At 73.2% G+C, this 54,843-nt stretch carries 56 protein-coding genes and 3 pseudogenes; 30 read left to right on the top strand and 29 right to left on the bottom strand.

Annotated features, from left to right (window positions below):
• Positions 1–51: 51 nt before the first annotated feature.
• Positions 52–1,410, top strand: a complete 1,359-nt coding sequence (locus tag ACZ6PY_RS18425; RefSeq protein ID WP_466073678.1) for a hypothetical protein — start codon at positions 52–54, stop codon at positions 1,408–1,410.
• 60 nt (positions 1,411–1,470) lie between these two features.
• Here the strand turns inward: ACZ6PY_RS18425 and ACZ6PY_RS18420 are convergent, their stop codons facing one another.
• From ACZ6PY_RS18420 to ACZ6PY_RS18405, 4 genes are read right to left on the bottom strand one after another with little or no spacing between them, the layout of a single operon-like run.
• Positions 1,471–2,706 (bottom strand): NAD(P)/FAD-dependent oxidoreductase, encoded by a 1,236-nt coding sequence (locus tag ACZ6PY_RS18420; RefSeq protein ID WP_466073677.1) that lies wholly within the window; start codon positions 2,704–2,706, stop codon positions 1,471–1,473.
• Positions 2,707–2,734: 28 nt separating this feature from the next.
• A complete protein-coding gene (gene folE, locus ACZ6PY_RS18415; protein WP_466073675.1) occupies positions 2,735–3,331 on the bottom strand; it encodes a GTP cyclohydrolase I FolE in 597 nt (198 codons plus the stop codon).
• A 1-nt stretch (position 3,332) separates the two neighbouring features.
• Positions 3,333–3,728 (bottom strand): hypothetical protein, encoded by a 396-nt coding sequence (locus ACZ6PY_RS18410; RefSeq protein WP_466073673.1) that lies wholly within the window; start codon positions 3,726–3,728, stop codon positions 3,333–3,335.
• Positions 3,728–4,237 carry a DUF2231 domain-containing protein gene (locus tag ACZ6PY_RS18405; RefSeq protein WP_466073671.1) on the bottom strand — a complete coding sequence of 170 codons (510 nt, stop codon included), beginning with the start codon at positions 4,235–4,237 and terminating at the stop codon, positions 3,728–3,730. Before ACZ6PY_RS18405 ends, ACZ6PY_RS18410 begins: the two co-directional genes overlap by 1 nt.
• 113 nt (positions 4,238–4,350) lie before the next feature.
• Here ACZ6PY_RS18405 and ACZ6PY_RS18400 point away from each other — a divergent pair, with 113 nt between their 5' ends.
• The gene (locus tag ACZ6PY_RS18400) at positions 4,351–5,010 is read left to right on the top strand and encodes a helix-turn-helix transcriptional regulator (RefSeq protein ID WP_466073669.1); all 660 of its coding nucleotides are present in this window, start codon (positions 4,351–4,353) and stop codon (positions 5,008–5,010) included.
• Positions 5,011–5,298: 288 nt separating this feature from the next.
• Positions 5,299–5,733, top strand: a complete 435-nt coding sequence (locus ACZ6PY_RS18395; protein WP_466073667.1) for a ChaB family protein — start codon at positions 5,299–5,301, stop codon at positions 5,731–5,733.
• A gap of 97 nt (positions 5,734–5,830) precedes the next feature.
• On the opposite strand, the pseudogene ACZ6PY_RS18390 reads toward ACZ6PY_RS18395, so the two are convergent.
• Positions 5,831–5,929, bottom strand: a pseudogene (locus ACZ6PY_RS18390) (hypothetical protein); the annotation flags it as partial.
• A 42-nt stretch (positions 5,930–5,971) separates the two neighbouring features.
• Between ACZ6PY_RS18390 and ACZ6PY_RS18385 the strand changes: the two are divergent.
• Complete coding sequence (locus tag ACZ6PY_RS18385) at positions 5,972–7,444, top strand: M1 family metallopeptidase (RefSeq protein WP_466073666.1); 1,473 nt, start codon at positions 5,972–5,974, stop codon at positions 7,442–7,444.
• 79 nt (positions 7,445–7,523) lie between these two features.
• On the opposite strand, the gene wrbA is transcribed toward ACZ6PY_RS18385, so the two are convergent.
• Entirely contained in the window at positions 7,524–8,135 is a 612-nt protein-coding gene (gene wrbA, locus ACZ6PY_RS18380) for an NAD(P)H:quinone oxidoreductase (protein ID WP_466074675.1), read from the bottom strand.
• A gap of 140 nt (positions 8,136–8,275) precedes the next feature.
• Between wrbA and sigJ the strand changes: the two genes are divergently transcribed.
• Both sigJ and ACZ6PY_RS18370 read left to right on the top strand, forming a co-directional pair.
• The gene (gene sigJ / locus ACZ6PY_RS18375) at positions 8,276–9,211 is read left to right on the top strand and encodes an RNA polymerase sigma factor SigJ (RefSeq protein ID WP_466073665.1); all 936 of its coding nucleotides are present in this window, start codon (positions 8,276–8,278) and stop codon (positions 9,209–9,211) included.
• Positions 9,212–9,239: 28 nt separating this feature from the next.
• The gene (locus tag ACZ6PY_RS18370) at positions 9,240–9,464 is read left to right on the top strand and encodes a hypothetical protein (protein ID WP_466073664.1); all 225 of its coding nucleotides are present in this window, start codon (positions 9,240–9,242) and stop codon (positions 9,462–9,464) included.
• Here ACZ6PY_RS18370 and ACZ6PY_RS18365 read toward each other — a convergent pair.
• Complete coding sequence (locus ACZ6PY_RS18365) at positions 9,437–10,396, bottom strand: GlxA family transcriptional regulator (protein WP_466073662.1); 960 nt, start codon at positions 10,394–10,396, stop codon at positions 9,437–9,439. The two genes, ACZ6PY_RS18370 and ACZ6PY_RS18365, sit on opposite strands and share 28 nt — an antisense overlap.
• Before the next feature lie 96 nt (positions 10,397–10,492).
• Between ACZ6PY_RS18365 and ACZ6PY_RS18360 the strand changes: the two genes are divergently transcribed.
• The 5 genes and pseudogenes from ACZ6PY_RS18360 (at position 10,493) to ACZ6PY_RS18340 (ending at position 13,609) form a co-directional block, all read left to right on the top strand.
• Positions 10,493–10,921 (top strand): DUF6010 family protein, encoded by a 429-nt coding sequence (locus ACZ6PY_RS18360; RefSeq protein WP_466073660.1) that lies wholly within the window; start codon positions 10,493–10,495, stop codon positions 10,919–10,921.
• Positions 10,922–10,977: 56 nt separating this feature from the next.
• A pseudogene (locus ACZ6PY_RS18355) lies at positions 10,978–11,382 on the top strand (class I SAM-dependent methyltransferase); the annotation flags it as partial.
• Positions 11,382–11,762 (top strand): hypothetical protein, encoded by a 381-nt coding sequence (locus tag ACZ6PY_RS18350; protein ID WP_466074698.1) that lies wholly within the window; start codon positions 11,382–11,384, stop codon positions 11,760–11,762. The pseudogene ACZ6PY_RS18355 and the gene ACZ6PY_RS18350, both read left to right, overlap by 1 nt.
• Before the next feature lie 21 nt (positions 11,763–11,783).
• Positions 11,784–12,686: a GNAT family N-acetyltransferase gene (locus tag ACZ6PY_RS18345; RefSeq protein ID WP_466073658.1), complete on the top strand. Its 903-nt coding sequence runs from the start codon at positions 11,784–11,786 to the stop codon at positions 12,684–12,686.
• A 128-nt stretch (positions 12,687–12,814) separates the two neighbouring features.
• Entirely contained in the window at positions 12,815–13,609 is a 795-nt protein-coding gene (locus ACZ6PY_RS18340; RefSeq protein ID WP_466073656.1) for a S1 family peptidase, read from the top strand.
• 77 nt (positions 13,610–13,686) lie between these two features.
• Here the strand turns inward: ACZ6PY_RS18340 and ACZ6PY_RS18335 are convergent, their stop codons facing one another.
• Together ACZ6PY_RS18335 and ACZ6PY_RS18330 are read right to left on the bottom strand one after the other, a co-directional pair.
• Positions 13,687–14,166 (bottom strand): SRPBCC family protein, encoded by a 480-nt coding sequence (locus ACZ6PY_RS18335; protein WP_466073654.1) that lies wholly within the window; start codon positions 14,164–14,166, stop codon positions 13,687–13,689.
• Positions 14,163–14,501 (bottom strand): ArsR/SmtB family transcription factor, encoded by a 339-nt coding sequence (locus ACZ6PY_RS18330; protein ID WP_466073652.1) that lies wholly within the window; start codon positions 14,499–14,501, stop codon positions 14,163–14,165. The genes ACZ6PY_RS18335 and ACZ6PY_RS18330 overlap by 4 nt, the downstream gene beginning before the upstream one ends.
• 82 nt (positions 14,502–14,583) lie before the next feature.
• Between ACZ6PY_RS18330 and ACZ6PY_RS18325 the strand changes: the two genes are divergently transcribed.
• Positions 14,584–15,684 carry a DNA glycosylase AlkZ-like family protein gene (locus ACZ6PY_RS18325; RefSeq protein WP_466073650.1) on the top strand — a complete coding sequence of 367 codons (1,101 nt, stop codon included), beginning with the start codon at positions 14,584–14,586 and terminating at the stop codon, positions 15,682–15,684.
• Positions 15,685–15,723: 39 nt separating this feature from the next.
• Here ACZ6PY_RS18325 and ACZ6PY_RS18320 read toward each other — a convergent pair whose 3' ends face one another.
• The 9 genes from ACZ6PY_RS18320 to ACZ6PY_RS18280 form a co-directional block, all read right to left on the bottom strand.
• Positions 15,724–16,596: a class I SAM-dependent methyltransferase gene (locus tag ACZ6PY_RS18320; protein ID WP_466073648.1), complete on the bottom strand. Its 873-nt coding sequence runs from the start codon at positions 16,594–16,596 to the stop codon at positions 15,724–15,726.
• A gap of 109 nt (positions 16,597–16,705) precedes the next feature.
• Complete coding sequence (sthA, locus tag ACZ6PY_RS18315) at positions 16,706–18,109, bottom strand: Si-specific NAD(P)(+) transhydrogenase (protein WP_466073646.1); 1,404 nt, start codon at positions 18,107–18,109, stop codon at positions 16,706–16,708.
• 4 nt (positions 18,110–18,113) lie between these two features.
• Positions 18,114–18,587 (bottom strand): MmcQ/YjbR family DNA-binding protein, encoded by a 474-nt coding sequence (locus ACZ6PY_RS18310; RefSeq protein WP_466073644.1) that lies wholly within the window; start codon positions 18,585–18,587, stop codon positions 18,114–18,116.
• Between the two features lie 156 nt (positions 18,588–18,743).
• On the bottom strand, positions 18,744–19,688 hold the full coding sequence (locus ACZ6PY_RS18305) for a sugar phosphate isomerase/epimerase family protein (RefSeq protein WP_466073643.1): 945 nt from the start codon (positions 19,686–19,688) through the stop codon (positions 18,744–18,746).
• A gap of 126 nt (positions 19,689–19,814) precedes the next feature.
• Complete coding sequence (locus tag ACZ6PY_RS18300; protein ID WP_466073641.1) at positions 19,815–20,660, bottom strand: MOSC domain-containing protein; 846 nt, start codon at positions 20,658–20,660, stop codon at positions 19,815–19,817.
• A 61-nt stretch (positions 20,661–20,721) separates the two neighbouring features.
• Positions 20,722–21,942: an RNA polymerase sigma factor gene (locus tag ACZ6PY_RS18295; protein WP_466073639.1), complete on the bottom strand. Its 1,221-nt coding sequence runs from the start codon at positions 21,940–21,942 to the stop codon at positions 20,722–20,724.
• The gene (locus ACZ6PY_RS18290; RefSeq protein ID WP_466073637.1) at positions 21,942–22,271 is read right to left on the bottom strand and encodes a YciI family protein; all 330 of its coding nucleotides are present in this window, start codon (positions 22,269–22,271) and stop codon (positions 21,942–21,944) included. Before ACZ6PY_RS18290 ends, ACZ6PY_RS18295 begins: the two co-directional genes overlap by 1 nt.
• Before the next feature lie 134 nt (positions 22,272–22,405).
• Positions 22,406–23,023 carry a hypothetical protein gene (locus ACZ6PY_RS18285; protein WP_466073635.1) on the bottom strand — a complete coding sequence of 206 codons (618 nt, stop codon included), beginning with the start codon at positions 23,021–23,023 and terminating at the stop codon, positions 22,406–22,408.
• A 75-nt stretch (positions 23,024–23,098) separates the two neighbouring features.
• Positions 23,099–23,572, bottom strand: coding sequence for a hypothetical protein (locus ACZ6PY_RS18280; RefSeq protein WP_466073633.1), 474 nt, complete (start codon positions 23,570–23,572; stop codon positions 23,099–23,101).
• Between the two features lie 313 nt (positions 23,573–23,885).
• Here ACZ6PY_RS18280 and ACZ6PY_RS18275 point away from each other — a divergent pair, with 313 nt between their 5' ends.
• Together ACZ6PY_RS18275 and ACZ6PY_RS18270 are read left to right on the top strand one after the other, a co-directional pair.
• Positions 23,886–25,121: a sensor histidine kinase gene (locus tag ACZ6PY_RS18275; RefSeq protein WP_466073631.1), complete on the top strand. Its 1,236-nt coding sequence runs from the start codon at positions 23,886–23,888 to the stop codon at positions 25,119–25,121.
• Positions 25,118–25,807, top strand: a complete 690-nt coding sequence (locus tag ACZ6PY_RS18270) for a response regulator (protein WP_466073630.1) — start codon at positions 25,118–25,120, stop codon at positions 25,805–25,807. Before ACZ6PY_RS18275 ends, ACZ6PY_RS18270 begins: the two co-directional genes overlap by 4 nt.
• Positions 25,808–25,817: 10 nt before the next feature.
• Here the strand turns inward: ACZ6PY_RS18270 and ACZ6PY_RS18265 are convergent, their stop codons facing one another.
• On the bottom strand, positions 25,818–26,504 hold the full coding sequence (locus tag ACZ6PY_RS18265; RefSeq protein ID WP_466073628.1) for a hypothetical protein: 687 nt from the start codon (positions 26,502–26,504) through the stop codon (positions 25,818–25,820).
• Positions 26,497–26,997, bottom strand: a complete 501-nt coding sequence (locus ACZ6PY_RS18260; protein ID WP_466074674.1) for a SigE family RNA polymerase sigma factor — start codon at positions 26,995–26,997, stop codon at positions 26,497–26,499. Before ACZ6PY_RS18260 ends, ACZ6PY_RS18265 begins: the two co-directional genes overlap by 8 nt.
• A 177-nt stretch (positions 26,998–27,174) precedes the next feature.
• Here ACZ6PY_RS18260 and ACZ6PY_RS18255 point away from each other — a divergent pair, with 177 nt between their 5' ends.
• On the top strand, positions 27,175–30,417 hold the full coding sequence (locus ACZ6PY_RS18255) for a S8 family peptidase (RefSeq protein ID WP_466073626.1): 3,243 nt from the start codon (positions 27,175–27,177) through the stop codon (positions 30,415–30,417).
• Between the two features lie 64 nt (positions 30,418–30,481).
• On the opposite strand, the gene ACZ6PY_RS18250 is transcribed toward ACZ6PY_RS18255, so the two are convergent.
• Positions 30,482–30,973 carry a nitroreductase/quinone reductase family protein gene (locus ACZ6PY_RS18250; protein ID WP_466073624.1) on the bottom strand — a complete coding sequence of 164 codons (492 nt, stop codon included), beginning with the start codon at positions 30,971–30,973 and terminating at the stop codon, positions 30,482–30,484.
• 87 nt (positions 30,974–31,060) lie between these two features.
• Positions 31,061–31,579, bottom strand: coding sequence for a VOC family protein (locus ACZ6PY_RS18245; RefSeq protein WP_466073622.1), 519 nt, complete (start codon positions 31,577–31,579; stop codon positions 31,061–31,063).
• Between the two features lie 89 nt (positions 31,580–31,668).
• Here ACZ6PY_RS18245 and ACZ6PY_RS18240 point away from each other — a divergent pair, with 89 nt between their 5' ends.
• The gene (locus ACZ6PY_RS18240) at positions 31,669–32,646 is read left to right on the top strand and encodes a helix-turn-helix transcriptional regulator (RefSeq protein WP_466073620.1); all 978 of its coding nucleotides are present in this window, start codon (positions 31,669–31,671) and stop codon (positions 32,644–32,646) included.
• Between the two features lie 46 nt (positions 32,647–32,692).
• Here ACZ6PY_RS18240 and ACZ6PY_RS18235 read toward each other — a convergent pair whose 3' ends face one another.
• The gene (locus tag ACZ6PY_RS18235; RefSeq protein ID WP_466073618.1) at positions 32,693–33,712 is read right to left on the bottom strand and encodes an aldo/keto reductase; all 1,020 of its coding nucleotides are present in this window, start codon (positions 33,710–33,712) and stop codon (positions 32,693–32,695) included.
• A 157-nt stretch (positions 33,713–33,869) separates the two neighbouring features.
• Between ACZ6PY_RS18235 and ACZ6PY_RS18230 the strand changes: the two genes are divergently transcribed.
• Positions 33,870–34,448: a TetR/AcrR family transcriptional regulator gene (locus ACZ6PY_RS18230; protein WP_466074673.1), complete on the top strand. Its 579-nt coding sequence runs from the start codon at positions 33,870–33,872 to the stop codon at positions 34,446–34,448.
• A gap of 94 nt (positions 34,449–34,542) precedes the next feature.
• The gene (locus tag ACZ6PY_RS18225) at positions 34,543–34,986 is read left to right on the top strand and encodes an OsmC family protein (protein WP_466073616.1); all 444 of its coding nucleotides are present in this window, start codon (positions 34,543–34,545) and stop codon (positions 34,984–34,986) included.
• A gap of 82 nt (positions 34,987–35,068) precedes the next feature.
• On the opposite strand, the gene ACZ6PY_RS18220 is transcribed toward ACZ6PY_RS18225, so the two are convergent.
• The 3 genes from ACZ6PY_RS18220 to ACZ6PY_RS18210 form a co-directional block, all read right to left on the bottom strand.
• Complete coding sequence (locus ACZ6PY_RS18220; protein ID WP_466073614.1) at positions 35,069–36,352, bottom strand: D-alanyl-D-alanine carboxypeptidase family protein; 1,284 nt, start codon at positions 36,350–36,352, stop codon at positions 35,069–35,071.
• Between the two features lie 119 nt (positions 36,353–36,471).
• On the bottom strand, positions 36,472–37,134 hold the full coding sequence (locus ACZ6PY_RS18215) for a response regulator (protein WP_466074672.1): 663 nt from the start codon (positions 37,132–37,134) through the stop codon (positions 36,472–36,474).
• A 53-nt stretch (positions 37,135–37,187) separates the two neighbouring features.
• Entirely contained in the window at positions 37,188–38,375 is a 1,188-nt protein-coding gene (locus ACZ6PY_RS18210; protein ID WP_466073612.1) for a sensor histidine kinase, read from the bottom strand.
• Between the two features lie 144 nt (positions 38,376–38,519).
• Here ACZ6PY_RS18210 and ACZ6PY_RS18205 point away from each other — a divergent pair, with 144 nt between their 5' ends.
• From ACZ6PY_RS18205 to araA, 11 genes are all read left to right on the top strand, one after another.
• Positions 38,520–39,509 carry a carboxymuconolactone decarboxylase family protein gene (locus ACZ6PY_RS18205; protein ID WP_466073610.1) on the top strand — a complete coding sequence of 330 codons (990 nt, stop codon included), beginning with the start codon at positions 38,520–38,522 and terminating at the stop codon, positions 39,507–39,509.
• A 10-nt stretch (positions 39,510–39,519) separates the two neighbouring features.
• Positions 39,520–39,972 carry a DUF6220 domain-containing protein gene (locus tag ACZ6PY_RS18200; protein WP_466073608.1) on the top strand — a complete coding sequence of 151 codons (453 nt, stop codon included), beginning with the start codon at positions 39,520–39,522 and terminating at the stop codon, positions 39,970–39,972.
• Positions 39,969–41,708, top strand: coding sequence for a multicopper oxidase family protein (locus ACZ6PY_RS18195; RefSeq protein ID WP_466073606.1), 1,740 nt, complete (start codon positions 39,969–39,971; stop codon positions 41,706–41,708). The genes ACZ6PY_RS18200 and ACZ6PY_RS18195 overlap by 4 nt, the downstream gene beginning before the upstream one ends.
• A 207-nt stretch (positions 41,709–41,915) precedes the next feature.
• Positions 41,916–42,902, top strand: a complete 987-nt coding sequence (locus tag ACZ6PY_RS18190) for a LacI family DNA-binding transcriptional regulator (protein WP_466073604.1) — start codon at positions 41,916–41,918, stop codon at positions 42,900–42,902.
• A 232-nt stretch (positions 42,903–43,134) separates the two neighbouring features.
• Positions 43,135–44,817 carry a ribulokinase gene (gene araB / locus ACZ6PY_RS18185; protein ID WP_466073602.1) on the top strand — a complete coding sequence of 561 codons (1,683 nt, stop codon included), beginning with the start codon at positions 43,135–43,137 and terminating at the stop codon, positions 44,815–44,817.
• On the top strand, positions 44,814–45,506 hold the full coding sequence (locus ACZ6PY_RS18180) for an L-ribulose-5-phosphate 4-epimerase (RefSeq protein ID WP_466073600.1): 693 nt from the start codon (positions 44,814–44,816) through the stop codon (positions 45,504–45,506). Before araB ends, ACZ6PY_RS18180 begins: the two co-directional genes overlap by 4 nt.
• 140 nt (positions 45,507–45,646) lie before the next feature.
• Complete coding sequence (locus tag ACZ6PY_RS18175) at positions 45,647–46,645, top strand: ABC transporter substrate-binding protein (RefSeq protein WP_466074671.1); 999 nt, start codon at positions 45,647–45,649, stop codon at positions 46,643–46,645.
• A 151-nt stretch (positions 46,646–46,796) separates the two neighbouring features.
• Complete coding sequence (locus tag ACZ6PY_RS18170; RefSeq protein ID WP_466073598.1) at positions 46,797–48,335, top strand: sugar ABC transporter ATP-binding protein; 1,539 nt, start codon at positions 46,797–46,799, stop codon at positions 48,333–48,335.
• On the top strand, positions 48,332–49,402 hold the full coding sequence (locus ACZ6PY_RS18165; protein ID WP_466073596.1) for an ABC transporter permease: 1,071 nt from the start codon (positions 48,332–48,334) through the stop codon (positions 49,400–49,402). The genes ACZ6PY_RS18170 and ACZ6PY_RS18165 overlap by 4 nt, the downstream gene beginning before the upstream one ends.
• The gene (gene yjfF, locus ACZ6PY_RS18160; RefSeq protein WP_466073594.1) at positions 49,399–50,388 is read left to right on the top strand and encodes a galactofuranose ABC transporter, permease protein YjfF; all 990 of its coding nucleotides are present in this window, start codon (positions 49,399–49,401) and stop codon (positions 50,386–50,388) included. The genes ACZ6PY_RS18165 and yjfF overlap by 4 nt, the downstream gene beginning before the upstream one ends.
• A gap of 26 nt (positions 50,389–50,414) precedes the next feature.
• Positions 50,415–51,917 (top strand): L-arabinose isomerase, encoded by a 1,503-nt coding sequence (araA, locus tag ACZ6PY_RS18155; RefSeq protein ID WP_466073592.1) that lies wholly within the window; start codon positions 50,415–50,417, stop codon positions 51,915–51,917.
• Between the two features lie 72 nt (positions 51,918–51,989).
• Here the strand turns inward: araA and ACZ6PY_RS18150 are convergent, their stop codons facing one another.
• The 3 genes from ACZ6PY_RS18150 to ACZ6PY_RS18140 form a co-directional block, all read right to left on the bottom strand.
• Positions 51,990–53,426 (bottom strand): glycoside hydrolase family 62 protein, encoded by a 1,437-nt coding sequence (locus ACZ6PY_RS18150; RefSeq protein WP_466073590.1) that lies wholly within the window; start codon positions 53,424–53,426, stop codon positions 51,990–51,992.
• Positions 53,427–53,781: 355 nt separating this feature from the next.
• The gene (locus tag ACZ6PY_RS18145) at positions 53,782–54,060 is read right to left on the bottom strand and encodes a hypothetical protein (protein WP_466073588.1); all 279 of its coding nucleotides are present in this window, start codon (positions 54,058–54,060) and stop codon (positions 53,782–53,784) included.
• Positions 54,057–54,182 carry a hypothetical protein gene (locus tag ACZ6PY_RS18140; protein ID WP_466073587.1) on the bottom strand — a complete coding sequence of 42 codons (126 nt, stop codon included), beginning with the start codon at positions 54,180–54,182 and terminating at the stop codon, positions 54,057–54,059. Before ACZ6PY_RS18140 ends, ACZ6PY_RS18145 begins: the two co-directional genes overlap by 4 nt.
• Positions 54,183–54,631: 449 nt before the next feature.
• Here ACZ6PY_RS18140 and ACZ6PY_RS18135 point away from each other — a divergent pair.
• Positions 54,632–54,843, top strand: a pseudogene (locus ACZ6PY_RS18135) (RICIN domain-containing protein); the annotation flags it as partial.

Here is a 54,843-nt window from a genome sequence, read left to right as displayed (position 1 = left end):
ACCCGCGCCGCTCGCGAACCGTCCGATCGCACCGACCGAAGAGGAAGCCGCATGACGAAGCCACCCGTTCCGTCGTCTCGACGCGCCGCCCTGGCCACGGCCAGCGCCGGCCTGCTCGTCGCCGCCCTGGCCGGCGCCGCGCCGGCCGCCGCGGACCCCGGCCTCGACTTCCCGCACTTCACCTACCAGGGCACCGCGTTCGACAAGAGCGCCCTCGCCTACAACCCGACGAACGAGTTCATCTTCCCGAGCGTCATCCGGGCCGCCGACTACTTCCCCCACCCGCTGGGCACCTACTACCTCTACTACGCGCCGCACGAGCGGCCCGGCGGGATCGCCCTCGCGTACGCCGACTCGATCGACGGCCCGTGGACCGAGTACGCCGCAAACCCGCTGATCAGCAACACCTGGCTGCCGCACTACGCCACGGTCAGCCACATCTCCTCGCCGCACGCGGTCTGGATCGAGGGCGAGCGGAAGCTGTTCCTCTACTTCCACGGCGAGAACTCGATCACCCGGTACGCGACCTCCGACGACGGCATCCACTTCGACTACGGCGGCACGGCGGTCAGCCGGAACGAGACGACCGGCGGCGAGACGTCCTACGCGCGGGTGTTCGAGCAGTCGGTGCCGCGCCTGGGCACCCGCTACCTCATGGTCTTCATGGACAACCCCACCGGTGGGGCGCCCGGACCGACCGGGCCGGTGTCGCGCCGGATCCGCTGGGCGGTCTCCAACGACGCGCGTACCTGGGTCATGCAGCCCGACCCGATCGTGACCCCGCAGGGCGACGAGGGCCCGAACGCCTCGGGACCGTTCTTCCTGCGGTGGAACGACCGCAACCTGGTCATCTACCACGCCGCCGACGGCAACATGCACGCCGTGGACGTGGGGGAGGACTTCGACCAGGAGATCCACCTCGGCGTCGTGCACGACTCGATGACCGCCGCCCCCGACCTCGGCCGCTCGGCCGCGCCGACGTTCTACTTCGACGGGCGGACCGCGCACATGTACTACGAGGCCGGCGGCCGGCTCACCGCCACCATCGGGCACGCGACCGCCACCCTGGCGAACCCGCTGCCGGTGCGGCAGCTCGACTGCGCGGTGGACCGCCCGGTCCTGTGGCCGCCGAACCACCAACTGGTCGACGTCGCCGTGACCGCGGACCTGCGCGACGGCGTGCTCGGCCCGAACGCGTTCACTCTCACCGGCGTGACGGGGGGCGACGCCGCGGACGTCAGCGGCTTCGCCGTCGGCACGCCGGACACGAGCGGACAGCTGCGAGCCGAGCGGGCCGGCAACGGCGGTGACCGGGTCTACCAGCTCACGTACGCCGGCCACGACGAGATCGGGCGGCCGGTCGGCTGCACGGTCACCGTCACCGTTCCGCACGACCAGGGCGGCAACTAGTCGCCTCCGGGCCGGCCGGCATCCATCGGCGCCGGCCGGCCCGGCGAGGCGCGATGCCGGCTAACCGGGCGGCAGCATCTCGTCGAGCGGCACGTCGGGGTCGGCGAGCCGGTCGAGGTCGACCGGGTCGGGCGACGTGACGAGCCGCCGGATCGACGGGACGACGTCCCACACGTTGACGTTCATGCCGGCGAGCACCCGCCCGCCGGCGGTCCAGAAGGCGATGAACTCGCGCTTGGCGGCGTCGCCCCGCACGACGACCCGGTCGGCCGTTCCGGGCGGGGCGTGCCCGACGTACTCCATGCCCAGGTCGTACTGGTCGGTGTAGAAGTAGGGCAGGGTGTCGTAGCTGACCGGCTGCCCGAGCATCCCGCGCGCCGCCGCCGGGCCGCTGTGGAGCGCGTTGGCCCAGTGCTCGACGCGCAGGCGCCGGCGCAGCAGCGGATGGTAGGCGTTGGCGACGTCACCGGCGGCGTGGACGTCCGGGTCGGCGGTGCGCAGGGACGAGTCGACGTGGATTCCGTTCTCGACGGTGAGGCCGGCCGCCGTGGCCAGCTCGGTGTTCGGCCGCACGCCCACGGCCACCACCACGGCGTCGGCGGGCAGCTCGGTGCCGTCGCCCAGCAGGACCGAGGAGACGCGACCGGCGCCGCGGATCTCGCGGACCTCGGCGTCGAAGTGGAAGGTGACGCCGTGGTCCCGGTGCAGGTTGGCGAACACCCGGGCGATCTCGTCGCCGAGCACCCGGCGCAACGGCAGCGCCGCGGTCTCGACCACGTCGACGGTGGCGCCGCGCTGCCGGGCGGCCGCGGCGACCTCCAGGCCGATCCACCCCGCCCCGACGATCACGAGGTGCGCGCCGTCGACCAGCGCCGCGCCGACCCGCCGGCTGTCGGCGAGGGTACGCAGCCGCAGCACCCCGTCCAGGTCGGCGCCGGGCGCCGCGAGATGGCGGGGCGTGGCGCCGGTGGCCAGCAGCAGCTTGGCGTACCGGATGTGCCGGCCGTCGGCGAGCCGGACCTCCCGGGCGGAGCGGTCGACGGCGACGGCGCGGGCGGCGGTGCGCAGGTCGACGTCGTGCTCGGCGTACCACCCGGCCTCGTGCACGTACACGCTGTCCGGTTCGGCGCCACCGGTCAGCAGTCCCTTGGACAGCGGTGGCCGCTCGTACGGTCGCTCGGGCTCGTCGCCGATCACGACGACGCCCCCGTCGAAGCCCTCCTCCCGCAGCGTCTGCGCGGCCCGCGCGCCGGCGAGTCCGGCGCCCACGATCACGAACGTGTCGGTTGTCGACATCGGTCCAGCTCCTCTCGGGGTACGCGCGTCAGCGGGGGCCGACCCCGGTCAGGGTGAAGAACTCGGCGCGGGAGCGGTGGTCCTCGCGGAGCGTGCCGAGCAGGGTGGAGGTGATGGTGCTGCTGCCGACGGCCCGGACGCCGCGCAGCGTCATGCAGAGGTGTTCGGCTTCGATGACCACGCCGACCCCGCGCGGGCGCAGGTGGCTGGTCAGCCAGTCGGCGATCTGTTTGGTGAGGCGTTCCTGGACCTGGGGGCCGTGGGCGAACAGTTCGACCACCCGGGCCAGTTTGGACAGTCCCAGGATGCGCTCGCCGGGCAGGTAGCCGACGTGCGCCACGCCGACGAAGGGCAGCAGGTGGTGTTCGCAGACCGACCGGATCGGGATGGCCCGGGCCAGCACCAGCTCGTCGTAGCCCTCGTCGTTGTCGAAGGTGGTCAGCTGGAACTCGCGCGGGGTGAGCAGTTCGGCGTAGGCGCGGGCCATCCGGCCCGGGGTGTCGGCGAGCCCGTCGGCGGAGAGGTCGACGCCGAGCGCGGTCAGGAACTCCGCGGCGGCCCGTTCGGCGGCGACCGGGTCGCGGCGGGGGCGCTGGTGGTGCACCCGGAGTGCGGTGACGCTCACCTCAGCGCCCTCCCACGCCGAGGGCCGCGAGCGCGGCCAGGACCAGCGTGGCGGCGGCGAACAGCCCGTGACCGACCACCACCGGCACGGGGAACCGGGACTCGGCGGTCCCGGAGCGGCGGGCGGGGATCCAGCGGGCCAGCATGGTGAACCCGAGCAGCGCCACCGGCAGGAGCGCCGCGAACCCGACCCACGCGAGCGCGTCGTTGTCGACGGCCAGGTAGGCGATCCACAGCACCAGCCCGATCGCGGCCAGGGCGGCGTGGCCGAACACGAGGCCCGGCGCCAGTCGGCTGCCGCTTCCCGGTCGGTGGCCGCCCCGGCTGATCCAGGTGCCCAGCATGACGAAGCCACCGGCGGCTGTGATCAGCCAGGTGACGAGTGCGGCGATGGCCATCAGGAGTTCTCCTTGTCTGCGCGGTGGTAGCCCCGCGCCTGGGTGGTCTCGTCGGCGACGCGCACGCCGTACCGGTAGGCCAGTTCGCCGCCGAGGTAGCCGGCGACGGCCAGCCCGGCGAGGCTGAGCGCCGAGAGCACGAGCGGCCCCGCGGCCACCGGCCCCGGGGGGTCGCCGGCCCGGAGGGCGAAGTTCAGCGCGTACGCGCCGGTGACCGCGAGGGCGGTCGCCATGTGTGCGAGCGCGGTGCGGTGCACGAGGGTGCCGGTGGGGATGGCGAACAGGTCCAGGAAGCCGGCGAACGCGGCGGCGAGCGCGCCGAGGACGCCGAGGCCGATGAGCCACCGCGCGCCGTCGGCCAGGCCCGGTGACCCGGGTACGAACCGGGTGGCCAGGTCGAACGCGAAGCTGGCCACCCAGGCGCCGATCGGCACCGCCACCAGCGCGGGATGAAGCGGGTGGCCGTAGCGGCCGGCCAGGTTGGTCACCGGGTGCTTGGCCTGATCCATGGGTCGCACGGGAACCCCCAGCTGATTTTCACCAACGCTCATTGGTGATAGCGATCATGCTGCCCCAGCGCGCCGAGAATTTCAATAGCCTTCGTTGGTGATAACCTCGGGCCGTGAGCACGGGGGAGCGCTGGAACGCGATGGCCGCGCTCGTCGACCGGTCCCGACGGGCGCTCTACGACTACGTGTGCCGGGCCGATCACCCGGTCACCCGCGAGGAGGCGGCCGAGGCGCACGGCATGTCCCGCAACCTCACCGCGTTCCACCTCGACAAGCTCGTCGAGTCCGGGCTGCTGCGGACCCGCTATCAGGCGCCGGCCGACCAGCCCCGGGGCCGGGGCCGGACGCCGAAGGTCTACGAGGCGGCCGGCGACGGCGTGGCGATCACCGTTCCCGAGCGGCGCTACGAGCTCATCGCCGAGATCCTCGCCGACGCGGTCGCCGACGACCCCCACGACGCCCCCGAGGCGGCGCGGCGGCATGCCCGGCAACGCGGCCGGGACATCGGCGCCCGGGTACGCGACGCCGGAGAGGACCTCGTCGCCGTGTTGGCCGGCCTCGGCTTCGAACCCGAGACGCTCGGCGACCAGGTGCTGCTGCGCAACTGCCCGTTCCACGCCCTGGCCAGCCGGCAGACCGCCCTGGTGTGCGGGCTCAACCACGCGTTCCTCACCGGCATGGTCGACGCCGCCGGCCGGGCCGACCTGCTGCCCCGGCTCGCGCCACGCCCCGGCGCCTGCTGCGTCCGGTTGGACGCCGTCCCCGAGCGGTAACGGCTGCCGCACGACCGAGGAAGGGCCGCCCCTCCGGTGTGTGCCCCCGCCGGCCGGGTACCCGCAGGGCCCGTGAACCGGCTCAGGGGAGGCGCATGAGCGACCCGACCGGGCATTCGGGCCGCGAAGGGCGAAGCGGCAGCCCGACCGACCGTCTGGCGCAGGAGGCGGCAGACGTCGTCCGCGAGGAACGTGGTGGCCGCGACCGCCTCCCCGGTGGTCCCGGCCGGCACCGACGCCGCCCGTGACGAATGGGGCCGGTAACCAGGACCACAAAGGAGGGACGTCATGCCGGACAAGCACGAGCAGGCCGAGCAGATGCGCGACGACGTGCCGTCGACCGTCGCGCGTTCGGACGACAAGGCGGTCCGCACGTACAAAAAGACGCTGGAGTCGGCCGAGGAGACCTACGGCGACGGGGAGCGGGCGCACCGCACGGCGTTCGCGTCGTTGAAGCACACCCACGAGAAGGTCGGCGACCACTGGGAGCCCAAGGAGCACAAGGGGCCGTCTGACCCGCAGGCGGCGCTGGGCACCCCGGCCTCCCGCGACCGGGCCCGCCCCACCGCGCAGGGGGTCGACGCCAACGCCAGCACGGGGCACCTCGAGGAGGTGGCCCGCCGGGTGGGCGTCGACGATCCGGAGAGCCTGGACCGGGACGAGCTGGTCCGGGCCATCGAGAAGGCCAACGCCCGGGCCACCGCCCGCGCACGGCGGAGGTGAACCGACGCCGTCCTCCCCGCCGACCGACCTCCGGGCGGTCGGCCATGACGATCACCACGCCCTCCTCGTAGTCGTGCCGCTCACCGGTGAACCGGCCACCGAGACCGACGACCGCCGTCATGGCCTCGTCGACGTCGTCGACGGTGACGTCGAGGTGGATCCCTGACCGAGCGGGTCCATCGAACTGCGGAAACATGGAGGGCCCCACGGAAGTGGATCTCTGCCGTAGGGTGCGCTGATGCGTCGCCACGTACCACTGACCCTGCTTCTCGCACCGCTGCTCGTCGCCGCGTGCTCCACCGATCCGGCCGCCCCGGCCGCCGGCTCCGCCGCCCCCACGACCACGCCGAGCCCCGCCGCCCCCGCCGTGGACTACACCGCCTGGCAGACCGGGCGCTCGACCCCGGTCGCCGACAAGGTCTACCCGGCCCGAGGCACCGACGCCCTGGACGTCCTGCACTACGACCTGGCGCTGGACTGGGCGCCGGCGACCAGGACCCTCACGGGCACGGCCACCCTGCGGATCCGTCCCACCAAGGACGCTCCCGCCCTCGTCCTCGACTTCATGCCCTACCAGGTCGACGGGGTGACGCTGGACGACACGACGGTCACCGGCACCGTCGCCAAGGAGAAGCTGACCGTGACCGCGCCGGTCGTCGCCGACAAGCCGGTGACGCTGGTGGTCAAGTACCACGGCAAGCCGAAGACGACGCCGATGCCCTCGCACCGCAAGGACGTGGAGGACCTGGGCCTCACCGTCACCAAGGAGGGCGGCCTCTGGACGATGCAGGAGCCGTTCGGGGCGTTCACCTGGTACCCGGCCAACGACCAGCCGTCCGACGAGGCCCTCTACGACATCAAGGTGACCGTCCCGGCCGGCTGGACGGCCGTCGCCAGCGGCACGCCGGCCGGGCAGTCCGGGACCACGTTCACCTACCGCAGCGCCGACCCGGTCGCGACGTACCTGACTACCCTGGCGGTCGGGAAGTACCAGAAGCTGACCGCCAAGGGGCCGCGGGGCATCCCGCTGACCTTCTGGTACCGCAAGGGCGCCGACGACAAGCTGCTGCCGTACCTCAAGAAGTCCCCCCAGTATCTGACCTGGCTGGAGAAGAAGTTCGGTCCCTACCCGTTCCCGTCCGGTGGCGTCGTGGTGGTGGACTCGGCGTCCGGCATGGAGAGCCAGCAGATGATCACCATGGGCCGGAAGATCGAGAACACCAGGGCCCGCCGGGACCGCTGGGGAAGCGACCTGCTGCACGAGTACGCCCACCAGTGGTTCGGCAACTCCGTCACGCCGACCACCTGGACCGACCTGTGGCTGAACGAGGGCTGGGCCCAGTACGCCCAGGACCTGTACACCAAGGACACCCTGCACCTCAGCGACGCCAGCCTGGACCGGTACGTGCGGGACGCCGACGCCGCCGTGCGCAAGAAGCTCGGCCCGCCCGGCAAGCCCAACCCGAAGAACTTCGCCGAGGGCAACGTCTACCTCTGCCCGGAGGCCATGCTCCACGAGATCCACCGGAAGCTGGGTGACAAGGCGTTCTTCGCGCTGGCCCGCGCCTGGGTGCAGGAGCAGCGCAACACCCAGCAGGACCGGGCCTCGTTCATCGCCTTCGTCAACAAGCAGACCGGCCGCGACTTCACCAAGCTCATCAACACCTGGCTGGACTCGAAGACCACACCGAAGACCGTCGCCGTCGCGTGAGGCGGGCCGCCGTGGCGGCGCCCGGACCGGCAGGTACCGGGGCGCCGCCGCGGCGGTGTCCGTCGGCGGCCGGCCCGCGTCAGGCGGCGCGGCCGGCCTTGAGCGCCGCCGCGGTGTCGACGACCCGCCGGGCCTGGTGACGCGCGGCTTCCAGGACCAGGTCCCCGGGCGGGCCGTCGCCGGCCACGTGCGAGGTGCCGTAGGGATTGCCGCTCTGGAACTGGACGGGGTCGGTGTAGCCGGGGGGCACGATGATGCCGCCCCAGTGGTAGAACACGTTCCCCAGCGCCAGAATTGTCGACTCCTGCCCGCCGTGGGCCGTGTTGGAGGCCGTGAAGGCCGAGTAGACCTTGTCGGCGAGCCCGCCCTGGAACCACAGGCCGCCGGTGGTGTCGATGAACGCCTTGAGCTGGCTGGCCACGTTGCCGAAGCGGGTGGGCGTGCCGAACAGCACCGCATCGGCCCAGGCCAGGTCGTCGTGGCTGGCCTCGGTGATGTCGGCGGTGTCGCGGATGTGCTGCGCCCACTCCGGCCGGGCGTCGACCGCCTCGGGTGGCGCCGTCTCGGCGACCTTGCGCAGCCGCACCTGTGCGCCGGTCTTCTCCGCGCCGTCGGCGGCGGCTCGCGCCAGGGCGTGCACGGTGCCGGTGGCGCTGTAGTAGATGACGGCGACCTTCACGGGTTCCATGATCGGTTTCCTCTCGCGGGATGGTCTCAGGGGTACGACGGGCCGACCCGGCGGAATGTCAGGCGACCCGCCGACCTCACAGATCGGTCTGCCGTCCCGTCACACTGGCGACGGCAGTGGCGACCAGAGGAGCCGGCGACACCATGACCACCCGATCCGAGCCCGGGCAGGGCGGACCCGATCCGGGCCTCGGCGCGGTCGCGGGCGAGCGGCGGCGGCTGACCAACGTGGCGTACCGGCTTCTCGGCTCGCTGGCCGATGCCGAGGATGTCGTCCAGGAGACGTACGCCCGCTGGTACGTCCTGTCCCCGCCCGAGCGGGAGGCCATCGAGTCTCCCGGGGCCTGGCTCACGACGGTCGCCAGTCGCATCTGCCTCGACCTGCTGCGCTCGGCCCGGGTCCGGCGGGAGCGCTACGTGGGCGAATGGATTCCGGAGCCGCTGCCCGATCGTGCCGAATGGACCGGCGGGCGGTCGGACGCCGCCACCGCCGACCCGGCCGACCGGGTCACCCTCGACGAGTCGGTCAACATGGCGTTCCTCGTCGTGCTCGAGTCGATGACCCCGGCCGAGCGCGTCGCGTTCGTCCTGCACGACGTCTTCCGCTACTCCTTCGGGGAGGTGGCCGAGATCGTCGGCCGTACCCCGGCGGCCTGTCGCCAACTGGCCTCGTCGGCCCGCCGGCGCATCCGCGCGTCGCGGGCTCCCGCGACGCCGGTGGCCCGGCAGGCCGAGATCGTCCGGGACTTCAAACAGGCGTGGGAGGCCAGGGACATCGCTGCCCTCATCGGCCTGCTCGACCCCGACGTCACGGCGATCGGCGACGGTGGTGGCCTGGTCAGCGCCGAACTCCACCCGGTTCGGGGCGGCGAGCAGGTCGCCCGCGTGCTCGTCGACGTCACCGGCGGGGCACCTGACCTGAGGATCGCGGAGCGTACGGTCAACGGTCGGCCCGGCCTGGTGGCTCAGCTGGCCGGCGTCACGGTGACCGTACTGGCGTTCGACATGGCGGGCGACCGGATCACGCGGATCTGGGCGGTCCGCAACCCCGCGAAGCTCCGGCCGTGGACGACGGGCTGACCCGCGGGCGGGGGTCATCGAGATCCGGATGACCGGAGACGAGGTCTACCTGAGGAGCGAGCTGGACCTGCCCGGTGTCGGCCACGACTGGCTGGTCCTCGACCCGGCCCGGGTGCCGTCGGACTTCGCCCTCAGCTTCGCCCGGGACACGAACGACCCGGGCGGCTCGGCGCGCCTCATCGACGCGATCGTCACGGCCCGAGCAGACGGCCCGCCCGACGCCCTCTATCCCCAGCTCGGCCTGGGCGGCTGAGACCGGAACGTGCGCCGGTACGCCGCCGGGCTGACCCCGACGAGTTCCTTGAACCGGTCGCGGAACGTGGTGGTCGAGGCGAAGCCGGTCACCTGCCCCACCCGCTCGACGGGCAGGTCGCTGGTCTCCAGCAGGTGTTGCGCCCGCCGCACCCGATGGTGGGTGAGCCACCGCATCGGCGTGGTCCCGGTCTGGGCACGGAAGCGCCGCAGCAGGGTGCGCACGCTGACGGCGGCCTCGGCCGCCATGTCGTCGAGGTCGATGTCGCGCACGGCATTGCGGGCCAGCCAGTGCAGCAGCGGCGCGAGGGAGCCGCTCGCGGTCGGTGGTTCGTAGGTGATGAACTGCGCCTGGCCGCCGGCGCGTTCCAGCGGCATCACCGAGGCGCGGGCGACCTCCGCGGCGACGGCGGCGCCGTGGTCGCGGCGGACCATGTGCAGGCACAGGTCGAGGCCGGCGGCCGCCCCCGCCGAGGTGAGCACGTCGCGCTCGTCGACGTAGAGCAGGTTCGGCTCGACGGTGACGGCGGGATGCCTGCGGGCCAGCTCGGCGGCGGCGGCCCAGTGGGTGGTGGCCCGGCGGCCGTCGAGCAGGCCGGCCTCGCCCAGGATGAAGGCGCCCACGCAGATCGACGCCACCCGGGCGCCCCGCGCGGCCGCCGCCCGCAGCGCCTTGAGCAGTGGCGCCGAGGCCGGCGCTCCGAGGTCCGCGACGCCGGGCACGATCACCGTGTCCGCCTCGCGCAGGGAGTCCAGACGCCACGGTGCCCGCAGCACGAAGGAACCCGCGTCGACCTCCCGGCGCTCGGCACACACCTTCACCTGGTAGGCCGGCGTGCCGTCCGGTAGCCGCGCCCTGCCGAACACCTCGAGCGCGGTCGCCAGGTCGAAGCCGACCACCCCGTCGAACGCCGCCACCGCCACCGTGTGCACCCGTCGACGGTACCGCCGTACGCCGTGGCGCTGAGCCGTCGATGGTTGGCGCTCGCGCCACTGTTCGCCCCGCTGCCCCGGTCGTAGGTTCGCTGCATGATCGTGATCGCGCCCGTGCTGATCGGGCTGGCCTACGCCGCGCTGAACTCGCTGATCCCCGCCGTGCACCGCCGATCCGTCAACGCGGTCATGGTGGCCGGCGCGGGCGCCGCCTACCTGAGCGGCGGCTTCGGGGTCTGGGAGCTGCTGTTCACCGCGGCGATGACGTACGTCGCCTTCCGGGGGCTGCGGTCCTGGCGGTGGATCGGCGTGGCGTGGCTGATGCACACCGCCTGGGACCTGCTGCACCACCGCTACGGCGAACCGATTCTGCCGTTCGCGCCGCACTCCTCGCTGGGGTGCGCGATCTGCGACCCGGTCATCGCCGCGTGGTGCCTCGCCGGCGGCAGGTCCGTGCCGGAGCTGTGGCGGTCGTGGACCCACCGGACGGCGGGCCGCCGCACCGCCACCGGCGACGCGGCGTAGGACCGGACGCCGGCGTCGTTCCCGCGCCGCACACGCCGGGATGCCACAATCCCGGTATGCCGTCGGACCCCTGGGCCGCGTTGGCGAACCCGTTCGTGGAAGGTGCGTACGCCTCGGTTAAGGGACGGGTGCGGACGTACGTCCTGCACGCCCAGCTGCTGCGGCACCTTCCCGAACCGCCGGCGAGCGTCCTGGACGTCGGTGGGGGCGCGGCCCACCAGTCGTTGCCGCTGGCCCGACTCGGGTACGACGTGACCGTCCTGGACCCGTCGCCGGCCATGCTCGCCAAGGCCGAGCAGCGGCTCAGGGACGAGCCGGACGACGTCCGGCGGCGGGTTCGGCTGATCGAGGCGCCCGGTGAGCAGGCCGAGGCGGCCACCGGTGGGCAGCGGTTCACCGCGGTGCTCTGCCACGGCGTGCTCATGTACCTCGAACGACCGGAACCGCTGGTTGCCGCGCTGTGCCGCTGCGCGGCGCCCGGAGGTGTCGTCTCGGTCATGGCGCTCAACGCCCGTACGCCGTCCGTCCGGCCCTCGACCACCGCTGGGCCGACGCCCTGGCCGCGTTCGACGCCGGCGGCGAGGTCGGGGTGCTCGGAGTCGACACTCGCGCCGACACCGTCGAGGGCCTGTCCGGCCTCCTGCGGCGGGGCGGGGTGGACCCGGAGGACTGGTACGGCGTCTGGCTGTTCTCCGACTGGCTGGACCTGCCGGCCGACGGCACGGATGTGGCGGCCGTGGCCGCCGTCGAGTTCGAAGCGAGCGTCCGGGACCCCTACCGGCAGCTCAGCCGGGTGTTCCACCTGATCGGTCGGGCCCAGGCCCCTGGCGGACGGCGATAAAGCCTGACTAAAGTCAGGCAGATGAACTCGGAGCTCATCGCCACCGTGCGGCGGTTCAACCGGACGGTCACCCAACGGGTGGGCGCGCTCGACGACCAGTACATGTCCCGCGACCGGCCCCTCGCGCAGGCGCGGCTGCTGTGGGAGATCGGCCCCGACGGCGCCGAGGTCGCGGCGCTGCGGGCCCGGCTCGGCCTGGACTCCGGGTACCTCAGCCGGCTCCTGCGCACCCTGGAGGGCGACGGACTCGTGCGCGTCGGCCCGGCGGGCCGGGTCGGCGGCGACGGGCGGGTGCGTGTCGCCGCCCTCACCGAGGCCGGGCGGTCGGAGTGGGTCGAGCTGGACGAGCGGTCCGACGAGCTGGCCCGGTCCATCCTCGAACCGCTCAGCGACCAGCGCCGCGAACGCCTGGTCGCGGCGATGGCCGAGGTGGAGCGGCTGCTCGTCGGCTCGATGGTGGTCGTCGAGCCGTGCCCACCGGGAGACCCCCGGGCCCGCGCCTGCGTGCGGGCCTACGCCCACGAGGTCGCGCAGCGCTTCGACGGCGGATTCGACCCGGCCCGGAGCAAGCCGGTCCGCGACGAGGAACTCGTCCCACCCGCCGGCGTGTTCCTGCTCGCCACGCTCAACGGCGAGCCCGTCGGCTGCGGCGCGATCAAGCTCCACGCGCACGCGCCCGCGGAGATCAAGCGTGTCTGGGTGGCCGACGGCGTCCGGGGGCTCGGGGTCGGGCGACGCCTGCTGGAGCAGCTGGAGCGGTACGCCGCCGAGCGTGGCTGGACCGCCGTCCGGCTGGACACCAACCGCAACCTGACCGAGGCGATCGCGCTGTACCGCGCGACCGGCTACCGGGAGGTCGCGCCGTACAACGACGAGCCGTACGCGCACCACTGGTTCGAGAAGTCCCTGGCGCCCGTGGCGTGACCGGTCTGCATACCGCCGCGGTACGACCCGAAGAGTATGGCCAGCAAATCCATTGATCTCAATATGCTGTCCGCAGTCTCGAGTCAGGTGTGCCCACGAGGCGCGCCGGTCCTGATGCGGAGGAATTCATGGTTCGCTGGCGCACCCTCACCGGCCTGTTGGCCACCGCGTTGGCCGCGGTGACCGCGGGCAGCCTCACTCTCGCCGCACCCGCCGTCGCCGACCCCACGCCGATCACGCCGAACGTCGTCGGCGGCACCCGCGCCGCACAGGGCGAGTTCCCGTTCATGGTGCGGCTCTCGATGGGCTGCGGCGGCGCGCTGTACAGCCCCCGTCTGGTGCTCACCGCCGCGCACTGCGTCGGGCGTACGGGCACCAACACCAGCATCACGGCGACCCTGGGCGTGGTCGACCTCCAGTCGTCCAGCCGGATCACCGTGCGGTCGAACTACGTCTACCGGGCACCCGGCTACAACGGCAGCGGCAAGGACTGGGCGCTGATCCGCCTGGCCACCCCGGTCAGCGGGCTGAGCACCCTGAAGATCGCCAACACCACGGCCTACGACAGCGGCACGTTCACCATCGCCGGCTGGGGCGCGGCCACCGAGGGCGGCGGGCAGCAGCGGTACCTGCTCAAGGCCACCGTGCCGTTCGTCAGCGACGCCACCTGCAACGCCAACTACGGCGGTGACCTCATCCCCGCCGAGGAGATCTGCGCCGGGTACGCCAGCGGCGGCGTGGACACCTGCCAGGGTGACTCGGGCGGGCCGATGTTCCGTCGTGACGCCTCCAACGCCTGGATCCAGGTGGGCATCGTCAGCTGGGGCAACGGCTGCGCCCGCCCCAACTACCCCGGCGTCTACACCCAGGTGAGCTACTTCTCCTCGGCCATCGCCTCGGCCGCGGCGAGCCTCGGCGGCTGACCGCACGACCTGACGGGCGGCCCGGCTGGTGGTACGCCGGGCCGCCCGCGCGTGCCGTCGCGTTCGCAGGGCTCGGGTCAGGCGTAGAGCGGCTTGCCGGTCTCCAGCAGCGTCTTGAGGTCGCTGAGGACCTCGGGCCAGCCACCGCCGGCGCTCTCGACCTGGCCGCTGACCTGGGCCATGGTCTGCGGCGCGTCGCCCAGCTCGTGGATCACCGTCAACGAGGTGACGCCGTTGCCCCGCTCCGCGATCTCGTAGGTCAACCGGGTGGCCGGCTCGTCCAGCCAGGTCGGCCGCCAGGTCTGCACCAGCCGGACCGGCGGGTCCACCTCGATCACCTCGCCCTCCACCGGCACCTCGGGCATGCCGGACTCCCGGTGCTCGGGGATGGCCACGGCCCGGTACCGGCCGCCCGGCCGCAGGTCGAATTCGGCCAGGCACTGGTAGCCGTACTGCCGGGTCCACTCCGGCTTGGTGATCGCGTCCCAGATCGCCTGCGGGGTGGCCTTGATGTAGACCCGGTAGACCTTTGTCGTCCCGGTCGTCGTGGTGGTCATCGCTTCTCCTTCGGGTCGTCGCGTTCGAGTTCCGTCTTGAGTTCCAGCAGCGTCGCGGTGTGGTGCGCGGTGTACTTGTCGATCCACCGGTCGTGGATCAGCCGGATCGGCACCGGGTTGAGGAAGTGCAGCTTCTCCCGGCCCTGCCGTCGGGTGACCACGAGACCGGCGTCCTCCAGCAGGCGCAGGTGCTTCATGACACCGAAGCGGGTCATCGCCAGCTCCGACTCCAGCTCCGTCAACGTCTGGCCGTCGCGGACGAAGAGCCGGTCGAGCAGGGCGCGTCGGGTCGGGTCGGCGAGCGCCTTGAACACCAGATCGTCGTCGTCGCTCACAGGACGAGAATAGGTGACCAGATGGTCACATGTCAACGAGCGAGGGGTGGTCGTGGTCGTACCCGCCTCCTAGTCTCGGCTGGTGACCGTGCACGAGCTGTCCCGCGGCGACGCCCGCCGCCTCGCGGTGCGCGCCCAACTGCTGGCCGCCGACCGCCCCGGCGGGATGCTCGACGTCGTCCGCCGGTTGACGCTGCTGCAGAACGACCCGACGTCCGCCGTGGCGCCCAGCGCCGACCTGGTCCTGTGGAGCCGCCTCGGCTCCTCGTACGCTCCGGCGCAGCTGCGCGACGCCCTCGACGAGCAGACCCTGCTGGAGCTGCACGGCCTCATCCGCCCGCCGGAAGACCTCGCGCTGTACCGGGCGGAGATGGCCGAGTGGCCCGGCCGTCCGCCGCTGCGCGACTGGCAGGAGGGCCTGCGCGACTGGGTGGACGCCAACCGGGGCTGCCGGCTGGACATCCTCGCGAGGCTCCGCGCCGACGGCCCGCTGCCGGCGCGCGAGCTGCCGGACACCTGCGAGGTCCCCTGGCGTTCCACCGGCTGGACGAACGACCGCAACGTCCGCAAGATGATCGACTTCCTTGTTCAGCGGGGTGAGGTCGCGGCCGCCGGCCGGCGCGGCACCGACCGGCTGTGGGACCTCGCCGAACGGGTCTACCCCGACGAGGTGGTGCCCTACGAGGAGGCGCGGCGGATCCGGGACGAGCGGCGGCTGCGCGCGCTCGGCATCGCGCGCGCCCGTGCGCCGGAGAGCCCGGGGGAGCCGAACGACGTGGGGGAGGCGGGCCAGCCCGCCGTGATCGAGGGCGTGAAGGGCCAGTGGCGGGTCGACCCCGAGCTGCTGGACCAGCCGTTCACCGGCCGCGCCGCGTTGCTGTCCCCGCTGGACCGGCTCGTCTACGACCGCCGGCGGCTGACCGAGCTGTTCGAGTACGACTACCAGTTGGAGATGTACAAGCCGGCCGCCAAGCGCCGCTGGGGCTACTGGGCGCTGCCGATCCTGTACGGGGACCGGCTGGTCGGCAAGCTCGACGCCACCGCCGACCGCAGGGCCGGTGTGCTCCGGGTGGACGCGATCCACCAGGACGTCCCGTTCACGAGGGCGATGACGAACGCGGTGCGGCACGAGATCGAGGACCTGGCGGACTGGCTCCGCCTGACCCCGGCCCTGGCGTCCTGACCCCTGCTCCCGGGGACGTCCGGGTCGACGCGCCGCGGGTCAGGCCCGGTCGGCGACCAGCACCCGGCCGTGGCGGAGCGACCTGGCACGGGACACCGGCAGGGCGAGCGTCCGCGCCGTGTCGAGCAGGCTCTCCTCCCGGGTCACGCGGTAGCCGTGCGGGGTGAGCAGGGCGGCCATGGCGGCGGGCGTCCAGGTGGAGCGCCACGGCTCGTTCGCCCAGACGCTCGACCGGCCGGCGGAGGCCGTCAGCAATCGGGCGACCACCCGGCCCAGAGTGGCGGAGACGGCGGGGCTCTGATAGTTGACGACCAGGCGACTGCCCGGGGCGGAACAGGCGGCGAGCTCGGCGACCGTGGCAGCCACCTCCGCTCGCGTCAGGTACGGCACGACGCCCTCCCAGAGCCAGGTCGTGGCGAGGTCGGCCCGGTGCCCGTGCGCCGCCAGCGTCCCGGCCAGCCGGTCGCGGCCGAAGTCCACCGGCACGAACGTGGGCGGCGGGCCGGGCAGCCCCGCGGCACGGTCGCGCTTGTCCTGCTGCGTGGCCGGCTGGTCGACCTCGAAGACCGTCACCCCGGCGAGTTCCGGCATCCGCCAGGCGCGCCCGTCCAGCCCGGCGCCGAGGATCACCACCTGCGGAGACGGGTGGGCGCGGATCGCGTCGTCGATGGCGATCGTGCGAGGTGCCATCAGCTCGGCGGCGGCGCGTACCGTCTCGTAGTCGAGCCGCTGCTGCCACCCGGCGGGCGGGGCGCCGGCGCGGACCCACTGGACCGCCTCCCGCTCGTCGGGACGCAGCAGAGGCAGGGCGGTCGGGTCCGCGAAGCGGCCGGGAGCGACGCGCCCGTCCGCCGCGGCGCGGCCCTGGCACACCAGCACCGCCGTGCGGCTCGCCTGCGGCGTTCTCGACATCGGGTTCCTCTCCCGCGGGGACGTCGGCTCCGCTGCCGACGGTAACGTCGGGCCCGGCCGGGCGCCGCTGACATTCGTCACGGGCGACGGCCGTCCCCCGGCGGATCCGTCAGCCGTCGATCCGGGTGATGTTGCGGATCTTGTTGGCGGCGTCCAGGGCCGCCACCTTGTACGCCTCGGCCAGCGTCGGGTAGTTGAACACCGCGTCCACCAGGTAGTCGACGGTGCCTCCGCAGCCCATCACCGCCTGCCCGACGTGGACGATCTCGGTGGCCCCGGTGCCGAACACGTGCACGCCGAGCAGCCGCCCGTCGCCCGGTGAGACGAGCAGCTTCAACATGCCGTACGAGTCACCCACGATCTGGCCGCGGGCCAGCTCGCGGTAGCGGGCGATGCCCACCTCGAACGGGGTCGAGCTGTCGGTCAGCTCCTCCTCGGTCCGCCCGACGAAGCTGATCTCCGGGATCGTGTAGATGCCGATCGGTTGCAGCTCGGGCATGGCGCGCACCGGCTCGCCGCAGGCGTGCTGCGCGGCCAGCCGGCCCTGCTCCATGGCGGTGGACGCCAGCGCCGGGAAGCCGATGACGTCGCCGACCGCGTAGATGTTGTCGACCGCCGTGCGGTAGGTCGCGTCGACCTGGATCCGGCCCCGGTGGTCCGCGGCCAGCCCGGCCGCCTCCAGCGCCAGGTCGTCGGTCTGGCCCTGGCGGCCGGCCGAGTACATGACCGTGTCGGCGACGACCTTCTTGCCGCTCTTCAGGACGCACAGCGCGGCGGTCTGGTGCTTCTCCACCGCGGCGACCTCCTCGCCGAAGCGGAACGTCACGGACAGGTCCCGCAGGTGGTACTTGAGCGACTCGACGATCTCCTCGTCGCAGAAGTCGAGCATCCGGTCGCGGCGCTCCACCACTGTCACCTTGGTGCCGAGCGCGGCGAACAGGGAGGCGTACTCCATGCCGATCACGCCGGCGCCGACCACGACCATGCTGCGGGGCACGGCCTGGAGGTTGATGACCCCGTCGGAGTCCACGATGGTCCGGTCGTCGAAGTCGACGCTGTCGGGGCGGGCCGGCCGGGTGCCGGCGGCGATGACGATCTTGTCGAAGGTGACCCGGGACTCCCGGCCGGAGCCGCCGTCGACCCAGACCGCGTGCGCGTCGGCGAACCGGCCGGTGCCGCTGATCATCGCGACCCGGTTGCGGGCCAACTGGTTGCGGATGACGTCCGTCTGCCGGCTGATCACGTGCTGGGTCCGGGCGGCCAGGTCGCCGACCGTGATCTCCTCCTTGACCCGGTAGCTGCTGCCGTAGAGGTCGCGCTGGCTCAGGCCGGTGAGGTAGAGGACGGCCTCGCGCAGGGTCTTCGACGGCACGGTGCCGGTGTTGATGCACACCCCGCCGATCATGTCGCGGCGGTCCACGATGCCGACCCGCCGGCCCAGCTTGGCCGCGGCGATCGCGGCCTTCTGACCGCTCGGTCCGGAGCCCAGCACCAGCAGGTCGTAGTCGTACACGGTGTCAGCCTGGCAGCATCTGCCGGCCCGCGCCAGAGCCGCTCGACGGCTGTCCCGGGCCGGACGGCTCGGCCGGCCGGTCGACCAGCGCGGCCAGCTTCTTCGGGGCCAGGACGCAGTAGCTCTCGGTGAGCAGTTCGCTGATCTCGTCCCAGTCGATGCCGTCGTCGAGCACCATGCCGACGACGTCGGCGCCCCAGTCGGGCTTGAAGAACGGGTGCCCGCCGGCGAGCAGCCCGGCGATCTCGTCGCCGGGGGAGCGGAACGTGAGCACGCAGATCGGCTCGTCGCTGTCGGCGGCGCGGGCGTAGGCGGCCTGGTGGTCGGGATCGACGGTGAGCACGTGCGCGAAGGTCCGCTTGCGGATCCGCCACCGGGTGCCCACCCACGCCGGTTCCTCGTAGGTCTCCGGCAAACCGAGGCAGACGTGCCGGAGCCGGTCGAGGATCTCGGGTGGGACGTCGCCGGGTTCGGTCACGCGCGGGACGCTACGCCACCCCTCCGACAGTTCCGCGCGATCGCGGTGCCCGACGGGTCGCCGTCGCGGACGGTGGGTGCCGGACACCGGAACCGACGATCGGCGGGCTCCCGTCGGACCGGACGTCGGCCCCGGTGTCCGGCGGCACTGCGCGGGTCAGAACCGCAGCCGGCGCAGGTATCGGTAACCGACCTCGGCCGTCTGCTGCGGCGTCACGTCGGGCGTGTCGTTCTCGACGATGTACTCCAGCACCGAGTGCCTCCGGAAGATCCGGGCGAAGTCGATGGTCCCGGTGCCCAGGTCGGCCATGTCGCCGGTGGCCCCGTCCCGGTCCTTGACGTGGTACTGCAGGACGCGCTGCGGCGCCGAGCGGATGACGTCGAGCGTGAAGCCCTCGGGGTCCGCGACCCCGTCGCCGGAGTTGATGCCGCCGGTGACCGCCCAGTAGAGGTCGACCTCCAGGTGGACGAGCCGGGGGTCGAGTTCCCCGGTCAGCACGTCCCAGGGGCGCCGGCCGTTGCCGAGGTCGATGGTGAACTCGTGGGCGTGGTTGTGGTAGCCGTAGCGCAGGCCTGCCGCCCTCGCCGCGGCGGCCTCCACGTTCATCTGCTCGGCCCAGCGCTTCCAGTCGTCCGCGTTCTCGGAGTACAGGTACGGCACCACCAGGAACTGCTGCCCCAGGGTGACCGCGTTCTCGATCTTCTGCTCCAGCTCGGCGGGACCGGCGCTGATCCCGTCGTGGCTCGAGCTGGCCCGGACGCCGATGCCGTCGAGGAACCGGCGCAGTTGGGCGGCTGTGCGGCCGAAGTAACCGAGCGCCAGTTCCACGCGCGGGTACCCGGTCCGGGCGAGGTGGGTGAGGGTGGCGTCGTAGCCGGGCGGGCCGGACAGGGCGTCGCGCACCGTCCACAGCTGGATGCTGATCAGGCCCGGGGGCACGTGGTGCCGCCCGGTCTGGTGACCGGTGGCCGTCGCGGCCGTCGCGCCGATGCCGGACGACGCGAGCCCGATGCCGGCGAGGGTGGCCAGCGAGCCGCGCAGGAGGCTGCGCCGGTCGACGGAGCGCCGCAGCGCGGCCATCCCGTCATGTCCGTAACACATGGCGTCTCCTTGTCGAGGGTTACGCGCATCGTGTACGTGGCCGACGCTACAAAAGGGATTTGGGAATGTCCATAGCTTTCATCGACGGCGGCGAGACTTTCGGGTCAGCGCGACGAAAGTGGTTGGTCAGTCCAGCACCTCGACGGCGTCGCCGACGCTGACCGTACAGCCGTCGAGAGGGGACACACCCGGTTCGGCCCGTACCACCATCTGCAGGCCGAAGAGGAGCTTCTGGCCGACGTTCCGCCGGGCGGCGAGCATCCGGAGCGGCTCCCGCCCCCGCTCCCCGGTCTCCTGGTCGATCGTCGCGACCAGACACCGGTCACACTCGTCGACGCCGTGGAACACGGCCCCGCCGATCCTGATCCGCCGGCCGACCCACCCGGCCTCCGCCCACGGCGCGGCACCGCTGACCACCAGGTTGGGGCGGAACCGGCTCATCGGCAGCGGGCCCTCATCGCTGCCCGACTCCCGCAGCCAGCCGTTGAACGCGTCCAGCGACGCGGTGTTGGCCAGCAGCAGCGGGGTGCCGTCGGCGAAGCTCAGCTCGGCGCCGGTGCCGGCGGGAACCGGCCAGGGAACGCGGTTGCCGGTGGGATCGCCGAGCCAGGCCAGCCGGGCGGCGCGCCCCAGCAGCCGGTGCAGCCAGTCGTCCGCCTCGGGGCCGGCGGCGCGCGCCGCCGCGGGTGGCCGCCCCCGGAACACCCGGACCTGGACCGCCTCGCCGCCGGCCGGTTCGGCCAGGTCGAGCGGGGCCAGCCCCGGCGCGTCCAGGGTCAGCCCGCCCGGCCGGGACACCGCCCGCACCGTCACCAGTTCCCGGTGCTCGCGCTGGGTCAGGCCGACCCCGTGGTCGTCCACGATCAGCCAGCGCCGGTCGCCGTCCAGGCCCCACGGCTCGACCCGCGCCGTGTCGCGGTCCATCCGGCGGCACCCCTTAACGGGGTACGTGTGAAGCGAGGCGACCCGCATCCGGCCAGGATGGCACGACCCGGCCTGCGGCCGCTACGGCCGACCGCCCCACTGGGGCGGTTCACGCCCCGGCCAGCTGGTCGCGGCGACGGACGAGGTACGCCACCTCGGCGGCGTTGCCGGCCAGCCCGATGGCCCGGTCGTACGCCGCCCGCGACTCCGCGCTGCGGCCCAGCCGGCGCAGCAGGTCCGCCCGGGTGGCGTGGAAGGCGTGGTAGCCGTCCAGCGGCAGACCGTCCACCTGCGCCAGGGCGACCTCCGGGCCGTCCAGTTCGGCGATCGCGATCGCCCGGTTGAGCCGCACGATCGGCGAGGGGTCGAGGCGGGCCAACTGGTCGTAGAGCGCGACGACCTGCGACCAGTCGGTGTCGCGGACGTCGCGGGCGTCGGTGTGGAGGGCGTTGATCGCGGCGAGGATCTGGTAACGCCCCGGCGCCTGGCCGGAGGCGAGGCGGGCGCGGACCAGGGCATGGCCCTCGGCGATCAGCTCGCGGTCCCAGGCGCCGCGGTCCTGCTCGGCGAGGGTGACCAGTTCACCGCTCGCCGACACCCGCGCGGCCCGCCGCGCCTCCGTCAGGAGCATCAGCGCCAGGAGGCCGGCGACCTCGCCGTCCGCCGGCATCAGGGCACGCACGAGCCGGGTCAGCCGGATCGCCTCGGCGGTCAGGTCGGCCCGGACCGCCTCCTTCCCGGGGTCCGAGGCCAGATAACCCTCGTTGAAGATCAGGTAGAGGACGGCCAGCACCCCGGTGACCCGGGCCGGGAGATCCTCACGCAGCGGCACTCCGTAGGGAATCCTGGCCGCCTTGATCTTCGCCTTCGCGCGGGTGATCCGCCGACTCATGGCGGTCTCCTGGACCAGGAACGCGCGGGCTATCTCGGCCACGGTGAGCCCGCCGACCATCCGCAGCGTCAGCGCGATCCGTACCTTCATGGCGAGAGCGGGGTGGCAGCAGGTGAAGACGAGGCGGAGCCGGTCGTCGTCGATGGCGCCGAGCGGCTCGGCGGCGGCGGACAGCATCAGCGCCTCCCGGTGCTTCTCCTCGCGCCGCACCTCGCGCCGGAGCCGGTCGATGGCCTTACGGTGCGCGGTGGTGGTGAGCCACCCGCCCGGACTCGGCGGGACCCCGTCGACCGGCCAGCGCTCGACGGCGGTCGCGAACGCCTCGGCGGCCATCTCCTCGGCGATGTCGAGGTCACCGAAGCGCCCGGCCAGGGTCGCGACCAGCCGGGCCCACTCCGCGCGATGGACCCGGGTGATCAGCTCGGCGACGTCGCCCATCAACCCAGGAACGGCCGGAGCTCGACCCTCCGGTTGCAGTGCCTGGATCCCAGGGCGGCGAGCCGCAGCGCCAGGTCGAGGTGCGGAGCCTCGATGATCCAGAAGCCGATGACGTGTTCCTTCGACTCCACATAGGGCCCGTCGGTGAACACCGGCTCCCCGTGCCGGCCGTCGACGACGGTGGCCGTGCCGGGGTCCGCGAGGCCGCCGGCGAAGACCCAGTGGCCGTCGGCCTGGAGCTGCGTGTTGAAGGCGTCGATCGCGGCCATCTCCTCGGTGGTGGCGAGGTCGGTCGTGTCGTGGAGCACGGAAATCAGGTACTGCGCCATCGGGGTCATCTCCTGTCGTCCGGTGTCCGCCCGTCGGGGCGCCTCTCACCCCTGCTACGAACGCCACCGCCTCGATCCGACACGGTCCGCCGAGAAATCCTGCCGCATTCCGGCGCGGCGGACGGCCCCCGGTCTCACGCCGGAGGCGTCTCGCCCGAGCTGGTCAACGGAGTGCCGTCCAGAGCCGTGTCGGTCAGGGTCATCCGCAGACGCACGTTGATCTCGGTCCTGCTGTGGGGCCAACGGGTGAGCTGGAACAGGACGAACCCGCTCCGCTGCTGTCCCCGCACCATCTCACCCATCGGACGGCTGTCGATCCCCTCGAAGAGCCAGGCGTACACACCCTGCAGGTCGGCCTCCCGCCAGCCCTTCAGATCGGCCGCGTGCGCCGCCAGGGCGAGTTTCTCCGCGAGGTACGGCGGATCGGCGACGCTGCGGAAGTCGACATCCAGGCGGTCGAACCGGTGTCCCGCGCCGAACTGCCAGTGCGCGACGACCTGGCTGATCCCCTGCGCCACCGGCCGGGCCTCCAGGATCCACGCGTACTCGTCCAGGAACGGGGCGTGGCGCTCCAGCCACATCCGCTCATCCGCCCGCCGCACCACCCAGGGAAGCGGGATCTCGGCGAAGTCGGGCCACTCGACCTCGGGGCAGTCCCAACCGCCGATCCACGACCGGACCTTCTCCCGGTTGGCGAGGAACCTCGCCCTGAGCGCGGCGACGTCCGGCCGCCCCGATCGGCGAAACATCACGCTGCCTCCTCCGCGACCCGGTGCCACCCCGGCACACCGCTCCGGTCTGCAGTCTGGCAGCCATCGGCGACGGTCTCAGTCCCGTGCCGAGCGGCGGCGGCCGTGAGGCGCCTCTCCGGAGAGATGCCTGCCGGCGGTGCGGACCTGTCGTTTCCGGACCGGCCACAGGACGGCGGTGATGACCAGCAACAGCGGCGGCCCCTGGACGAAATGGGCGAGCCACGCGCCCGGCAGACTCGGCCCGCCCCACGACTGGGCGAGATGATCCGCGCCGAAAACCGGGTAGAGCACTCCGCGCGCGATGAAGACGGCCCATGCCGGGGCCAGCAGCGCGAAGGACACGATCTCGAAGGGCAGTGCGGCCAGGCGGTACCGCAGGGGCACCCGGGCGTCCGCCCCGCGCGGTGCGCCGACCTGGACGCCGAGCAGCCGCGTCGCCAGCTCGCGCGTGATCCGGCCCGTGAACGCGCCGGCGCCGAACGGCCCGCACACGAGTCCGAGGAGAGTCACGGGCAACGCCACGACGGCGTACGCCTGGTAGCCCAGCACGGCAGCGGTCCTGCCGCGCCGGTCCGTCCTCGTCCCGGCATCCTGTCCCGAGGATGGCTGGTGCGGCGACGTGGTGGTGGCTGGGCACATGGGATCTCCCGACTCGACAGGTCACGTTCCGAGGGCGGCGCTGACGCCGCCGCCGGTCACCCACCATGCTCGTGGCGGCGCCGGGCACGGATCATCGGCGGCGAGCCCGGAAAACGGGATCGGCCGAGCGCCCGACGGGATCGCCCGTCTACGCCTGAAGGCGGAGGCGTGACCGGGCCCGACGATCGATGGCCGGCGCTTTCCGCGCGGGTACCGTCGCGGCATGAGCCACAGCGATCTCAGGGGCGCACCGGCGGTGGCGCTGCCACCGAGTGGGAGGGTCGCGCTGCTGCTGCGCGGACTCGGGCCGGTGGCCTGGCAGCGCGTCGACACCGTCGTCGCGGTGGCGCTCCTGGTGGGCCTCACCGGGCCGGAGCTGCTCGGCGCCCGTCTCGGCGACGATCCACCGCTGGCGATCCTGGCCCTGGGAGCCGGCGCCTCGCTTCCGCTGGCCTTCCGGCGACAACGGCCCGTGCCGGTCCTCGCGATCACGGTGGCGTGCGCGGTGGCCGCCAGCCTCCTCGGCGTCGGGTACACCCCGTTCGGCAGCAACGCCGGGCCCGCCGTGGGCCTGGCCATGTACACCGTGGCCGACCGGATGAGCCGGCGGGTCTCGCTCGGAGCCCTGGCCGTCGTGGTCACCGCGACCTTCTGCTCCGCGTGGGTGGCGACCTGGCTGCACGGGGGTTCGGAGAACGCCGTCCACGTGGTCGCGGCGGCGGTCGGTTGGCTGGTCGGCGACACGGTCCGCACCCGCCGCGCCTTCCGCACCGAAATGGCCGCCTGGCAACGCCGGGAGCTGGCCGAGCGCACCCGGCTCGCCATCGCCGAGGAGCGGGTCCGGGTCTCCCGGGAGGTCCACGACGTGATCTCACACAATCTCAGCGTCATCGCCGTGCGTTCGGGCGTCGGACGCCTGCTGTTCGACACCCGGCCGGACGAGGCCCGCACGGCCCTGGTCGAGATCGAGACGGTCAGCCGCAAGGCTCTCGGCGAGGTGCGCCGGCTGCTCGGCGCGGTCCGCGGTGAGGGCCACACCGCCCCGGCGCCCGCTCTGGCCGATCTCCCCGCGCTGGTGGCCGAGGTGACGTCCTCGGGGGTCGAGGTGACGTTGGAGCGGGGCGAGCTGCCACCCGGCCTGCCGTCGGCGTTGGAGCTGACCGTCTACCGGATCGTCCAGGAGGCCCTGACCAACGTCGTCAAACACGCGGGCCGCACCCGCGCCCGGGTGGCCGTCTCGTACGCCGACGAGGTGCTGCTGGTCGAGGTCTCCGACGAGGGATCCCGGGACGGCGGGGGCCGGCAGGCCGGGGAGCCGGGATGGGGCCTGGTCGGCATCCGGGAGCGCGCCGCGCTGTTCGGCGGCACGGCCGAGACGGGGCCGCGCCGCGACGGTGGTTTCCACGTGTCCGTGCGGTTCCCGGTGTCCGTGGCGCCCGAGGGTGGAGCGGACCGGTGAGCGTCCGGGTGCTGGTGGTGGACGACGAGGCTCTCATCCGGGCCGGTTTTCGGGTCCTTGTCGACTCCGACCCCGACCTGGCCGTGGTGGGGGAGGCCGCCGACGGTGCGCAGGCCCTCCGGATGGTGCACGCCCTGCGGCCCGACGTGGCGCTCATCGACATCCGCATGCCCACCATGGACGGCCTGGAGGCCACCCGGCGCATCGCGCACGACGATCCGGCGTCCACCACCCGGGTGCTCGTGGTGACCACCTTCGACCGCGACGAGTACGTGTTCGAGGCCCTGCGCGCGGGAGCCAGCGGCTTCGTCCTCAAGGACACCCCGCCCGAGCATCTCATCGAGGCGATCAAGGTGGTGGCCGCCGGGGAGGCGCTGCTGACGCCCACCCTCACCCGCCGGTTGATCACCGAATTCGTCCGGAACGCCGTTCCGCCCCGGCCGCCGGCGCCGGCCGCGCTGGCCGGGCTGACGCAGCGGGAACGCGAGGTGCTCGTGCAGGTCGCGGCCGGCCGGTCCAACGCCGAGTTGGCGCACGTCCTCCACATCAGCCGGGCGACGGCGAAGACCCACGTCAGCAACCTGCTGTCGAAGCTGGACGCCCGCGACCGCGTTCAGCTGGTCGTCCTCGCGTACGAGTCCGGCCTCGTCAACCCCGGCGCCGGCCCGGTCCCGCTTACCGGATGAGGCGTGCCGGTCACCGTGCGACGAACTCGTAGGTGGTGGTCAGACCCTCGGGAAGGTCGGGGACCAGGGCGTTGGTGCCGTCAACGGTCTGGACGTAGCGCCGGCCCTGGAAGAGCGAGTAGGTCCCGTCGGGGACCTTCTCGATCCTGAAGAGCTGCGCCTGCTGGGCGGGGTCGCACGTCCGGGCGCGGACGCTGCCCGGCGCGGCGTCGTGCACGGCGGTCATGCAGAGCCGGCCGGCGCCGCCCGGCGTGGCCAGCATGATCTGGAACCTGTCGCCCGCGGGGCGCAGCAGCCACACGGCCCGGGCGTCGATGCCCTGCTCGGTGGTGGCCCGCACCCGGTCGGTGTCCCGGTCGACGGCGAGCGCGGCCCCGCCCATGCCGGGCACCACGATCAGGGTCTGCCGCCGGCCGGCGAGGATCTCCTGTTCCGTCGAGGCGGTCCCGGACGGCACGACCGACGCCGGCGCCGGACCGACCGGGCCGGCAGCCTCGTCCGGTGTCGCGACGTGGTCCCGCGCCTGGAGCAGAGCGGTGCCGGCGGCCACCACCAGCACGGTCAACGCCGCCCCGGTGACCGTGGTGCGGCGCCGCCGCCGGTCGCTGCGGCGGCGCAGGGCCTCTGCCGGCGGCAGCGTCGTGACGCGCCGGACTCCGTCGGCGATCGCCCTGAGGTCGTCGCGAGGATCAGCCATGGTGGGTCTCCTCGGGGTACGTCTCGGTCAGCATCTCCGCCATCGCTCTCCGGCCTCGGGCGAGATATGTCTTGACGGTTCCGACGGGCGCCCGCATCTCGGCGGCCACCTCGGCGACGCTGAGATCGTTCAGGTGGTAGAGCACCAGGGCGCGGCGCTGGTTGGCGTTCAACCGCCGCAGCGCCTGCAGCAGGGCGACGTGGTCCTCGTTGAGGCCGGGCACGATCTGGTCGACCGCGGCCCGGCGGTGCGCGCGGATCCGGTTGAAGGTCTTGCGCCAGCTGCTCACCGCGATCCGGGAGGCGACCCGGCGGACCCAGGCCTCCGGGCTGTCCGCCTCCCGCACGGTCCGCCAGCGCTGCCAGGCCCGCATGAAGGCCTCGGCGACGGCGTCCTCCGCCTCGCCCCGGTTGCCGGTCAGCATGTAGACGTGACCGACGATCCGTCCCGCGCAGGCCGCGTAGAGGGCGTCGAACTCCTCGGCGTCACCCATCCGGCCTGCCCCCGAGCCTCGTACCGTCGTCACCGCGGCATGCAACAGGGCAGCGTTGCCGGGTCGCGCCGCACGGGCCGGGATTGTGACCACGGTCACACGCGCGATGATCAACCCGCCGGCCCGACCAGGCGTCATCGTGCCGTCCCGGGAGACGCCCGTGGCGGAGAGGACGATGTGCGACGACGGCAACGACGCGCCCTGACGGTCGGGGTGTTCGCGACCGCGCTGGCGGTGGCGGGCCTGACGGCCCCTTCCGCCGACGCGCAGGAGAGGCCCGCGCCCGCGCCCACGGCCTCGGGCACGGGCGCGGCCGGCACCTTCACCCTGATCACCGGGGACCGGGTGTCGCTGGGTGCGGACGGCCAGCCGGAGATCCAGCGGGCACCGGGGCGGGCGGGCATGCGGTTCGTGAGCACCCGGGAAGGCGGCCACCGGTACGTCGTCCCGGTGGACGCGGTGCCGCTGCTGCACGACGGTCGACTCGACCGGCGGCTGTTCGACCTCACCACGCTCGGCGAGTTCGGCTACGACGACCGGGCGCCGGAACTGCCGCTGCTGGTCGCCTACCCGGAGAACGCCGCGGCGCAGGCGCGGTCCGCCACCGTCGGGGGTGCCGGGCGGGTGCGGGCCGACCTGCCCGCCGCCCACGCGCTCGCCGTGCGTGCGGACGTCGACGACCGGGTCACGCTCTGGTCGTCACTCACCCGCGGCACGCCGTCGGAACGGACGCTCGCCGCCGGGGTCAGCCACGTCTGGCTCGACGGCAAGCGCCGGGTGTCCCTGGAGCACAGCGTGCCGCACATCGGTGCGCCCGCGGCCTGGCAGGCCGGCTTCGACGGCACCGGCGTCACCGTCGGGGTCCTGGACACCGGAATCGACGCCGGCCACCCCGACTTCGCCGGACACCTCGCGGAGGTCCGGGACTTCACCGGCGGCAACGATCCCGCCGACAACGTGGGTCACGGCACCCACGTGGCCTCGACCATCGTGGGCAGCGGAGCCGCCTCCGGCGGCAGGTCCCGCGGCGTGGCCCCGGGTGCGAAGCTGCTCGTCGGCAAGGTCTGCGCCACCTACGACTGCCAGGATTCGGACATCATCACGGCCATGCAGTGGGCCGCGCCCAGGGCCCGGGTCGTCAACCTGAGCGTGGGCGGCACCGACACCCCCGGTCTCGACCCGCTGGAGACCGCGGTCCAGGACATGAGTACCCGGTACGGCACGCTCTTCGTGGTCGCCGCCGGCAACGAGGGGAAGCCGAAGTCGGTCTCCTCGCCGGCCACCGCGGACGACGCCCTCGCGGTCGCCGCCGTCGACGCCGACGACCAGCGGGCGTACTTCTCCAGCAAGGGTCCCCGCATCGGCGACAACCACATCAAGCCCGAGATCAGCGCGCCGGGCGTGGACATCGTGGCGGCAGCCCCCGGCGGTGACTACGCCTCCATGTCGGGCACCTCGATGGCGACTCCGCACGTGGCCGGTTCCGCCGCGATCCTCGCCGGACAGCACCCCGACTGGTCCGGGCCGCAGCTCAAGGCCGCCCTGATGGACTCGGCCCAGCCGGCCGCCGAGAACACCCTCTACGAGGTGGGCGTCGGCCGGGTGGACATCGGCCGCGCGGTCGCCCAGCCCGTCGCCGCGGAGGTCGGCGCCATCGACTTCCCGGTCCAGCGCTGGCCCCACGCCGACGACACCCCGTTCACCCAGGTGGTCGGCTACCGCAACTCCGGCACCGCGCCGGTCACCCTGGCGCTGAGCATCGCCTCGGCGCCGGCCGGGATGGTCACCGTCAGCCCGGCCGACCTGGTGGTGCCGGCCGGCGGCCGCGCCCAGGCGACGATCACCGTGGACACGCGGGTGGACGCCGCCGACGGCGTCTACCAGGGCGCGCTGGTCGCCACCGGCGCCGGCGACCTGCGGGTACGGACGCCGTTCGCGCTCAACCGGGAGATCGAGAGCTACGACGTCCGCATCGACCAGCCCGGACGCGACGGCAGACCGGCCACCGAGTACCAGACCGTGGCGGCGAACCTGGCCACGGGCGAGTTCACCACCCTGGCCGGTCAGCCGGGCGGTGGGATCCTGCGGCTGCCCAAGGGCCGGTACGCGCTGTACAGCACCATCCACGAGGGCGACGTGTCGACCCTGCTCGTGCAGCCGGTCCTGGACGTGCACGGCCCGGTCACCGAGGCGCTCGACGCCCGTACCGCCGAGCCGATCGCGCTCACCGTGCCCCAGCGGGACGCCGCCCCGGTCTCGATCAACGTGAGCGCGAACTGGAACGACGGGCTCCGCTACCCCGGCGTCCAGCTCAGCGGGGCGTCGTTCGCGAGCATCTTCCTCGGCCGGATCGGCCCCGCCGTGGCGGCTCCCGAGTTCACCGCGACGCTGGGCGTCGGGCTCGCCCGCCCGGGCCCCGACGGGAGCTTCCGGAACAGCCCCTACACGTACGACCTCGCGTACGTCCGCCACGGCGACATGTTCACCGGCCTCGCCCGGAAGCTGTCGCCGAGGAACCTCGCCACCGTGAAGGCGACCTACCGGAGCCAGTCCGGCACGGCGACCGCCGTCCGGCTCCACCGCGCGGCGTCACCCGGCGGAGCGGGGCCGATCGGATCGAGCACCTCGTTCGACCTGCCGTTCCGGGCCACCGAGTACTACAACACCGACGGTGGCATCGTCTGGACGTCCACGTTCGTCGAGGGCGACAACCTCACCACGCAGGAGTCCACCTTCACGCCGGGCAGGACGTACACCCAGACCTGGAACGCCGCCCCGTTCGCGCCGACGGTGGGCCGCGCCCCGGCCCTGGCGCCGCTGGCGTACGCGGGCCGCGACGGCGACACCATCTCGGTGGCGTCGCCGCCCCTGTTCGGCGACGCGACCGGTCGCCCGGCCAGCCGCGACGACCTGGCGGTCCACCTCCGGCTGTCCCGCGACGGGACGGAGATCGCCACCGCGGACAGCGGGTACGCGGACTTCCCGGTGCCCGCCGGCAGGGCCACCTACCGGCTGGAGGCGACGGTCACCCGGGGCGCGCCGGACACCCTGTCGACGTCGGTCTCCGTGGCGTGGACCTTCACCTCGGCCCACACCGTCACCCCGGAGCGGCTGCCCCTGACGACGGCCCGGCCGATGCCCGACCTCGACGACACGAACACGGCCCGGGCGGGCACGGCGATGGCCCTGCCCGTGGCGCTGGACCGCCTGGCGGGCTCCACGGCCGGGCCCAACCGGACGCTCGGCGTCTCGGCCTCGTTCGACGACGGGCGGACGTGGGTCACGCTGCCGGTGCACCGGGATGTCGCCCTCGTCAGGCACCCGCGGCGGCCCGGCTTCGTCTCGCTGCGCCTGACGGCCACCGACACCGCCGGCAACTCGGTGACCGAGACGATCCAGCGGGCCTACCGGATCGCCTGACTCCCGAGCGGGTCCGGGGCGGCGGCCGTGACGGCGCCGCCCCGGACCGCGCCTCCGCCGGCCCCTAGCCGGCGGGGCGGGGTTCCAGAACCACCACGGCGGTCTCCGACGACCGGAGCGCCGCGTGGGCGTCGAGGTCCGCCTCGACCTCGCGCCAGCGGGCCCACAGCCGCGACCGCTCGTCGCCCGTCGCGGCGCGCCCGCGGACGAGCCGCCGCTCGCCGACCAGGTCGACAGCCGCGTCCGGATGCGCCTGCAGGTTGAGCCACCAGGCGGGCTCGCCCTCACCCCAGCCGTTCATCGCCAGGGTGAACAGATTGGGCCCGTCCTCCAGGTACGCGACGATGACGCTGCGCTGCTGGCCGGTGCGGCGCCCGGTCGTGGACAGCCGCAGGGTGCCCCAGCGGTCGGCGCGGGGCCGCCAGAGGACCCGCCCCCGGAGGGCCCGGTACAGGCCCCGGTGCACCGACCAGGCCAGCCGGATGAACCATCGCGGCGGAAGCTTCGGCTTCCCTGCCCGTTCCTCGACCGACATGGCGACCTCCAACGGCGACACCGGCGATGGTACGAACAGGACGCCAGCCGCGGTACCGGGCGGACCGGCGGCGCCGGGTGGCCGGTCGTCCACCGCGCCCGCGGGGCGTCAGCCGATCAGCGGGCGGCTGACGACGCTGTCGGTGCGACCGCTCAGCTCCCGGTCCAGGGTCTCCTGCGCGTCGCGCATCGCCTCGGCGTACCGGGGTTCGGCGAGCCGCCGCATTCCCACCTCGGGTGCGACGTCCTCGACCACCGCGCTGATCCACCAGATGTTGCCGAACGGGTCGCGCACCCGGCCGCCCCGCTGGCCGAAGGCCTGGGTGGCCGGTGCGGTGACCACCCGGGCTCCGGCGGCGACCGCGCGCTCGATCGCGGCGTCGGCGTCGGCGACGAAGACCCGCAGCAGCGACGGCATGGCCGGCCAGTCCGGCAGCCGGTCGAAGGCGAGCAGGACGGTGTCGCCGACGCGGATCTCGGCGTGGCCGATGGTCCCGTCCTCCAGCCGTACCCGCCCCAGCTCGACCCCGCCGAACACGGCGGTGACGAAGTCGAGCAACTGGCCGGTGTCCGGGGTGACGATCCACGGCGCGGCGGTCGTGTAGCCGTCGGGTGCGGTGCTGTTCACGGCGAATCTCCTCGGGTCGAAGCGGATTGCGCCACCGTAGGTCGCGTATAGGTCAGCTTCCGTCCTAGTCGAGCGGCACAATGGCGGCCATGTCCGACGCGCGTGCCCGCCTGCTCTCCCTGCTGTCGCTGTTGCAGACCCCCCGGCTGTGGTCGGGGAGCGAACTGGCGGGGCGGCTCGGCGTGTCCGGCCGCACCGTGCGGCGCGACATCGACCGGCTCCGCGAGCTGGGCTATCCGGTGCACGCCGAGCAGGGCGGGACGGGCGGGTACCGGTTGACCGCCGGCGCGGCGATGCCGCCGCTGCTGCTGGAGGACGACGAGGCCGTCGCCGTGGCCATCGGGCTGCGCACGGCGGCGGCGCAGCCGGTGACCGGCGTGGACGAGGCGGCGGTGCGCGCGATGGGCAAGCTGCTCCAGGTCCTGCCGGCCCGCCTGCGGCGCCGGGTCGACACGCTGACCGCCTCCACCGTGGCCCACCCGTTCACGCTCGCCGGGGAGGCGGTGGACCCCGACACGCTGGTCGTCGCCGCCGCGGCGATCGCCAACCACGAACGGCTGCGGTTCCGGCACCGCGACGAGGGCCGGCACGTCGAGCCGCGCGCCCTGGTCGCGGCGGGGCGGCGCTGGTACCTGCTCGCCTTCGACCTCGACCGCGACGACTGGCGGACCTTCCGGCTGGACCGGGTCACGGCGGCGGCCGCGACCGGCGCCCGGGCGGCCACGAGGGACGTACCCGTGAGGGACGTCGCCGCCTTCGTCGCCGAGCGGACCATGGCGATGGCCCCGACGTACCCGGCCGACGTCGTGATCCACGCGCCGGCGGCCCGGGTGGTGGACCGCCTGCACGGGCCGCCGCCGGGCACCCTGACCGACCAGCCGGACGGCACCTGCCGGTGGCTCGCGCCGCCGGACACCCTCGACTGGCACGCGCTCCGGTTGGCGTCGATCGGGCTGCCGTTCCAGGTCGACGGTCCACCGGAGCTGGCCGATCACCTCCGGTCGACGGCCGCCCTGTTCCAGACCGCCACGGCCGGACCCGGCCGGGCCGGGCGGCGGTCACCGTGAGCCCAGCCCCGCCGCGTCACCGCCCGGCCACCTCCCTGCCGATCGATCACCGGCGGCGCAGCGCCGGGTCGAGCAGGGCGGGCGGGGTGTCGTGCTTCTCGTCGGCGGCGAGGTCGACGCCGGGAGCGACGATCGCGTCGATCGCGTCCAGCACGTCGGAGGAGAGCACGGTGTCCGCGGCGGCGAGCTGCGAGCGGAGGTGTTCCACCGTGCGAGGGCCGATGATCGCGCTGGTCACGCCCGGGTGCGCGGTGACGAATCCCAGCGCGAGTTGGATCATGCTGAGCCCGGTGTCGTCGGCGACCGTGGCGAGCTGCTCGACGGCGTCGAGTTTCGCGCGGTTGGCGGGAACGCTGAGGTCGTAACGCTGCTGCATGAAGCCCGAGCGGTTCGTGGTGATCTCCCGCCCGGCGCGGATCGCGCCGGACAGCCAGCCCGATGCCAGCGGGCTCCAGGCGAGCACGCCCATGCCGTACTCCTGCGTCACGGGCAGCACGTGGGTCTCGATGCCGCGCTGCAGGATCGAGTAGCTCGGCTGCTCGGTCACGTACCGGCTCAGGTGCCGCTCCCGGGCGGTCCACTGTGCCTGGACGATGCGGTAGGCCGGGAAGGTCGAGGAGCCGAAGTAGCGGATCTTCCCCGAGCGCTGCAGGTCCGTCAGTGCCGACAGCGTCTCCTCGTCACCGGTCGTCGGGTCCCACCGGTGCATCTGGTAGAGGTCGACGTGGTCGACGCCGAGGCGGCGCAGGCTGTCGTCCAGCGCGGTGACCAGCCAGCGGCGCGAACCGCCCCGGTGGTTGCGCCCGTCGTCCATCGGCAGGGTGGCCTTGGTCGCCAACAGGACATCGTCCCGGCGGCCGGCGATGGCCCGGCCGACCATCTCCTCGGACTGGCCGCCGCTGTAGACGTCGGCGGTGTCGATGAGGTTGATTCCCGCATCGAGCGCCGTGCCGATGATGGCCGTGGCTTCCTGCTGGGTGGTGTTGCCGATCCTGCCGAAGTTCATCGCGCCGAGCACGAGGGTGCTGACCTGCACACCCGTGCGGCCCAAGGTGCGGTAGCGCATGACTGGTCCTCCTGGATGACGTGAAGCGTGCGCCGGCTGGTGGTTGGCCCGCCGGGTCGCTACGCTGGTTAAGCGGAACGCGGTTCCGATAACCAACATACGGAACATCGTTCCGGATAACCAATGCTGTGACGGAGGTAACGGAGCCTTGGCCGACATCGACAGCGCCGCCGAGCGACCGGGTCCGCGCAAGCGGGCGGACGCGCGCCGCAACGAGAAGGTCCTGCTGGACGCCGCCGCGGCCGCGTTCGTCGCCTCCGGGGTCGACGTGCCCGTACGCGACATCGCCGCGAGGGCGGGGGTCGGCGTGGGCACCATCTACCGCCATTTCCCCACCCGGGCCGACCTCATCGTCGCCGTCTACCGGCACCAGATCGAGGCATGTGCCGAGGCAGGTCCGTCCCTGCTCGCCGGCGGCGGCACACCGCACGCCGCCCTGGTGCGGTGGATCAACCTGTTCGTCGACTTCCTGATCACCAAACACGGCCTCGCCGCGGCGCTACGGTCCGACGACGCCGCCTTCCAGGCCCTGCACGGCTACTTCCTCGACCGCCTGGTCCCGGTCTGCGACCACCTGATCAAGGCCGCCGTCGCAGCCGGCGAGATCCGCGCCGACATCGACGGCTACGGACTGCTGCGCGGCGTCGGCAATCTCTGCATCGGCGCGGGCAGCGACCCCCGCTACGACGCGCGCCGGCTGGTCGACATCCTCCTCGCCGGGCTTCGCCTGCGCTGAGCACACGTCCCGTCGTCGGACCGGCTCGGGCGGGACGGAGTCGGCCGGCCGGGCCGGTGGCTGAGGGACCCGAAGGCCTGGGTAGCTTTCGGGCATGAGTGAGGACACCTTCCGCTCGGTGGAGATCGAGCGCACCAGCATGGGCCGGTACGTCGTGCGGAACGCCCGCGGTGGGTCGATGTCGATGGGCACGGGGGAGGACGGCAGCTTTACCCCCGTGGAACTGCTGCTGGCCGCCATCGGCGGCTGCACCGCGGTGGACGTGGACTACATCACCAGCCGCCGTGCCGAGCCCACCCGGTTCACGGTCGAGGCCACGGGCGACAAGATCCGGGACGAGGCCGGGAGCAACCGGATGCGGAACCTCGAGGTCACGTTCACGGTGACGTTCCCGGCGGGCGCCGACGGCGACCGGGCACGTGAGGCGCTGCCCCGCGCACTGCAGCAGTCGCACGACCGGCTCTGCACCGTCTCCCGCACGGTGGAAAGTGGGACGCCGATCTCGATCGCCGAGGCCGGGGGTTCTCCCGAGGACTGAGGCTCGCGGGCGGTGACCGGGTGTGCCGGCGGAGTGCCGGCGCGCCGCACCGCCGCACCGCGCAGAGGTGACCGCGGCCCGGTCAGCGGTGCCGGCGGATGCGGTCCCAGGTGCCGGGGGCCTCGAGCCGTACGCCCGACTGGAGTGGGGTCGTGACGGGCTTGCCGCCGCCGGCGGCGGCGCTGACCCGACCGTGCGCGGATCCGGCGGGCAGCTCGGCCGGCACCGCCGGGATCTCGGTGGCCAGCTTGACGCGGAGGCCGGGCCAGCCGACCACGGAGAGGTCCTTCGCGGCGGTCAGCGTGGTCTCGGCGCCGAACGGCCCGCGGACCGTGGCGACCGGATCGCCGGCCCGGACGGCCGGGTACGGCTTGATCGCGGCGTTGACGCTGCGGATCAGCGACCGGGTCACCCGGAAGACCCGCTCCAACTGCACCGGGGTGTCGGCGCCGGGCTGCCCGAGGACGGCGCCCACAACGGTGATTTTCCGGCCGCCCACGGTGACGACGAACGCGAAGGACAGGCACCCGCCGGCCTCGTCGGTGGACCCGGTCTTGATCCCCACGACACCGTCCCGGCCCACGAGCGAGTTGTAGTTCCGCACCTCGCCGGCGACCGGCAGGGTGGCCTTCTTCTGGGCCACGATCTCCGCGAACGCGGGCAGCGCCATCGCCTTGCGGGCGATGATCACCTGGTCGGCGGCGGTGCTGACGGTCTCCGGACTGAGCCCGGACGGATCGGTGTAGCGGGTGTTGTCCATGCCGAGCTCGGCGGCCGTGTCGTTCATCTTGTCGACGAACGCGTCGATGCTGCCGGCGTCCCAGGCGGCGAGGATCCGGGCCATGTTGTTCGCCGACGGCAGCAGCACCGCCTGGAGGGCCTGGCGCTCGGTGAAGACGGCGCCCGCGGCGACCCGGACGAGGGACTCGCCGCGCGCCAGTTCGCTCGGGTAGGCGGCCGCCTGCGCCGCGCTGACCGTGAGTTTCGGCCCGTGCTCGCCCCGGTCGAGGGGGTGCTCGGTCAGGATGACGTAGGCCGTCATCACCTTGGCCACGCTGCCGATGGGCAGCGGCTCGTCGCCGCCCGAGGTGCCCAGGGACCCGACGCCCTCCACGAAGAGGGCGGCCTGCCCGGACCGCGGCCACGGCACCGTGGGTGCCTTGCCGGGGATGACCGTCGACGCGGCCAGCGTCCGCGTGACGGTCGGCGCGGGCAGCGGGTGGCGCAGCGGTTCGACAGCCACCAGCACGGCGGCGGCCAGGAGCAGGGTCGTCAGGATGCTGACCAGCACCGGGAGTCGCCGCCGTCGGCGGCGGGGCGGCGGCGGGACCGCGGGGATCACCTGGGTCGTCGCAGAGTCGAGCATGCTGATGTGTCTCCCCCGTGTGGTGCTGCGCGCGGCTGGGCGGCCGCCGGCGTGCTGATCTCGGTATCACCACTGCCGTCGCCGGGTCAAGCCGGCGGCGGCACCTGATCGGCGCGCGGTCACCGCCGCCGCGGCGCGACGAGCCCCGACTCGTACGCCCACACGACCAGCTGGGCGCGGTCGCGGCAGTGCAGCTTGGTCATCGCCCGATTGACGTGGGTCTTCGTGGTCAGCGGGCTGATCACCATGCCCTCGGCGATCTCGTCGTTGCTCAGCCCCCGGGCGACGAGCGCGACGATCTCCTGCTCGCGGGCGGTCAGCACGTCCCGGCCGGCGGCCGGGTCGGCCGGCCGTGGGCCGGCCACGAACTCGCTGATCAGCGACCGCGTGACCGCCGGGGCGAGCAGCGCGTCGCCGCGCGCCACGACGCCGACGGCCTGCAGCAGGTCGGCGGGGTCGGCGTCCTTGAGCAGGAACCCGCTGGCGCCCGCGCGCAGGGCGGCGAAGACGTAGGAGTCGAGCCCGTAGTTGGTGAGGATGAGGACGCGGACCGCGGTGAGGTCGGGGTCGGCGGCGAGGCGCCGGGTGGCTTCGATGCCGTCGAGTCCCGGCATCTGCACGTCCATCAGCACGACGTCCGGCCGCAGGCGCCGGGACAGGTGGACGGCCGAGGCGCCGTCGGCGGCCTCGCCGACGACCTCCAGACCCTCCTCGGCGTCGAGCAACGCGCGGAAGCCGGCCCGCATCAGGGCCTGGTCGTCGGCGAGCAGGACCCGGACCACGCCGCCACGATCGGTGTCGGACCGGGCCGGCGGCACGTCGCGCGAGCGCTCGGTCATGCCGGCTGCCCGCTCCGGTCGGAGCCGACACGATCGGTGTCGGACCGGGCCGGTGGGACCGGTCCGCCGAGCGGGAAGGTGGCCCGCACCTCGAACCCGCCGCCGTCGCGGGCGGCGGCGCGCAGCGTGCCGCCCAGCCCGGTGACCCGCTCCCGCATGCCGCTCAGGCCCACCCCCGGTGTCACCGGCCGGACGGGCGACGCCTGACCGTCGTCGGTCACCGAGACGGTCAGCTGTGCCGGGACGTACTCGACGTGGATCTCGGCGCTGGCCGGGCCGGCGTGGCGGGCCACGTTGGTCAGGGCCTCCTGGACGACGCGATATCCGGCCTGGTCGACCTCGGCGGGCAGCTCCCCGGGTTCGCCGGTGACGGTCAGCCGCACCGGTACGCCGGCCGCGCGGGTCCGCTGGGCGAGTTCGCCCACCCGGGCCAGCCCGACGGGATCCCCGTCCGACGGTGCGCGCAGGACGTCCAGCGTCGCCCGCAGCTCCCGCATGGCGGCGCTGCTGGCCTCCTGGATCGCCAGCAGCGTGGCCGACGGTTCCTCGCCGTGCTTGCGGGCCAGGTGCACGGCGATCCCGGCCTGCACCTTGATCACGGAGATGTTGTGGGTCAGCGTGTCGTGCAGATCGCGGGCGATGCGCAGGCGCTCCTCCCCGGCGCGGCGCAACGCCATCTCCTCGCGGGTGCGTTCCGCCTCGACGGCCCGCTGCTCGACCTGTTCCAGGTACGCCCGGCGCTGCCGCGCGACGAGCCCGGCGACGTTGGCCGCGACGAACCAGCCCAGCAGCAGGGCGGTCCGCTCGGCGATCAACTGGCCGGGCCGGCCGGCGGGCGCCACCGACACGTCGCGGGCCAGGAAGCCACCGAGGAAGACGACGCTGGCCAGGGCGGCGACCGACCGGTGCCCCCGCCAGGCGGCGACGTAGACGGCGCCGAGGACGGGGAACGCCGCGGACACCCCGGAATGGACCCGGACGTGGAGGGCCAGCATGGTGGCGGTCACCAGGCTCACCGCCACCACGGGGTGCCGCCGGCACACCGCCAGGGCCGCCGCCATGACCAGGACGAGGGCGACGTCGGCCAGCCCCACCGTCGCGGCGTCCGGCGCGATCGCGGCGTTGCCGAGCAGGAGGGCACCGAGGGCGAGGCCGCTGAGGGCGTACGGCAGGTCGCGGCGCATGGTCGAACTGTAGAACGGCGGTCAGCGGAGGAGCATCCCGCTTCCGTGGTAGACGGGGCGTACCGCGGACGTGGTATCGGCGGCCGGGCAAGTGCCTGCGGCGGCACGACGCTTTCCCGACCCGCCGGGACAAGCATCGAACGCATGACATACCGCTTCTTCACCCCCGAGAAGGCGTCGGCCGCGACGGGTCTCACCGCGGAGGTCTACCGCCAACTGCGGGACGAGTTCCTCGGGCCGGTGCCCACCTTCCAGGCGCTGTCGGTCGTGCCGGAGCTGCTGGCCGCGACCTGGGCGCTGATGCGCGAGGCCCTGCTCGCCGGTGACGCCTCCCGGGTCGACCGCGAGCTGGTGGCGTCCGTGGTGTCCCGGGCCAACCGCTGCCGGTTCTGCGTCGACGCGCACGTGATGCTGCTGCACGCGCTGGGCGAGCACGCGCTGGCCGAGGTCGTCGCCCGGGGCGGGACGCCGCCGGAGCCGGGGCACGCCGCGCTCGCCCGCTGGGCCGAGACCAGCCGCCACCCGGCGGCGGCCGACTGGACCGGCCGGCACGGCCCGGAGCTCACCGGCACCCTGCTCGCCTTCCACTTCATCAACCGGGTCGTGTCGGCGCTGCTCGACCCCGATCTGCTGCCCGGCGGCCTGCAGCGTTCCCCGGTGGTGCGGTCGGTGGGTGGCCGGCTGTACGCCCGGACGGCCCGCGCGGGGCGGGAGCCGGGCCGGGGTCTCCCGCTCGTCGACGCCGGCTCGGCGGCGCCACCGGCCTGGGCGGGGGACAGCCCGGTCGGCGTGGCGTACGCGTCGCTGCGGACCGCCGCCCTGCGCGGCGGCGACCTGCTGGGGGACGTGGCCCGCCAGACCGTCGCCGCGACCGTGCGCTGGGAGGACGGGCGGTTCCCGGACCGGCCTTCGGACTGGGCCGTCGACCTGGTCCGGGACGTGCCCGGGGCGGACCGCGTCGGGACGCGGATCGCGCTGCTCGCGGCGTTCGCGCCCAGCGCGATCAGCGTGGGCGACGTCGCCCTCTGGCGGCTGTCCCATCCGGGCGACGCAGACCTCGTGCGGCTGGTCGCGTACGGCGCGATCACGGCCACCGACCACGTCGCCCGGGCTCTGAGCTCGGCTCGTCTCTAGGGAGATCACCATGCGCAAGGCATTCGTCATCACCAGCAGCCTGTTGCTCGCCGCGTTCGCCCTGCAGTTCGTGTTCGCCGCCGTGGGCGCGTTCACGAAGCCCGGCGGCGAGGGCGCCTACGCGCTGCACAGCGCCACCGGGATGGCGGTCATCCCGGTGCTCAACCTGCTCACCATCGGCTTCGCCGCGCTGGCGAGGGCGCCGGGCCGGCTCGTCGGACTGACGGTTCTGCCGCTCGGCCTCGTCATCCTGCAGGCGCTCATCGCCGGCCTGGCCAACGGCATGACCGACGGCGCGGGCGTCAGCACACCGTTCGGACTGACCGTCGCCGGGCTGCACGCGGTGAACGGGATCGTCGCGGTGCACGTCGTGGTCGGCGTGGTCCGGGGGGCGCGTGGGCTGGCCCGCCCCGCGCCGGCCGAGGTCGTCCCGGTGACCGTCCGGGAAGGAGAGCCGGCATGACCGTCGGTTCGCTGCTCGCGGCCGACCTCGTGATCGCGGTCCTCGCGGCCGCCGGGTGGCTGGGCGGCGGCGCCGCGTCGGCCGCCCGGCGCCGCCCGCTCGCCCTCGGCCTGGCGGCCCTCGCGCTGCTCGCCACGCTCGCCCGTGCCGTCACGATCACCGCGCTCGCCCGCGCCGGCTGGTGGTTCGCGGCGGAGAAGGTCCTCATCGCCGCGCCGCTGTCGCTCGCGGCCGTGGTCGTCGCCGGGCCGCGGCTGCTGCGGGCCCCGGGCGACATCCGCGCCGTCGCGGTCCCGCTCCTGTTCGCCGGGTACGCCGACAGCGCCGCCCTGCTCGTGACGGTCCTGCACGGCTACCCCGCGTCGGCGGGCGTGGGGCTGCTGGCGGTCGCCGGGGTCGTCACGGCGACCGCGGTCTCGTGGCGCTTCCTCGGCGCGCCCCCGTCGCGGACGGTCTCCCGGGCGGCTCTCGTGGTGGCGGTCGCGGCGCTGCTGACCGGGACCGGGCTGGCCGCCGCCCCGGCCGCCGCCCCCGCCGTACCCCATGATCACGGACCCGGGGAGGCGCGGACCGTGGGGGAGCCGACCAGGCGGTTCACCCTGACGGCCGGGACGGCGACGGTGCGCGTGAGCGGCCGCGACGTCGCGGCGTGGGCGTTCGACGGGCAGGTGCCCGGGCCGGAGCTGACCGCCACCGTCGGCGACGTCCTGGAGGTGACGCTGCGGAACCGGGACATCGCGCGCGGCGTCACGCTGCACTGGCACGGGTACGACGTGCCGAACAGCCAGGACGGGGTGCCCGGCATCACGCAGGCCGCGGTGCTGCCGGGGCAGGAGTTCGTCTACCGGTTCCGCGCCGACCAGGCCGGGACCTACTGGTACCACACGCACGCGGTGTCCGACCTCGGCGTGCGGATGGGGCTCTACGGCGTCCTCGTGGTGCGCCCGGCGCCGGTGACCGGCGTCGACGTCACGGTGCCGGTGCACACCCTCTCCGGCCGTCCGCTGCCGGCGCCGAGAACCGAGTCGGTCGGGGCGGGGACGCCCGTGCGGCTCCGGCTGATCAACACCGACAGCACCACCCATCGGTACGCCCTGGCCGGCACACCGTTCCGGGTCGCCGCGATCGACGGCTCCGACCTGCGGGGCCCGACGTCCCTCGTGGACACCGCCGTGCTCATCCCGGCCGGGGGACGTTACGACCTGGTGTTCACCGCGCCCGCCACACCGGTGGCGCTGTTCGTCGACGGGCGGGCCGTCTACTCGACCGGAGCGGTGTCGACGGCGACCGGCGGGTGGCCGGTCCTGGATCCGCTCCGCTACGGCACGAGCGCCCCGGTGCCGTGGTCCCGCGTCGACCGGGCGTTCACCCTGGTGCTCGACCGCGGTCTCGACCTGCGCGGGCTGCTCCCGCGCTACGCCCACACCGTCAACGGCGCCGCCGACCCGGACATCCCGCCCCAGGTCGTACGCCTCGGCGACACCGTCGAGTTCACCATCGTGAACCGGTCCCAGACCGTGCACCCGTGGCACCTGCACGGCCATCACGTCCTGGTGCTGTCCCGTGACGGACGGGCGGCGACGGGAAGCCCGTTGTGGCTGGACTCCTTCGACGTGCGCCCCGGCGAGGTCTGGCGGGTGGCGTTCCGGGCCGACAACCCCGGCATGTGGGCCAACCACTGCCACAACCTGGCGCACGCCGATGCCGGGATGACGCTGCACCTGATGTACTCCTGATCCTCCGCGGCGGCCGACCACGTCCGCCATCCCTGGACGAGGGTCCGGCTCCCGGCGGGGCGCGGCCGCGCCCCGCCGGGACCGGGTGCGCCGGGGCGTACACTGACGCTGGTTTCGCGACGGGTGGGCCCGGTGCCGTGCCGGGGTTGCCGGGGCGTGGCGGTCGGAGGCCCGTGGGGAAGGGTGAGTGCCGTGCGTGGTCCCGCGATGACGGATGTGGCGCGGCTCGCGGGGGTTTCCCACCAGACCGTGTCCCGGGTGCTGAACGGGCACCCGAACGTGCGCGAGCAGACGCGCCTGCGGGTGCAGGCGGCGATCGTGGAGCTGGGCTACCGGCCCAACCGCGCGGCCCGCGCCCTGGTGACCGGCCGGTCCCAGGTGATCGGGGTGGTCGCCCAGAACACCACGTTGTACGGCCCGGCGTCGCTGCTGGCGGCGCTGGAGCAGACCGCCGCCGAGGAGGGCTTCGCGGTCACCGTGGGCAGTGTGCGGGACCTCGACCAGGTCTCCATCTCCGAGGCCGTGGAGCGGCACCTGGCGCACCGGGTGGCGGGGATCGTGGTGATCGCGCCGGTGGAGTCGGCCGGGGAGGCGCTGGAGCACCTGCCGAAGGACGTGCCGCTGGTGACCGTCGACGGTGATCCGCGCCGGCCGGTGCCGCTGGTGACGGTGGACCAGGTGGCCGGTGCGCGGGCGGCGACGCAGCACCTGCTGGACGCGGGCCACCGGACGGTCTGGCACGTCTCCGGGCCGGCCGACTGGTTCGACAGCGCCGGGCGCATCGAGGGGTGGCGGGACGCCCTGCGGGCGGCCGGCGCCGAGGTGCCGCCGCTGGTGCCGGGGGACTGGTCGGCCGCGTCGGGCTACCGGTGCGGGCAGATGCTGGCGCGGATGCCCGAGGTGACGGCGGTCTTCACCGCCAACGACCACCTGGCGCTGGGCGTGCTGCGGGCGCTGCACGAGCACGGCCGCCGGGTGCCGGACGAGATCAGCGTGGTGGGCTTCGACGACGTGCCGGAGGCGGCGTACTTCATCCCGCCGCTGACCACCGTGCGGCCGGACTTCGCCGCGGTGGCCCGGGCCAGCCTGGACCTGTTGCTGGCGCAGATCGAGTCCGACACCGTCGGGGAGCTGCGGCAGACCATCGCGCCGACCCTGATCTCCCGGCGGAGCGTCGCCGCCCCGCCGGCCTGACCGGCCGCGGTGAGCCCGCGAGGGCGCGCTCCTGTGACCGTTAACAGCACCTGAATCCGCCGGCGGGCGACCGCCCGGTCCGTGGCGCCCGCGCGCGGCCGGCCGCCGGGCGCCGCCCGCGTTCGGCGCCCCCTCCACAGTGACCCCGGTGGTTACCGGACTGTTGCACGGGCATCTTGACCGACTCAGATGTGAGCGTTAACAATGTGAGCCACGGCACAGGCAGGTGGAGGTGGTCGGGGTGGCCGGACCGGGGGACCGGTACGTCGTCGGGGTCGACTTCGGAACGTTGTCGGGCAGGGCGCTGGTGGTCCGGGTCGGGGACGGCGCGGAGCTCGGCACCGCGGTCCACGAGTACCGGCACGGGGTGCTCGAGTCCACCCTCCCGGACGGGACACCGCTCCCGCCGGACTGGGCGTTGCAGGACCCGGAGGACTACCGGGACGTGCTGCGGCGCGCGGTGCCGGCAGCCGTGGCCGCCGCGGGGATCGACCCGGCCCGCGTGATCGGGATCGCCACGGACTTCACCGCCTGCACGGTCCTGCCCGCCCTGGCCGACGGCACCCCGCTCTGCGAGGTGCCCGAGCTGCGCAGCCGGCCGCACGCGTGGGTGAAGCTGTGGAAGCACCACGCCGCGCAGCCGCACGCCGACCGGATCAACGCGCTCGCGCACGAGCGCGGCGAACCCTGGCTCCACCGCTACGGCGGGAAGATCTCCGCCGAGTGGCAGTTCGCCAAGGGCCTGCAGATCCTCGACGAGGACCCGGAGGTCTACGGTCGGGCCGCGCGGTTCGTCGAGGCGGCCGACTGGATCGTCTGGCAGCTCTGCGGCGTGGAGACCCGCAACATCTGCACGGCCGGCTACAAGGGCATCCGCCAGGACGGGCGGTACCCGTCCCGGGACTTCCTGGCGGCGCTCGACCCGGGGTTCGCCGACTTCGTCGCCAAGCTGGACGGGCCGCTGCTTCCGCTGGGTGCCCGGGCCGGCGGGCTCACCGCCGAGGCCGCCGCGTGGACCGGGCTGCCCGAGGGCATCGCGGTCGCGGCCGGCAACGTCGACGCCCACGTCACGGCCGCCGCCGCGCGAGCGCTGGCCCCCGGCCACCTGGTCGCCATCATGGGCACCTCGACCTGTCACGTGGTCAACGGCACCGAGCTGGCCGAGGTGCCGGGCATGTGCGGTGTCGTCGAGGGTGGACTCAGCCCCGGCGCCTGGGGCTACGAGGCCGGCCAGAGCGGCGTGGGCGACATCTTCGGCTGGTTCGTCGACCACGCGGCGCCGGCGGGTGTCGACTCGCACGAGCGGCTCTGCGAGCTGGCCGCCGCGCAGCCGGTCGGCGCCCACGGGCTGGTCGCGCTGGACTGGTGGAACGGCAACCGTTCGCTGCTGGTCAACCACGACCTGAGCGGTCTCATCCTGGGGCTGACCCTGGCCACCCGGCCGGCGGACGTCTACCGGGCGCTGCTGGAGTCGACGGCCTACGGCACCCGCATGATCATCGAGGCGTTCGTCGAGGCGGGGGTGCCGATCCGGGAGCTGGTGGTGGCCGGCGGCCTGACCGCCAACCCGCTGCTCATGCAGATCTACAGCGACGTCACCGACCGGCCGCTGAGCCTCATCGGCTCGGCGCAGGGGCCGGCGCTGGGTTCGGCCATCCACGCGGCGGTCGCCGCCGGCGCCTACCCGGACGTCCACGCCGCGTCGGCGGCGATGGGCCGGGTGGACCGCGACGCCTACCGGCCGGACCCCGAGCGGGCGCGCGCCTACGACGCGCTCTACGCCGAGTACCGGTCGCTGCACGACCACTTCGGACGCGGCGGCAACGACGTCATGTTGCGCCTGCGCGCGATCCGCAACGCCGCCGTCGAACGACCGGCGGCACAGATCGACACGCCCCTGGAGGTGGTCGCGTGAGCGCCGAGCCCGGTCAGCAGATCCGGCGGCTGCGGGAGAGCGTCGCCCGGTTGCACGCCGAACTCACCCGCTACCGGCTGGTGGCGTGGACGTCCGGGAACGTCTCGGCCCGGGTGCCCGGACAGAACCTCATGGTGATCAAGCCGAGCGGCGTCGACTACGACGACCTCGCCCCGGAGAACATGGTCGTGTGCGACCTGGACGGCACCGTGGTCGAGGGCGACTTCGCGCCGTCGAGCGACACGGCCGCCCACGCCTACGTCTACCGCGCCCTGCCCGAGGTGGGCGGGGTGGTGCACACCCACAGCGGGTACGCGACGGCCTGGGCGGCCCGGGGCGAGTCGATCCCGTGCCACCTCACCGCCCAGGCCGACGAGTTCGGCGGTGAGATCCCCATCGGCCCGTTCGCCCTGATCGGCGGCGACGACATCGGCAAGGGGATCGTGGCGACCCTCGCCGGGCACCGGTCGCCGGCGGTGCTCATGCGCAACCACGGCGTGTTCACCATCGGCCGGGACGCCCGCGCCGCCGTGAAGGCCGCGGTCATGTGTGAGGACATCGCCCGCACGGCGCACCTGACCCGGGCGCTCGGCGCGCCGCTGCCGTTGGCGGCGGCCGACGTCGACGCCCTGCACGACCGCTACCAGACCGCCTACGGGCAGCGGCCCCCCTCACCGGCGAGCCCCTGACGGCCGCCCCGATCGCGCGGCCGTCCCCCGGACCGGCCGCGTCGCACCACCCGGCAGCACCACCACCAGCGCAGGCCGTGCGCCCACGGGCGCGGGGCCTCCCGGAACGTTTACCCCCGAGGAGATTCGCGGTGAAGAGAATGAGGACCCACCCGCCGTCCCGCAAGATCATCGCGGTGCTCGCCGCCGCGCTGCTCGCCACCGGCGTGGCGGCCTGCGGCAACAGCGACACGGGCGGCAGCGGCAGCGGCGGCGACGACGGCACGATCACGCTCGGCTTCTCCCAGGTCGGCGCGGAGAGCGGGTGGCGCACGGCGAACACCACCTCGATCAAGGAGGCCGCGACGGAGGCCGGGATCGAGCTGAAGTTCGACGACGCCCAGCAGAAGCAGGAGAACCAGATCAAGGCCATCCGCAACTTCATCCAGCAGAAGGTCGACGTGATCGCCTTCTCGCCGGTGGTGGAGTCCGGGTGGGACACCGTGCTCAAGGAGGCCAAGGACGCCAAGATCCCGGTCATCCTCACCGACCGGTCGGTCGACTCGGCCGACAAGTCCCTGTACAAGACCTTCCTCGGGTCGGACTTCGTGAAGGAAGGCCGGCTCGCGGGGGAGTGGCTGGTGGAGCAGAAGAAGGCCGCCACCGGCCCGGTCAGCATCGTCGAGCTGCAGGGCACGACCGGTTCGGCGCCGGCGAACGACCGGAAGAAGGGCTTCGCCGAGGCGATCGCGGCCAACCCGAACCTCAAGATCATCGCTTCCCAGTCCGGTGACTTCACGCGAGCCGGCGGGAAGCAGGTGATGGAGCAGTTCCTGAAGGCCAACCCGAAGATCGACGTGCTGTTCGCCCACAACGACGACATGGGCCTGGGCGCGCTCGAGGCGATCACCGCGGCCGGGAAGGTGCCCGGCAAGGACATCACCATCATCACGGTCGACGCGGTCAAGGACGGCATGCAGGCCCTCGCCGACGGCAAGTTCAACTTCATCGCCGAGTGCAGCCCGCTGCTCGGTCCCCAGCTGATGGACCTGGTCAAGAAGGTGAAGAACGGCGAGACGGTGCCGGCCCGCATCGAGACCCAGGAGACCACCTTCACCCAGGAACAGGCGAAGGAAGCACTGCCGAACCGCAAGTACTGACCGGACCACGGGGGTCGACCCCCGCATCCGGAGCGGCGGGCGGGGCCCCCGCCCCCCCCCCCCCCCCCCCACCCCCCCCCCCCCCCCCCCCCCCCCAACCCCCCGCGCCCACACCGCGCACCGTCTCATCGACCAGGAAAGGCCCGGTGGCATGACAGGTAGTCATCCAGTGCTGACCATGACCGGGATCAGCAAGTCCTTCCCGGGGGTACGGGCCCTCGACGGCGTGGACTTCCGCCTCTTCCCCGGCGAGGTGCACGCCCTGATGGGCGAGAACGGCGCCGGCAAGTCGACCCTCATCAAGGTGCTGACCGGCGTCTACAGCACCGACCACGGCACCGTCACGCTCGACGGCGAGCAGGTGTCCTTCACCGGCCCGATGCAGGCCACCGCCGCCGGCGTGAGCACCGTCTACCAGGAGGTCAACCTCTGCACCAATCTCTCGGTGGCGGAGAACATCTTCATCGGCCGGGAACCGCGCCGGCTCGGCGCGGTGCGGTGGGCGGAGATGCGCCGCCGGGCCCGCGCCCTCCTCGCCCGGCTCGACCTCGACATCGACGTCAACGCGCAGCTCGGCAGCTACTCGCTGGCCGTGCAGCAGATGGTGGCGATCGCCCGCGCCATCGACGTCGAGGCGCGGGTGCTGGTCCTCGACGAGCCCACCTCCAGCCTCGACGCGAGCGAGGTCGCCCAGTTGTTCCGGGTCATGCGGCAGCTGCGCGACGACGGCCTCGCGATCCTGTTCGTCACCCACTTCCTGGACCAGGTCTACGAGATCGCCGACCGGATCACCGTGCTGCGCAACGGCCAGCTCGTCGGCGAGTACCCGACGAGCCAGCTTCCCCAGCTCGGCCTGGTGGAGAAGATGATCGGCAAGGAACTGCAGGTGCTGGAACGACTGGACGAGCAGTCGCGGCACGACGCCGCGCCGGCCGAGGGCGCACCGTTGCTGGAGGTGCGCGACCTGGGACGCCGCTCGGCGGTCGCGCGGTTCGACCTCACCATCCACGAGGGGGAGGTGGTCGGCCTCGCCGGTCTGCTCGGCTCGGGGCGTACCGAGGTCGCCCGGCTGCTGTTCGGCGCCGACCGCGCCGACCACGGCACCGTCCGGGTGCACGGCGCACCCACGTCGCTGCGCACCCCGGTGGCCGCCATCGGCCAGGGCATCGGCTTCTGTTCGGAGAACCGGCGGGCCGAGGGCATCGTCGCCGAGCTGTCCGTGCGGGAGAACATCATCCTGGCCCTGCAGGCCGCCCGGGGCTGGCTCCGGCCCGTTCCCCGCCGCCGGCAGGACGAGCTGGTCGAACGGTACGTGCGGGCCCTGAGCATCCGGCCGGCGGACCCCGACATCCCGGTGGGCAACCTCTCCGGCGGCAACCAGCAGAAGGTCCTGCTCGCGCGCTGGCTCATCACGGAGCCGCGCCTGCTGATCCTCGACGAGCCGACCCGGGGCATCGACATCGGCGCCAAGACCGAGATCCAGCGGCTGGTCGCCCAGCTCTCCGACGGCGGCATGGCGGTGCTGTTCGTCTCCGCCGAGCTGGAGGAGGTGCTCCGGCTCAGCCACACCATCGCCGTGATGCGCGACCGGGAGATGGTCGCGCTGCTCGCCAACGACCAGAGCGTCGACGCCGACCGGATCATGCAGACCATCGCGGCCGGCGCCGGGCACGAGGGGGTGCCGTCATGAGCAACCGAACGGCCGGTTACCGCGCGCTGACGACCCACCGGCTCTTCTGGCCGGTCGTCGTCCTCGTCGGCATGCTGGCCGCCAACACCGTCTACCGCCCCGGCTTCCTGTCGGTGCAGATGCGCGACGGCCACCTGTACGGCAGCCTGATCGACATCCTGCGGTTGAGCGCGCCGCTGATCCTGGTCGCGCTCGGCATGACGCTTGTGATCGCCACCGGCGGCATCGACCTCTCGGTCGGCTCGCTCTGCGCGATCAGCGGCGCCATCGCCTGCCTGCACATCAGCGAGCAGCGCGACCAGAACAGCCTCGGCGGGGTGCTGGCCGCGCTGGCCCTGGGGCTGGGGGTGGCCCTCGTGCTCGGCGCCTGGAACGGCGTGCTGGTCGCGGTCATCGGCATCCAGCCGATCATCGCCACCCTCATCCTCATGGTCGCGGGCCGGGGCCTCGCCCAGCTGATCACCGAGGGGCAGATCCTCACCATCAACTCGGGCCCGTACAAGGCGATCGGCGTCGGTCACCTGCTGACCCTGCCGCTGGCCATCTTCCTGGCCCTCGGTGCGGCCCTCCTGGTCGCCGCGGTGACCCGGCGGACCGCCCTCGGCCTGATCATCGAGTCGGTCGGGGGCAACGCCCAGGCCAGCCGGCTGGCCGGCATCCGGTCCGCGCGGATCACGTTCCTCGTCTACGTGATCAGCGCGGCCTGCGCCGCGGTCGCCGGCTTCATGATGACGGCCAACGTGTCCAGCGCCGACGGCAACGCGGCGGGCCTCTGGGTCGAACTGGACGCGATCCTCGCCGTCGTCATCGGCGGCACCTCGCTCGCGGGCGGCCGGTTCTCCCTCGGCGGCACGATCCTCGGCGCCCTGCTCATCCAGACCCTCACCACGACGGTGTACGCCATGAACATCTCGCCCCAGACCTCCCTGCTGTTCAAGGCGGTCGTGGTCATCGCGGTCTGCCTCATCCAGGCGCCCGGCTTCCGGGCCCGCTTCACCCGACGCCGGGCCCCGGCGGCCGGGCCCACCCCCGTGACCGAGCGGCCGAAGGAGCAGGTGCCGGCATGACCACCCTCTCCCTGCTGGCCGCACGGACCCGGTCGCGGCTGCCCCGGCGGCACGTCCCGGTCCTGGCCACCCTCGCCCTGCTGCTGGTCCTGTATGGCGTCGGCGTCTCCCAGTACCGCGCGTTCTCGAACATCCAGGTCGTCTTCAACGTCTTCATCGACAACGGCTTCCTGCTCGTCGTCGCCGTCGGGATGACCTTCGTGATCCTCACCGGCGGGATCGACCTCTCCGTCGGCTCGGTCGTCGCGATGACCGCCATGGTGTCGGCGTTCCTGCTGCGGGAGGGGCTGCCGGCGGCGCTGGTGCTGCTCGTCGCGCTGCTCATCGGGCCGACGCTCGGCTTCCTGATGGGCTGCGTGATCCATTTCTTCGACATCCAGCCGTTCATCGTCACGCTCGCCGGGATGTTCTTCGCCCGCGGCATGTGCACCTTCATCAGCGGCTCGTCCATCCCGATCACCGACGGGTTCTGGACCAGCATGTCCCAGCAACGCATCGGCAACCCCAGCGGCAACTTCGTGTCGATCAGCGTGCTCATCGCCTTCGCCGTGGTCGCCGTCGCCGCGTACGTGCTGGCCTACACCCGGCTGGGCCGCAACGTGTACGCCATCGGCGGCAACTCGCAGTCGGCCCTGCTCATGGGGCTGCCGGTGGGGCGGACCCGGATCGCCGTCTACACGATCAGCGGCCTCTGCGCGGCGATCGGCGGCATCCTGCTGTCCTTCTACACGCTCTCCGGGGCCCCGCTGATCGGCGTCGGCATGGAACTCGACGTCATCGCCGCCGTGGTCATCGGCGGGACGGTGCTGACCGGCGGCTCCGGCTACGTCTTCGGCACCGTGCTCGGCGTGCTGGTCCTCGGGGTCATCCAGACCCTGATCACCTTCGACGGCAGCCTCAACTCGTGGTGGACCAAGATCGTGATCGGCGGCCTGCTCTTCGCGTTCATCCTGCTCCAACGTCTGATCGGAATCCGCTACAAGTGACCGACCAACTCGCGGAAGGCAACCCCATGGCATCGCACGCTGAGCCCGAGATCTGGTTCCTGACCGGCAGCCAGGCCATGTACGGCGAGGACACCCTTCGCCAGGTGGCCGACCAGTCGCGGCAGATCGCGGCGGCGCTCGACGGCTCGCCGCACATCCCCGCCCGGGTCGTCTGGAAACCGGTCCTGACCACCAGCGGCGACATCCTGCGGGTCTGCCGGGAAGCCGCCGTGCACGGGGCCGTCGGCGTGATCGCCTGGATGCACACCTTCTCACCGGCGAAGATGTGGATCGCCGGTCTGGACGCGCTGCGGACGCCGCTGCTGCACCTGCACACCCAGGCCAACGTCCTGCTGCCGTGGGACGAGATCGACATGGACTTCATGAACCTCAACCAGGCCGCGCACGGCGACCGGGAGTTCGGTTTCATCCAGACCCGCCTCGGCGTGGCCCGCAAGACCGTCGCCGGGCACGTCAGCGACCCCCGCGTGGTGTCCCGGGTGGGCGCCTGGGCGCGCGCGGCGATCGGCTGGTCGGCCATGCGGTCGCTGCGGCTGGCCCGGTTCGGCGACAACATGCGCGACGTGGCGGTGACCGAGGGCGACAAGGTGGAGGCGGAGCTGCGCTTCGGCGTCTCGGTGAACACCTACGGGGTCAACGACCTCGTCCAGGCCGTCGGCGAGGTCACCGACGCGCGGGTGGACGACCTGGTCAAGGAGTACGACGACAGCTACCGGCTGGTGCCGGAGCTGCGCACCGGCGGCGACCGCCACGAGTCCCTGCGCTACGCCGCCCGGCTGGAGCTGGGCCTGCGGGCCTTCCTCGACGCCGGCGGGTTCCGTGCCTTCACCACCAACTTCGAGGACCTCGGTGGGCTGCGCCAGCTGCCCGGCATCGCGGTGCAACGCCTCATGGCCGACGGCTACGGCTTCGGCGGTGAGGGCGACTGGAAGACGTCCGTCCTGGTGCACACCCTCAAGGCGATGGCGGTCGGGGTGGACGGCGGCACCTCGTTCATGGAGGACTACACCTACGACCTCACCCCGGGCCGGGAACTGGTCCTCGGCGCGCACATGCTGGAGGTGTGCCCGAGCATCGCCGCGGACACGCCCTCCGCCGAGATCCACCCGTTGAGCATCGGCGGGCGGGAGGACCCGGTCCGGCTGGTCTTCGACGCGGCGCCCGGCCCCGCGGTCGTACTGGGCCTGGCCGACATGGGGGAGCGGTTCCGGTTCGTGGCCAACGAGGTCGACGTGGTGGCGCCACCACATCCGCTGCGCCGGCTGCCGGTCGCCCGGGCCGTCTGGCGTCCCCGCCCGCACCTGGCCGGTTCCGCCGAGGCGTGGATCACCGCCGGGGCGCCGCACCACACCGTGCTCTCACAGGCCGTGGGTGTCGAGGAGCTGCACGACCTGGCCGAGATGAGCCGCACCGAGCTGGTCGTCATCGACGCCGACACGAACCCGCGCCGCTTCGCCGAGGAGATCCGCTGGAACCAGGCGTACTACCGGTTGGCCCGGGGGCTCTGAACCGACGGGCGGCCGCCGGCACCGGTGCGGCCCGGCCGGCGGTCGCCGCCGGCCGGGCCCGGTGTGCCGGGGTCAGCAGGTGGAGTTGGTCTGGGTGAGCAGGCCGAGCCGCCAGGGCAGGCTGTTGTAGTCGCCGCCGGCGGCGGGGTCCATGCCCTGGTAGAGGTAGCGCAGGTGGCACGGGTCGACGGGCAGGGTCTGGTCGTTGCCGCTGCGGATCATCTCACCGTGGCTGATGTCCCGGGTCCAGGCGCCGCCGGGGAACGTGACGTTGCTGGCCCGGGCGAACGGGTTGCTCTCGGTGTCGGCCAGGGCGGTCCACGGCCCGACGACGGCCGGGGCGGTCCAGGAGCGGAAGTACCGGCGCCCGTCGCTGCCGATCGCCTCCACGAGCAGCAGGTACCGGTTGCCGACCCGGTAGACGTTCGACGCTTCGAACAGCCGGTTGCGGTCGCTGTCCTGCATGGCGATGACCGTGTCGGTCATGCCGTTGGGGAAGTTCGCCAGCGTCGTCCGGGACCGGTACAGGTGCCCGTTGTCGTCGGAGGAGAACAGGTAGCAGTCGGTGCTGTCGCAGATCACCCACATGTCGACCCAGTAGCCGTTGCCGATGTTCTGCTGGATGATGTCCGGCATCGACGGGTAGAAGTTCTTCGGCGCGCTCCACCCGGCCGGGTTGCCGATGTCGGGGTTGGTGGAGTACGACGCGTTGCCGGTCTGGTAGACGAGATACCACAGCCGCTGTGGCGCGAAGTAGAACACCTGCGGCGCGGCGCGGTAGCCGGCGCCGATCGGGGTCTGGTCGAGGTAGGTGAACGGGGCCGCGCCGGCCTGGGACCAGTCGGTGAAGCTCGTGTAGACCAGGTTGTAGCCGTCGGCCTTCGCGGTGCTGGCGAAGACGTGGTAGCGGCCGTTGTGGTACACGACCGAGGGGTCCTTGATCCCGGCGATGCCGCGGCCGTCGTTCTTCGGGCCGACGAGCACGTCGCTGGAGTTCCACCGGAAGGTGCTCGGCAGGCCGCCGGTGGGCGGCGGCGAACTGGGCGGCGGTGAACTGGGCGGCGGTGTCGTGGTGGGCGGTGGGGTGGTCGTGCCGCCCGTGCAGGTGGTGCCGTTGAGCGTGAAGCTGGTCGGCGCGGGGTTGCTCGCCGTCCACGAGCCGTTGAATCCGAACGACACGCCGGCGTTGGTCCCGATGCCCGCGTTGTAGCCGACGTTCGACGCCCGCACCTGGCCTCCGCTCTGCGTGATGGCGGCGTTCCAGTACTGGGTGACCTGCTGCCCGGCCGCGTAGCTCCAGGTGAGCGTCCAGCCGTCGACCGGGTCGCCGAGGTTGGTCACGGTGACGCTGGCGTTGAAGCCGCCCGGCCACTGCGAGGACACCTGGTAGGTGACCGCGCAGCCGGCGGCGGCCGCGTCGGCGGCCGGGGGCACGGTCGCGGCGGCGGCGGCGATCAGGCCCGCGGTGGCCGCGAGCGTCGCCGCCCTGACTGTCCACGTGGTGCGCATGGAGGATCCTTCCGGTGGTGGGGTGCCGGCCCGGGCGGCGAGGGAGGGGAAGCGCAGGCGGGGAGTTGCGCCCTCGGGTGCGTGGCCGGTCCACCGCGGCCGCCACCGCCCCGGGGTCGGCCGGTACGGCCGTGTCGGGCAAGCTCGATGGCGGGGTGGGGCCGGTGCCGCTCACCACACGTCGACCCGGAGGTGTCCGGTGCCCTTCGACGGCCGGTGCTCCCCAGCGGGGCGTTGCCCTCGGCTCCTGAGCACCGAACATAGCATGTTATCGATAACAGCCTCAAGGTTGGGCCATCTGTCGGGCTGGCCTTCGTGCTCCGCCGAACGGGCGCCTGCTGCGGGAGCAACGACCTCAACGAATTGCCGTTGAACGATGCCCGCACGGTTCCTGGCGTGCCTGCGTCGATTCGCCATCGTCCCCGTCGATGACACTTTCCGCATCCCAGTTGACGACCCCGTACGCGTCCGCCCCGCCCGGCGGGCCGACCCGTGCCCGGCGGTGGGCCAGGCCTGGTTTCACCGCTGAGTGTTCGCCGGCCGGGCTCGGCGCCAACGTATGGTCCTCCGCGCCGGTGCAGGTCCGGATCTGCGCTGCCGCGCCGTTGGCCGACGAACCGTCGGCGATGCTCACGGGGTGCCGGGCGTGATCGTGGCGGTGGCCGCGTGCGCGGGAGAATCGATCCCCACCACGGCGAGGGTGCCGGTCACCGCCAGCGGCAGTGCCATCAGGGTACGCCGGAGTCTCTGCTGCATGACGTCTCCGAGGTTCGAGGGAATGCGCGCTGCCCGGCAACGCCAGCAGATTGCCAGAATCGTCAGGCCGGTTCAAGAGGCAGGATCGTTATTGCCTCGACCATGCCCGGGGGGTCGTCATAACACTTTTCCCGGATCGGCATCGACACGGGGAGGCCGGGCCGGACGGAGAATTCGAAATAGATGTGTTTCATTGCGCGTGCCTTCTGTTATCGCTAACATCACAGCTGTCGGGCCGGGCGGAGGCTGGGAGCCGGGCGACCCCAGCGCCCGCTCGACCCGGTCTGCCTGGCTCGGCGGCGCCGCCATCGACGGTCCGCGAGCCGCCCCCTCGTTGCTCGCAGGCCAGCCGGGCGTGCCGACGCCACCAGCGCCGACCCGCCCACCCGGCGCGGTCCTTCCACGACGCGTGTCCCTCCGGAAAGGAATGGTTGATGACGGTGACAACTGTGACCCGACTCGGACGTCGCTGGCGATCGGCACTGGCCGCCGCCGTCGCGGCGGTGTTCCTCGGGACCGGTGCGCTCGTCACGGTGCCCGCCGCGCCCGCCGCGGCCGCGGCGGTGGACACGAGCGCCTGGTACGTGCTGCTCAACCGCAACAGCGGCAAGGCCCTCGACGTCTACGGCGCCGCCACCACCGACGGCGCCCGCATCACCCA

The organism is Micromonospora sp. NPDC048907, from assembly GCF_055586885.1.
Note: the sequence above shows the minus strand (reverse complement) of the source record. Positions and strands in the feature narration are given on the sequence as shown.

Bases quoted from the DNA above. Each gene is read 5' to 3' on its own strand.
- ACZ6PY_RS18275 (WP_466073631.1), top strand. From the start codon at position 23,886: ATGAGCCACAGCGATCTCAGGGGCGCACCGGCGGTGGCGCTGCCACCG.
- ACZ6PY_RS18295 (WP_466073639.1), bottom strand. From the start codon at position 21,942: ATGGGCGACGTCGCCGAGCTGATCACCCGGGTCCATCGCGCGGAGTGG.
- ACZ6PY_RS18210 (WP_466073612.1), bottom strand. From the start codon at position 38,375: ATGCGCCGCGACCTGCCGTACGCCCTCAGCGGCCTCGCCCTCGGTGCC.
- ACZ6PY_RS18190 (WP_466073604.1), top strand. From the start codon at position 41,916: ATGACGGATGTGGCGCGGCTCGCGGGGGTTTCCCACCAGACCGTGTCC.
- ACZ6PY_RS18195 (WP_466073606.1), top strand. From the start codon at position 39,969: ATGACCGTCGGTTCGCTGCTCGCGGCCGACCTCGTGATCGCGGTCCTC.
- yjfF (WP_466073594.1), top strand. From the start codon at position 49,399: ATGACCACCCTCTCCCTGCTGGCCGCACGGACCCGGTCGCGGCTGCCC.
- ACZ6PY_RS18290 (WP_466073637.1), bottom strand. From the start codon at position 22,271: ATGGCGCAGTACCTGATTTCCGTGCTCCACGACACGACCGACCTCGCC.
- ACZ6PY_RS18200 (WP_466073608.1), top strand. From the start codon at position 39,520: ATGCGCAAGGCATTCGTCATCACCAGCAGCCTGTTGCTCGCCGCGTTC.
- ACZ6PY_RS18360 (WP_466073660.1), top strand. From the start codon at position 10,493: ATGATCGTGATCGCGCCCGTGCTGATCGGGCTGGCCTACGCCGCGCTG.
- ACZ6PY_RS18425 (WP_466073678.1), top strand. From the start codon at position 52: ATGACGAAGCCACCCGTTCCGTCGTCTCGACGCGCCGCCCTGGCCACG.
- ACZ6PY_RS18165 (WP_466073596.1), top strand. From the start codon at position 48,332: ATGAGCAACCGAACGGCCGGTTACCGCGCGCTGACGACCCACCGGCTC.
- ACZ6PY_RS18170 (WP_466073598.1), top strand. From the start codon at position 46,797: ATGACAGGTAGTCATCCAGTGCTGACCATGACCGGGATCAGCAAGTCC.
- ACZ6PY_RS18260 (WP_466074674.1), bottom strand. From the start codon at position 26,997: ATGGGTGACGCCGAGGAGTTCGACGCCCTCTACGCGGCCTGCGCGGGA.
- ACZ6PY_RS18385 (WP_466073666.1), top strand. From the start codon at position 5,972: ATGCGTCGCCACGTACCACTGACCCTGCTTCTCGCACCGCTGCTCGTC.
- ACZ6PY_RS18225 (WP_466073616.1), top strand. From the start codon at position 34,543: ATGAGTGAGGACACCTTCCGCTCGGTGGAGATCGAGCGCACCAGCATG.
- ACZ6PY_RS18150 (WP_466073590.1), bottom strand. From the start codon at position 53,426: ATGCGCACCACGTGGACAGTCAGGGCGGCGACGCTCGCGGCCACCGCG.
- ACZ6PY_RS18405 (WP_466073671.1), bottom strand. From the start codon at position 4,237: ATGGATCAGGCCAAGCACCCGGTGACCAACCTGGCCGGCCGCTACGGC.
- ACZ6PY_RS18220 (WP_466073614.1), bottom strand. From the start codon at position 36,352: ATGCTCGACTCTGCGACGACCCAGGTGATCCCCGCGGTCCCGCCGCCG.
- ACZ6PY_RS18235 (WP_466073618.1), bottom strand. From the start codon at position 33,712: ATGCGCTACCGCACCTTGGGCCGCACGGGTGTGCAGGTCAGCACCCTC.
- ACZ6PY_RS18300 (WP_466073641.1), bottom strand. From the start codon at position 20,660: ATGCGGGTCGCCTCGCTTCACACGTACCCCGTTAAGGGGTGCCGCCGG.
- ACZ6PY_RS18370 (WP_466073664.1), top strand. From the start codon at position 9,240: ATGACCGGAGACGAGGTCTACCTGAGGAGCGAGCTGGACCTGCCCGGT.
- ACZ6PY_RS18340 (WP_466073656.1), top strand. From the start codon at position 12,815: ATGGTTCGCTGGCGCACCCTCACCGGCCTGTTGGCCACCGCGTTGGCC.
- sigJ (WP_466073665.1), top strand. From the start codon at position 8,276: ATGACCACCCGATCCGAGCCCGGGCAGGGCGGACCCGATCCGGGCCTC.
- ACZ6PY_RS18420 (WP_466073677.1), bottom strand. From the start codon at position 2,706: ATGTCGACAACCGACACGTTCGTGATCGTGGGCGCCGGACTCGCCGGC.
- ACZ6PY_RS18395 (WP_466073667.1), top strand. From the start codon at position 5,299: ATGCCGGACAAGCACGAGCAGGCCGAGCAGATGCGCGACGACGTGCCG.
- ACZ6PY_RS18265 (WP_466073628.1), bottom strand. From the start codon at position 26,504: ATGGCTGATCCTCGCGACGACCTCAGGGCGATCGCCGACGGAGTCCGG.
- ACZ6PY_RS18320 (WP_466073648.1), bottom strand. From the start codon at position 16,596: ATGTCGAGAACGCCGCAGGCGAGCCGCACGGCGGTGCTGGTGTGCCAG.
- ACZ6PY_RS18205 (WP_466073610.1), top strand. From the start codon at position 38,520: ATGACATACCGCTTCTTCACCCCCGAGAAGGCGTCGGCCGCGACGGGT.
- araA (WP_466073592.1), top strand. From the start codon at position 50,415: ATGGCATCGCACGCTGAGCCCGAGATCTGGTTCCTGACCGGCAGCCAG.
- ACZ6PY_RS18345 (WP_466073658.1), top strand. From the start codon at position 11,784: ATGAACTCGGAGCTCATCGCCACCGTGCGGCGGTTCAACCGGACGGTC.
- ACZ6PY_RS18335 (WP_466073654.1), bottom strand. From the start codon at position 14,166: ATGACCACCACGACGACCGGGACGACAAAGGTCTACCGGGTCTACATC.
- ACZ6PY_RS18175 (WP_466074671.1), top strand. From the start codon at position 45,647: ATGAGGACCCACCCGCCGTCCCGCAAGATCATCGCGGTGCTCGCCGCC.
- ACZ6PY_RS18140 (WP_466073587.1), bottom strand. From the start codon at position 54,182: ATGCAGCAGAGACTCCGGCGTACCCTGATGGCACTGCCGCTGGCGGTG.
- ACZ6PY_RS18305 (WP_466073643.1), bottom strand. From the start codon at position 19,688: ATGTGTTACGGACATGACGGGATGGCCGCGCTGCGGCGCTCCGTCGAC.
- ACZ6PY_RS18240 (WP_466073620.1), top strand. From the start codon at position 31,669: ATGTCCGACGCGCGTGCCCGCCTGCTCTCCCTGCTGTCGCTGTTGCAG.
- ACZ6PY_RS18410 (WP_466073673.1), bottom strand. From the start codon at position 3,728: ATGGCCATCGCCGCACTCGTCACCTGGCTGATCACAGCCGCCGGTGGC.